The organism is Gemmatimonadaceae bacterium, from assembly GCA_036504815.1.
GTDB lineage: Bacteria > Gemmatimonadota > Gemmatimonadetes > Gemmatimonadales > Gemmatimonadaceae > PNKL01.
This window is the reverse complement of sequence record DASXUN010000015.1, coordinates 115,344-172,207: the sequence shown is the minus strand read 5'-3', so window position 1 is coordinate 172,207 and position 56,864 is coordinate 115,344. Positions and strand designations below refer to the sequence as shown.

52 protein-coding genes and 1 tRNA gene (2 of these 53 cut by a window edge) are annotated in these 56,864 nt (G+C 65.2%); 24 read left to right on the top strand and 29 right to left on the bottom strand.

The window, feature by feature from the left end; translation table 11 throughout:
- Positions 1 to 363, top strand: the 3' end of a protein-coding gene (locus VGJ96_08095; GenBank protein HEY3287065.1) for a DNA-formamidopyrimidine glycosylase family protein. Its footprint begins 441 nt before the window's first position; only the last 363 of its 804 coding nucleotides appear in the window; its start codon lies off the left edge, out of view; the stop codon is at positions 361 to 363.
- Here VGJ96_08095 and VGJ96_08090 read toward each other — a convergent pair.
- The 6 genes from VGJ96_08090 to VGJ96_08065 all read right to left on the bottom strand — a co-directional run bounded on the left by VGJ96_08090 (position 287) and on the right by VGJ96_08065 (position 5,605).
- Complete coding sequence (locus tag VGJ96_08090) at positions 287 to 1,501, bottom strand: class I SAM-dependent rRNA methyltransferase (protein HEY3287064.1); 1,215 nt, start codon at positions 1,499 to 1,501, stop codon at positions 287 to 289. The genes VGJ96_08095 and VGJ96_08090 overlap by 77 nt on opposite strands.
- Positions 1,502 to 1,657: 156 nt before the next feature.
- Entirely contained in the window at positions 1,658 to 2,752 is a 1,095-nt protein-coding gene (mltG, locus tag VGJ96_08085) for an endolytic transglycosylase MltG (GenBank protein HEY3287063.1), read from the bottom strand.
- The gene (gene ruvX, locus VGJ96_08080; protein HEY3287062.1) at positions 2,742 to 3,263 is read right to left on the bottom strand and encodes a Holliday junction resolvase RuvX; all 522 of its coding nucleotides are present in this window, start codon (positions 3,261 to 3,263) and stop codon (positions 2,742 to 2,744) included. The genes mltG and ruvX overlap by 11 nt, the downstream gene beginning before the upstream one ends.
- Entirely contained in the window at positions 3,256 to 4,515 is a 1,260-nt protein-coding gene (rho, locus tag VGJ96_08075; GenBank protein ID HEY3287061.1) for a transcription termination factor Rho, read from the bottom strand. Before rho ends, ruvX begins: the two co-directional genes overlap by 8 nt.
- Positions 4,516 to 4,633: 118 nt before the next feature.
- Positions 4,634 to 4,707: transfer RNA gene (locus VGJ96_08070), tRNA-Arg, on the bottom strand.
- Between the two features lie 106 nt (positions 4,708 to 4,813).
- The gene (locus tag VGJ96_08065; GenBank protein HEY3287060.1) at positions 4,814 to 5,605 is read right to left on the bottom strand and encodes an AraC family transcriptional regulator; all 792 of its coding nucleotides are present in this window, start codon (positions 5,603 to 5,605) and stop codon (positions 4,814 to 4,816) included.
- Between the two features lie 116 nt (positions 5,606 to 5,721).
- On the opposite strand from VGJ96_08065, the gene VGJ96_08060 reads away from it, so the two are divergent.
- Positions 5,722 to 5,850, top strand: a complete 129-nt coding sequence (locus VGJ96_08060; protein ID HEY3287059.1) for a hypothetical protein — start codon at positions 5,722 to 5,724, stop codon at positions 5,848 to 5,850.
- 13 nt (positions 5,851 to 5,863) lie between these two features.
- Here the strand turns inward: VGJ96_08060 and VGJ96_08055 are convergent, their stop codons facing one another.
- Positions 5,864 to 7,006, bottom strand: a complete 1,143-nt coding sequence (locus VGJ96_08055; protein HEY3287058.1) for a hypothetical protein — start codon at positions 7,004 to 7,006, stop codon at positions 5,864 to 5,866.
- Positions 7,007 to 7,236: 230 nt separating this feature from the next.
- On the opposite strand from VGJ96_08055, the gene VGJ96_08050 reads away from it, so the two are divergent.
- Positions 7,237 to 7,935 (top strand): hypothetical protein, encoded by a 699-nt coding sequence (locus tag VGJ96_08050; GenBank protein HEY3287057.1) that lies wholly within the window; start codon positions 7,237 to 7,239, stop codon positions 7,933 to 7,935.
- A 31-nt stretch (positions 7,936 to 7,966) separates the two neighbouring features.
- Here VGJ96_08050 and VGJ96_08045 read toward each other — a convergent pair whose 3' ends face one another.
- From VGJ96_08045 to VGJ96_08025, 5 genes are all read right to left on the bottom strand, one after another.
- Positions 7,967 to 8,251, bottom strand: coding sequence for a hypothetical protein (locus VGJ96_08045; GenBank protein HEY3287056.1), 285 nt, complete (start codon positions 8,249 to 8,251; stop codon positions 7,967 to 7,969).
- A 53-nt stretch (positions 8,252 to 8,304) separates the two neighbouring features.
- Positions 8,305 to 10,413: an acetate--CoA ligase family protein gene (locus VGJ96_08040; protein HEY3287055.1), complete on the bottom strand. Its 2,109-nt coding sequence runs from the start codon at positions 10,411 to 10,413 to the stop codon at positions 8,305 to 8,307.
- A gap of 85 nt (positions 10,414 to 10,498) precedes the next feature.
- Positions 10,499 to 11,119, bottom strand: a complete 621-nt coding sequence (locus VGJ96_08035; protein HEY3287054.1) for a hypothetical protein — start codon at positions 11,117 to 11,119, stop codon at positions 10,499 to 10,501.
- Complete coding sequence (locus tag VGJ96_08030; GenBank protein HEY3287053.1) at positions 11,116 to 13,986, bottom strand: IPT/TIG domain-containing protein; 2,871 nt, start codon at positions 13,984 to 13,986, stop codon at positions 11,116 to 11,118. Before VGJ96_08030 ends, VGJ96_08035 begins: the two co-directional genes overlap by 4 nt.
- Positions 13,983 to 15,296: an aminotransferase class I/II-fold pyridoxal phosphate-dependent enzyme gene (locus VGJ96_08025; GenBank protein HEY3287052.1), complete on the bottom strand. Its 1,314-nt coding sequence runs from the start codon at positions 15,294 to 15,296 to the stop codon at positions 13,983 to 13,985. Before VGJ96_08025 ends, VGJ96_08030 begins: the two co-directional genes overlap by 4 nt.
- Before the next feature lie 190 nt (positions 15,297 to 15,486).
- Between VGJ96_08025 and VGJ96_08020 the strand changes: the two genes are divergently transcribed.
- Positions 15,487 to 16,182 carry an energy transducer TonB gene (locus tag VGJ96_08020; protein ID HEY3287051.1) on the top strand — a complete coding sequence of 232 codons (696 nt, stop codon included), beginning with the start codon at positions 15,487 to 15,489 and terminating at the stop codon, positions 16,180 to 16,182.
- A 45-nt stretch (positions 16,183 to 16,227) separates the two neighbouring features.
- Positions 16,228 to 16,410: a hypothetical protein gene (locus tag VGJ96_08015; GenBank protein HEY3287050.1), complete on the top strand. Its 183-nt coding sequence runs from the start codon at positions 16,228 to 16,230 to the stop codon at positions 16,408 to 16,410.
- A gap of 183 nt (positions 16,411 to 16,593) precedes the next feature.
- Here the strand turns inward: VGJ96_08015 and VGJ96_08010 are convergent, their stop codons facing one another.
- The gene (locus VGJ96_08010; protein ID HEY3287049.1) at positions 16,594 to 17,202 is read right to left on the bottom strand and encodes a hypothetical protein; all 609 of its coding nucleotides are present in this window, start codon (positions 17,200 to 17,202) and stop codon (positions 16,594 to 16,596) included.
- A 128-nt stretch (positions 17,203 to 17,330) separates the two neighbouring features.
- On the opposite strand from VGJ96_08010, the gene VGJ96_08005 reads away from it, so the two are divergent.
- The 5 genes from VGJ96_08005 to VGJ96_07985 all read left to right on the top strand — a co-directional run bounded on the left by VGJ96_08005 (position 17,331) and on the right by VGJ96_07985 (position 20,389).
- Complete coding sequence (locus tag VGJ96_08005) at positions 17,331 to 17,579, top strand: carboxymuconolactone decarboxylase family protein (protein HEY3287048.1); 249 nt, start codon at positions 17,331 to 17,333, stop codon at positions 17,577 to 17,579.
- Positions 17,580 to 17,876, top strand: coding sequence for a hypothetical protein (locus VGJ96_08000; protein ID HEY3287047.1), 297 nt, complete (start codon positions 17,580 to 17,582; stop codon positions 17,874 to 17,876).
- A gap of 62 nt (positions 17,877 to 17,938) precedes the next feature.
- Positions 17,939 to 18,277: a thioredoxin gene (gene trxA, locus VGJ96_07995; GenBank protein ID HEY3287046.1), complete on the top strand. Its 339-nt coding sequence runs from the start codon at positions 17,939 to 17,941 to the stop codon at positions 18,275 to 18,277.
- Between the two features lie 176 nt (positions 18,278 to 18,453).
- Positions 18,454 to 18,846: a hypothetical protein gene (locus VGJ96_07990; protein HEY3287045.1), complete on the top strand. Its 393-nt coding sequence runs from the start codon at positions 18,454 to 18,456 to the stop codon at positions 18,844 to 18,846.
- 4 nt (positions 18,847 to 18,850) lie between these two features.
- The gene (locus tag VGJ96_07985) at positions 18,851 to 20,389 is read left to right on the top strand and encodes a TlpA disulfide reductase family protein (protein HEY3287044.1); all 1,539 of its coding nucleotides are present in this window, start codon (positions 18,851 to 18,853) and stop codon (positions 20,387 to 20,389) included.
- On the opposite strand, the gene merR is transcribed toward VGJ96_07985, so the two are convergent.
- Positions 20,383 to 20,814 carry an Hg(II)-responsive transcriptional regulator gene (gene merR / locus VGJ96_07980; protein ID HEY3287043.1) on the bottom strand — a complete coding sequence of 144 codons (432 nt, stop codon included), beginning with the start codon at positions 20,812 to 20,814 and terminating at the stop codon, positions 20,383 to 20,385. The two genes, VGJ96_07985 and merR, sit on opposite strands and share 7 nt — an antisense overlap.
- Before the next feature lie 78 nt (positions 20,815 to 20,892).
- Between merR and merT the strand changes: the two genes are divergently transcribed.
- The 3 genes from merT to merA all read left to right on the top strand — a co-directional run bounded on the left by merT (position 20,893) and on the right by merA (position 23,180).
- Complete coding sequence (gene merT, locus VGJ96_07975) at positions 20,893 to 21,258, top strand: mercuric ion transporter MerT (GenBank protein HEY3287042.1); 366 nt, start codon at positions 20,893 to 20,895, stop codon at positions 21,256 to 21,258.
- A gap of 11 nt (positions 21,259 to 21,269) precedes the next feature.
- Complete coding sequence (merP, locus tag VGJ96_07970) at positions 21,270 to 21,551, top strand: mercury resistance system periplasmic binding protein MerP (GenBank protein ID HEY3287041.1); 282 nt, start codon at positions 21,270 to 21,272, stop codon at positions 21,549 to 21,551.
- A gap of 132 nt (positions 21,552 to 21,683) precedes the next feature.
- Positions 21,684 to 23,180: a mercury(II) reductase gene (gene merA, locus VGJ96_07965; protein ID HEY3287040.1), complete on the top strand. Its 1,497-nt coding sequence runs from the start codon at positions 21,684 to 21,686 to the stop codon at positions 23,178 to 23,180.
- 34 nt (positions 23,181 to 23,214) lie between these two features.
- On the opposite strand, the gene VGJ96_07960 is transcribed toward merA, so the two are convergent.
- From VGJ96_07960 to VGJ96_07945, 4 genes are read right to left on the bottom strand one after another with little or no spacing between them, the layout of a single operon-like run.
- Positions 23,215 to 23,466: a zf-HC2 domain-containing protein gene (locus tag VGJ96_07960; protein ID HEY3287039.1), complete on the bottom strand. Its 252-nt coding sequence runs from the start codon at positions 23,464 to 23,466 to the stop codon at positions 23,215 to 23,217.
- A complete protein-coding gene (locus VGJ96_07955) occupies positions 23,463 to 24,053 on the bottom strand; it encodes a sigma-70 family RNA polymerase sigma factor (protein ID HEY3287038.1) in 591 nt (196 codons plus the stop codon). Before VGJ96_07955 ends, VGJ96_07960 begins: the two co-directional genes overlap by 4 nt.
- The gene (locus tag VGJ96_07950; GenBank protein HEY3287037.1) at positions 24,050 to 24,208 is read right to left on the bottom strand and encodes a hypothetical protein; all 159 of its coding nucleotides are present in this window, start codon (positions 24,206 to 24,208) and stop codon (positions 24,050 to 24,052) included. Before VGJ96_07950 ends, VGJ96_07955 begins: the two co-directional genes overlap by 4 nt.
- 17 nt (positions 24,209 to 24,225) lie before the next feature.
- Complete coding sequence (locus VGJ96_07945) at positions 24,226 to 24,372, bottom strand: hypothetical protein (GenBank protein HEY3287036.1); 147 nt, start codon at positions 24,370 to 24,372, stop codon at positions 24,226 to 24,228.
- Between the two features lie 428 nt (positions 24,373 to 24,800).
- On the opposite strand from VGJ96_07945, the gene VGJ96_07940 reads away from it, so the two are divergent.
- The 4 genes from VGJ96_07940 (at position 24,801) to VGJ96_07925 (ending at position 28,655) form a co-directional block, all read left to right on the top strand.
- Positions 24,801 to 26,087 (top strand): tyrosine-type recombinase/integrase, encoded by a 1,287-nt coding sequence (locus tag VGJ96_07940; GenBank protein ID HEY3287035.1) that lies wholly within the window; start codon positions 24,801 to 24,803, stop codon positions 26,085 to 26,087.
- Between the two features lie 224 nt (positions 26,088 to 26,311).
- Entirely contained in the window at positions 26,312 to 27,253 is a 942-nt protein-coding gene (locus VGJ96_07935) for a DUF4268 domain-containing protein (GenBank protein ID HEY3287034.1), read from the top strand.
- 207 nt (positions 27,254 to 27,460) lie between these two features.
- Entirely contained in the window at positions 27,461 to 27,685 is a 225-nt protein-coding gene (locus VGJ96_07930) for a hypothetical protein (protein ID HEY3287033.1), read from the top strand.
- Positions 27,686 to 27,806: 121 nt separating this feature from the next.
- Positions 27,807 to 28,655, top strand: a complete 849-nt coding sequence (locus VGJ96_07925; protein ID HEY3287032.1) for a serine protease — start codon at positions 27,807 to 27,809, stop codon at positions 28,653 to 28,655.
- A gap of 19 nt (positions 28,656 to 28,674) precedes the next feature.
- Here the strand turns inward: VGJ96_07925 and VGJ96_07920 are convergent, their stop codons facing one another.
- The 3 genes from VGJ96_07920 to VGJ96_07910 form a co-directional block, all read right to left on the bottom strand.
- Positions 28,675 to 29,103 (bottom strand): hypothetical protein, encoded by a 429-nt coding sequence (locus VGJ96_07920; protein HEY3287031.1) that lies wholly within the window; start codon positions 29,101 to 29,103, stop codon positions 28,675 to 28,677.
- Positions 29,104 to 29,122: 19 nt separating this feature from the next.
- Complete coding sequence (locus tag VGJ96_07915) at positions 29,123 to 29,515, bottom strand: hypothetical protein (protein HEY3287030.1); 393 nt, start codon at positions 29,513 to 29,515, stop codon at positions 29,123 to 29,125.
- 129 nt (positions 29,516 to 29,644) lie between these two features.
- On the bottom strand, positions 29,645 to 30,934 hold the full coding sequence (locus VGJ96_07910) for a hypothetical protein (GenBank protein ID HEY3287029.1): 1,290 nt from the start codon (positions 30,932 to 30,934) through the stop codon (positions 29,645 to 29,647).
- Between the two features lie 258 nt (positions 30,935 to 31,192).
- On the opposite strand from VGJ96_07910, the gene VGJ96_07905 reads away from it, so the two are divergent.
- Positions 31,193 to 31,384, top strand: a complete 192-nt coding sequence (locus tag VGJ96_07905; GenBank protein ID HEY3287028.1) for a hypothetical protein — start codon at positions 31,193 to 31,195, stop codon at positions 31,382 to 31,384.
- Entirely contained in the window at positions 31,381 to 32,970 is a 1,590-nt protein-coding gene (locus VGJ96_07900; GenBank protein ID HEY3287027.1) for a recombinase family protein, read from the top strand. Before VGJ96_07905 ends, VGJ96_07900 begins: the two co-directional genes overlap by 4 nt.
- Before the next feature lie 54 nt (positions 32,971 to 33,024).
- On the opposite strand, the gene VGJ96_07895 is transcribed toward VGJ96_07900, so the two are convergent.
- The 4 genes from VGJ96_07895 to VGJ96_07880 all read right to left on the bottom strand — a co-directional run bounded on the left by VGJ96_07895 (position 33,025) and on the right by VGJ96_07880 (position 47,065).
- On the bottom strand, positions 33,025 to 34,950 hold the full coding sequence (locus VGJ96_07895) for an ATP-dependent helicase (protein ID HEY3287026.1): 1,926 nt from the start codon (positions 34,948 to 34,950) through the stop codon (positions 33,025 to 33,027).
- Positions 34,951 to 35,073: 123 nt separating this feature from the next.
- The gene (locus tag VGJ96_07890; GenBank protein HEY3287025.1) at positions 35,074 to 38,745 is read right to left on the bottom strand and encodes an N-6 DNA methylase; all 3,672 of its coding nucleotides are present in this window, start codon (positions 38,743 to 38,745) and stop codon (positions 35,074 to 35,076) included.
- Positions 38,746 to 38,954: 209 nt separating this feature from the next.
- On the bottom strand, positions 38,955 to 41,462 hold the full coding sequence (locus tag VGJ96_07885; GenBank protein ID HEY3287024.1) for a helicase-related protein: 2,508 nt from the start codon (positions 41,460 to 41,462) through the stop codon (positions 38,955 to 38,957).
- A 323-nt stretch (positions 41,463 to 41,785) separates the two neighbouring features.
- The gene (locus VGJ96_07880) at positions 41,786 to 47,065 is read right to left on the bottom strand and encodes a DEAD/DEAH box helicase (GenBank protein HEY3287023.1); all 5,280 of its coding nucleotides are present in this window, start codon (positions 47,063 to 47,065) and stop codon (positions 41,786 to 41,788) included.
- A gap of 353 nt (positions 47,066 to 47,418) precedes the next feature.
- Between VGJ96_07880 and VGJ96_07875 the strand changes: the two genes are divergently transcribed.
- The 5 genes from VGJ96_07875 (at position 47,419) to VGJ96_07855 (ending at position 55,037) form a co-directional block, all read left to right on the top strand.
- Positions 47,419 to 48,312, top strand: a complete 894-nt coding sequence (locus VGJ96_07875; protein HEY3287022.1) for a helix-turn-helix domain-containing protein — start codon at positions 47,419 to 47,421, stop codon at positions 48,310 to 48,312.
- 139 nt (positions 48,313 to 48,451) lie between these two features.
- Positions 48,452 to 49,645 carry a DUF87 domain-containing protein gene (locus tag VGJ96_07870; GenBank protein ID HEY3287021.1) on the top strand — a complete coding sequence of 398 codons (1,194 nt, stop codon included), beginning with the start codon at positions 48,452 to 48,454 and terminating at the stop codon, positions 49,643 to 49,645.
- Positions 49,646 to 49,689: 44 nt separating this feature from the next.
- On the top strand, positions 49,690 to 50,346 hold the full coding sequence (locus tag VGJ96_07865) for a hypothetical protein (GenBank protein ID HEY3287020.1): 657 nt from the start codon (positions 49,690 to 49,692) through the stop codon (positions 50,344 to 50,346).
- Position 50,347: 1 nt separating this feature from the next.
- Entirely contained in the window at positions 50,348 to 53,437 is a 3,090-nt protein-coding gene (locus VGJ96_07860) for a type IV secretion system DNA-binding domain-containing protein (GenBank protein HEY3287019.1), read from the top strand.
- Positions 53,438 to 53,618: 181 nt separating this feature from the next.
- On the top strand, positions 53,619 to 55,037 hold the full coding sequence (locus VGJ96_07855; protein ID HEY3287018.1) for a hypothetical protein: 1,419 nt from the start codon (positions 53,619 to 53,621) through the stop codon (positions 55,035 to 55,037).
- 145 nt (positions 55,038 to 55,182) lie between these two features.
- Here the strand turns inward: VGJ96_07855 and VGJ96_07850 are convergent, their stop codons facing one another.
- From VGJ96_07850 to VGJ96_07835, 4 genes are all read right to left on the bottom strand, one after another.
- The gene (locus VGJ96_07850) at positions 55,183 to 55,620 is read right to left on the bottom strand and encodes a hypothetical protein (GenBank protein ID HEY3287017.1); all 438 of its coding nucleotides are present in this window, start codon (positions 55,618 to 55,620) and stop codon (positions 55,183 to 55,185) included.
- 78 nt (positions 55,621 to 55,698) lie between these two features.
- Positions 55,699 to 56,124 carry a hypothetical protein gene (locus VGJ96_07845; protein HEY3287016.1) on the bottom strand — a complete coding sequence of 142 codons (426 nt, stop codon included), beginning with the start codon at positions 56,122 to 56,124 and terminating at the stop codon, positions 55,699 to 55,701.
- A 199-nt stretch (positions 56,125 to 56,323) separates the two neighbouring features.
- Positions 56,324 to 56,683 (bottom strand): HepT-like ribonuclease domain-containing protein, encoded by a 360-nt coding sequence (locus VGJ96_07840; GenBank protein HEY3287015.1) that lies wholly within the window; start codon positions 56,681 to 56,683, stop codon positions 56,324 to 56,326.
- On the bottom strand, positions 56,673 to 56,864 hold the 3' portion of the coding sequence (locus VGJ96_07835) for a nucleotidyltransferase domain-containing protein (GenBank protein ID HEY3287014.1). The gene runs 108 nt beyond the window's last position; the window shows 192 of its 300 coding nt (coding positions 109-300); its start codon lies off the right edge, out of view — the gene reads right to left on this strand; the stop codon is at positions 56,673 to 56,675. Before VGJ96_07835 ends, VGJ96_07840 begins: the two co-directional genes overlap by 11 nt.

Below are 56,864 nucleotides of genomic sequence, written 5' to 3'. Positions count from 1 at the left end.
CGCTCCGGGCCCATCAAGACGGCGCTGCTGGACCAGCGGATCGTCGCCGGGCTTGGCAACATCTACGTCGCCGAGGCACTCTGGCGCGCGCGGCTCCATCCGGCGCGTCGCGCATCGTCGCTGACGCCGCCGCAGCTGCGCGCGCTCGTGCGCGGCATCAAGGCCGCCATTGCCGACGGTTTTGCGCGACAGGGTCGCTATCGCTCGGGAATGCTGGACCGCCCGTTCAAGGTCTATGACCGCGAGGGACACCCGTGCCCGCGATGCGCCGCCGTCGTGCAGCGCATCACGCAGGCGGGCCGGAGCACGTACTGGTGTCCCGCATGCCAGGGGCGTCGCCGCACTCGAGTAGCAGCCCCTTAAGGTAGCCCGTCTCCGGAATCGTCAGCACCTCAGGATGGTCGAGTGGCTGTCCGGTGAGCGCGCGCAGGATCATCGGGCGTTGGCTGTCGGCCGCCGCTTCGCGCACGATGTCGAGGAACATCGGCTTCGTCACGTGATAGCTGCAGCTCGCCGTGAACAGCAGGCCTCCCGGTGCCAGCAGGCGCATCGCCCGCAGGTTCAGCTCCTTGTATCCGCGCAGGGCGCCGTCCACCGATCCGCGGTTCTTGGCGAGGGCGGGGGGATCGAGCGCGATGACGTCGTACCGTTCGCCGCGCGCGGCGGCGTCGCGCAGAAACTCGAATGCATCGGCCTCCACGCAGTCCATCGTCGTGATGCCGTTGCGAGCCGCATTGGCCCGGGCGCGCTCGAGCGCGTGCGCCGAGGCGTCCACGGCGGTCACGGACTCGGCTCCGCGGGCCAGGTGCAGCGCGAAGCTGCCGTGATAACTGAAGACGTCCAGGGCGCGGCCGCGGGCGTGCGCGCGCAGCATCACGCGATTCTCGCGCTGGTCGAGGAAGGCGCCCGTCTTCTGCCCGGACCACGGCGCGGCAAGGTAGCGCACGCCGTGCTCGTCCACCTCGATCTCCTCCGGCACGGCGCCGGCCAGGAGCTCCACTGCTTTCGGCAGCCCCTCGCGGGCGCGCACCGACGCGTCGTTGCGCGCGAGCATTCCCGCCGGCGCGGCGAGCTCCTGCAGCACGTCCACGATCACCGCGCGCTGCGCTTCGACGGCCGCCGAGAGCAGCTGCACCACGAGCCAGCGGTCATACCGGTCCACGACGAGCGCCGGCAGGCCGTCGCCCTCGCCGTGCACGAGACGGCACGCGTTCGTCGACTCGGCGAGCGGCGCGCGGCGCGCGAGGGCCTGCGCGATCCGTGCGCGCCACCACGCGCGATCGATGGCGGCGTCACCGTCCCGCTCCACGCGTCGCAGGACGATCTCCGACGTGGGGCTCCACCACGCCCACCCCAGCGCGTGTCCCCGCTGGTCGGCCATGCGCACCGGTCCGGCCGCCACCGCCGGAGCCTCGACGAGATCGCTGCGAAAGACCCACGGGTGGCCCCCGGCGAGTCGCTTGGCGCCGCGCGAGGAGACGATCGCGATCGAAGAGGACATGGTCGGAAGCTACCGACGCCACCGTATGGGTGACAGATGAGCGACGCCCGGGAACTCCCGCGAGCGCTGCTGGCTCGAGGATAAGCGCCCCTCGTTGCCGTGAATGCGCGCGTGTGTGCGGCCCGCAAGGCCAGGGCCCGCCGCGCGCCGCATCCTCTATCTGAGGCGCGGCTTCTTGGTTGCGGCGGGCGGCGGGGGCATCGATTCCATCGGCACGCCCGCGGCCCGCGCGGCGGAATCCCGTGCCGCGCGCACCGCGGCTGCCTCGCGCGCCAGCGAATCGGCGCGGGCGGCAGCGCGCACCAGCCGGATGGCCTCGAGATGCTCGCGGTACGTGGTCCGGAACTCGTGGTGCCCGTCGGGATGCGCCACGAAGAATCGATAGGGCACCTTGGCGGGGTGCAGCGTCGCGGTGATGCTGGCGAGCCCCGGCGAGCCGATCGGCCCGGGTGGCAATCCGAGCACCTTGTACGTGTTGTACGGCGAGTTGATGCGCAGGTCGCGGTAATAGACGCGGCCTGGCCGCTTGCCCAGCGCGTACGTCACAGTCGGATCGGCCTGCAGCGGCATTCGCGACTTCAGGCGGTTCAGGTAGACCGCCGCCACCACGGGCCCTTCCTCGCGCCTCCGCACTTCGCGTTCCACGATCGACGCCAGCGTGATGACATCGTGCCGGCTAAGCTTCAGGCTGTCCGCCCGCGCATCCCACTCCGGCTTCCAGAGCTGCTGGAACCGATGCACCATCGCCGCGACCGCCTCGTGCGCACTGACCCGGTCGGGGAAGATGTACGTGTCGGGAAAGAGATACCCTTCGAGCGACGGCGTCGGCACATCGAGGGAGTGCCGCAGCGCCGAGTCGCGCACCGCGACCTCCAGCGAGTCGCGCGAGACGTCCAGCACCGCGGCGAGCAGCGGGACGATTTGCGACAGGTCGTAGCCCTCGGGAATGGTGACCGCGTGCACGATCCCCTTGCCGCGGCGCAGGTCGTCGAGCAGCTCGTTCCAGCTGGTGCCGCGCGCCAGCATGTAGGTGCCATACCGCATCGATCGGTCACGCCCGCGCAGATTGGCGTAGAAACCGAACAGTCGCGGGCTCGCGACCAATCCGTGCGCCGCCAGCGACTCGGCAGCCACGCGAAAGCTCGCCCCCTTGGGGATCGTCACGCGCTGCAGCGGGCCGCGTTCGGTGCCGCAGGCGGCCGCGGCGAGCAGCAGCGCCGTGCCCAGGACGATCCGATGGCTAGTCGTCATGGTCGCGCGCGCCGGTCCCGGCCGTTGGTGGCTCGTCGTCGCGCGGCAGACGCTCCTCCGCGGTCGCGTCGCGCGTCCAGAGTCGCGCGCCATACGCCAGCGCCTGTTCCAGCAGCACCGTCGCGGCGAGGGCGTCCACGTCACCCTTGCGGCCGCGGGTGGATCCGTCCATCGCGCGCACGGCGCGCAGCGCCGCCGACGTGGTGAAGCGCTCGTCGAGCAGTCGCGCCGGATGTCCGGTGCGCGTCTCGAGCTCGTGCGCGAGCCGCCGCGCCTCGACGGCGCGGGGCGTGTCGTCGCCCATCTCGTCGAGCGGGAGCCCGACAATGAAGGCCGTCGCCCCGATCTCCGCGGCCTTGGCCAGCAGCGCCGTCAGCGGCGGGCGCTTGCCCGCGCGCCGCTCGACGAACCCCGCCGGCTGCGCAATCAGCCGCGACGGGTCGCTCATCGCGAGCCCCACCCGCCGGTCGCCAAGGTCAATCGCGAGGATGCGTCCCGGTAAGCTAGACATCGCCTTCGGCCATCTTCTTGAAGAACTCCGCATTGGTCTTGGTGAGCACCATGCGCTTGGCCAGGAAGAGCACCTGATCCTCCGGCGGCATGTCCCCGAGGAACTGCCGGATGAGGAAGATGCGGTTCTTCTCCTCCGGCGTCAGGAGCAGCTCTTCCTTGCGCGTCCCCGACTTCTGGATGTCGACCGCCGGAAAGATGCGCCGGTTGGCGATGTCGCGGTCGAGGATGAGCTCCATGTTGCCCGTCCCCTTGAACTCCTCGAAGATCACCTCATCCATGCGCGACCCCGTGCCGACGAGCGCCGTTGCCACGATGGTGAGCGTGCCGCCGCCGTCGATGGCGCGCGCCGCGCCGAAGAACTTCTTGGGGCGCTCCATGGCCTTGGCGTCCACGCCGCCCGACAGCAGGCGCCCCGACATCGGCAGCACCGTGTTGTGCGCGCGCGCCAGGCGGGTGATCGAGTCGAGCAGGATCACGACGTCGCGCCCCTCCTCCACCAGGCGCTTCGCCCGTTCGATGGTCATCTCGGCCACCTGCACGTGGCGCGATGCCTTCTCGTCGAACGTGCTCGCAATGACCTCGGCGCCCGGAACGGTGGCGATGAAATCGGTCACCTCTTCCGGGCGTTCGTCGATGAGGAGCACGATCAGCGTCACCTCGGGATGATTCTCGGAGATGGCGAGCGCCATCTTCTGCAGCAGGATGGTCTTGCCGGCGCGCGGGGCGGCGACAATCAGCCCGCGCTGTCCCTTGCCGAGCGGCGCGATGATGTCCATGAGCCGCATCGCCAGGTCGCCATTGCCGCGCTCCAGGCGCAGGCGGGTCTTCGGGTACGTCGGGCGCAGGGTGTCGAACTGCATCCGCGTCTGCGTCGCTTCGGGGTCGTGCCCGTTGATGCTCTCGATCTGCAGCAGCGCGAGATACTTCTCCCACGGCTTCGGCGGGCGGACGCGCCCGCGCAGCGTGTCACCGGTGCGCGCGCTGAAGCGCCGGATCTGCGTCTGCGAGACGTAGACGTCGGCAGCGCCGGCGAGGTAGCTGTTGTCGGGGCTGCGGAGGAAGCCGTGCCCTTCCTTGACGATCTCCAGCACCCCGTCGGCCAGCAGGACATCGCCGCGCGCCAGCAGGGCGTGCTCGATCTTGAAGATCAGGTCGGCGCGGGTGAGCGCGGCCGGATCGGCAAGGCCCAGCGTCTCGGCCAGGACGAGCAGTTCGGGAAGAGGCGAGCGCCGAAGTTCGGAAATATCCACGAAACGGAGGAGCGTAAGCTGGGGATGGGGTGCGGGGGCGCTCCTGAAGGGATGGAGGAGCGGAGGAGTGCGGTCCCGGGACGAGCGCACGGGCTCGGGCGGACGGGAGGGGAGGGGATGCGCGAGGCGGGATTCGAACCCACGACCTTCGGCTCCGGAGGCCGACGCTCTATCCAGCTGAGCTACTCGCGCGCGCCCGCCGTGGGGCGGGGACAGGAAAGCTAGGCGTCCGGGGGGCATGGAACAAGGCGCGCGGCCCATTCGGCCGCGCGCCTTGACGTTCGCTCGGAGTGCGCGCCTACCCGATGCGGCTGACCTTCAGGTCGGGTCCGGCCTGCTGCATAGCCTGCCGGAATCGGCGGGTCATTTCGGCCAGGGGACCGCGGGCCCGCAGTTCGACCGGTTTCAGGCCGGTGTACCGCTTGAGCTGGTTGCGGAAGGCCGTGCCGCTCGCAAAGTCGAGCTCGAGCGCAATGTGGTCCACCAGGCGACCCCGGTCCTCGAGCAGCACCGCGGCGGCCATCATCCGGCACCAGCCCAGCATCAGCTGCGGCGGGAGGCTGCGCGAAAGCATGCATCGCTCGGCCAGCGTCTTGCGGTGAAGGCCGAGGGCGCGCGCGACGGTGTCGACCGTAAGGGACTCGTGCGCGTGCTTGAGGCCGTAGGCGACGAGCGGGCGCACGCGCCCGGGGGTGATCGGCGCCACGTCGCTCCACAGCGTCTCGTTGCGGCATCGCGTGGACGCCACCAGGAGCGCCCGGCGCACGGTGAGGGGCGTCCGGCGGTCCTCGTCGAACAGCAGGGTGTGCACGCCGGCGCGGGCCAGGCGCAGCAGGTCGTCCGAGTCCCGGAGCTGCCGCGACACCATGCCGACCACCGCGGTCGGCTGGCGCCGGTGCACCAGGTGCTCGATCAGGGGGAGGGTGTCGTCGCCGTCCGCATCCTCGAGAGGGGCCAGCACCACCAGCGCCCCCCCGCGGTCCAGCAGGTCGCGGGCGTCCGCCACCCGCGGGCAGCACGCGATGGAGCTCCCGTAGGGGGCCCCCGTGGCGAGCCACGCCGGCGGGTCGCCGGCTTGGCCAATCAGCATAATTCTCGGAAATTCTCGTCGCACGTTACATAGCGTAATAGTTCGTGACATAGCGTGTTAGTACGGCACACGCGCGATCGCTACCCATGCAGGCGACCCCTTTCCGGAGCCCCTGAATGTCCCGCACTGCCCTCTTCCGCCTGCTCTTCGTCGCCCTGCTGGTGAGCACCGCCGCCGCCTGCACCAAGTCGCCGACCGGTCCCAACGAGCCGGTGAGGCAGCGCGACTCCATTCCCTGGAACTGATCCGCGGCGGGCGTCATACCGTCACCAGCTCCTCGATCACGCGCCGGGCGGCCACCGTGAGCGGCAGCCGCTCCGGCTCGGGGCGGACGTCGCGCAGCAGGCGGTCGCACCGGTGCACGATGGCTGCGAACCGGTGCCGCTGGGCCTCGGCGCGCACGCTGCGCGCCATGCGGCGGGCCCGCTCGCGCTCGCCGACCTCGGCCAGCGCCTCGGCGAGTTCGCTGCGCGCCTCCATCTCCTCGAACGGGACGCAGACGTGCGCCGCCACGCCCATGAGCTGCGCCGCGAAGCGGTTCACCAGCGCCGGGCGCGCGAGCGCGGCGGCCGCCGCCGCGCCCTTGGAGTACGCGATCAGCCGCACGCGCGGGTGCGTCGAGCGCCGGATGGCGCGCCGCACCGTGGCCAGCGCGGCCGCGGGATGTCCCGCGCGAAGCGCCAGCGACGCGATGTTGATCAGGACGCCGGCTTCGTCGTAACGCGGCAGGACGTTTCCGGCGAGCGCCCGCGAGCCGGCGATCAAGGCGCCGGAGTGGTCGCGCAGCGCGAGCGCCGCATTCATCTCGGCATGGAACGACACGGCGCAGGCCACCGGGTGGTTGCCGGAGGCGCTGCGGGCCTTCACGAACCACCGTCGCCCCGCCGCCGGGTTCCCCTCCACGAGCCGCAGCAGGCCGAAGCCGATGAGCGCCCGGCCGCGCAGTTCCGAAAGCCGGTGGCGTTGCGCGTATGAGGCGAGGAGCGAGTAGTAGTTCTCCGCGGCGCGCGTGGCGCCGACCGTGCGGCAGATGCGGGCCTGGCGGAAGATGGCCGTCCCGCAACTGGCGGGGTCGGTGCGTTCCCACACGCGACGGGCGCTGGCGAGCGTGGCGAAGGCGAGCATGAGCGCGCCCGCCGCCTCCATCTGTTCGGCGAGCGCCAGCAGTCGCCGCCCGCGCAGGGTGGGATGCGCGGCCAGCCGGCGCAATCGCTGTGCGTCACCCCGGGCGGGCTGGCTGACGAGCTGCTCCACTTGCAGTGCCGTCCGGAGCCAGCGGGCATCGTGCGCGCCGAAGCACGCCACGTCGGGGGTGCGCGCGAGGTCCTGCCGGTACGCGCCGAGCACGTCGCCGAGCAGGGTCAGGCCGTCCAGGTCTCGTGAGGCTTCGGTCACGGTCACGCGGGGAAGGGCGGGAACGGTCCGCGGCGGACGCCGGGCGCGTCCCGGAAGGATACAGGCCTGCAAACCTATCACACGATGTAACAGGACCGCGAAAACGTCAAGAGGCTTGCATAACGTGACATTGTATGATAGCAATTGGATGGTCCGCCGATGCCGGATGGACACCTGCGCCGGGCGCCCCGGGGCCCGCTCCCTGGGGCGCCGGGGCGTACTCACCACAACCGCCGATGCTCGTCAACCACGACGCGAACTCCGACCTTGCCCTCGCAGCCCCGCGCCTGCAGGCCGTCCCCGCGGGCAAGTGCTTTCTCGCGCTGCCGGTGCATGCCGCCCCGGGCGAGGCGATCTGGTTGCAGCGCGCCCTCGGCCAGTTGCTGCCGCGGCACGAAGGGGTGCTCGTCCTCCTTGAGGAAGATCTCGATCGCGTGGCCGGCACGGGGGAAGTGGTCGCCACGCCACCAGCGACGCTGGGGACCACGGCCCACCACACGATGGTGCGCTGGAAGGAAGTGGATGCGGTACGGCGAAGGCTGGAGCGCAGCGACCAGATCCGCGTGCAGTTCGGCGCCTGGTCGCATTTCGCCGACGCGACGTTCGAGTCGCTCAGGCGCCAGCTGCTGGCGGCCTTTGGCGACAAGACGTCGTTCCGGAACGACGTGGTGAACCAATGGGTGAGCCGGCAGCGTCTGGCGCCGCCGAACGGGGTCACGGCGCGCGCGGCGCGCGAGGCCTGCCTGCGCGAGATCGACTCGCTCGCGATCCGGCTGCGCGTCGGCGAGCTCTCCGGCCACGACGCCGAGTATGGCCGGGGTCCCGAAGCCCTGCTCGCGAGCCGTCTGTACGCCGGGTGCTATGCCGCGGACGGCCTGACCGTCGAGCAACTCATCGGTCGTCCGGCGAAACGGGTCTACCGGCGCCTCGACTGATCCGTGGCGCGACGCCCGGCCGCGGCCGTCGCTAGCGTCCGCGCTCGGTGGCCAGCAGCCCTCGTGACACCGTCGTCTTGGAGCGGCCGGCGCGCGGCTTGATGGGGGCCAGCCCCTTGTCGCGCTGCACGGCATCGCGATAGAGCGACGCGTAATCGAGCGGGCCGATCTCGAGCCGGCGCCCCTTTTCCTTCAGGAAGATGCCGTGCACGGTGAGTCGCACGACCATGCCGTCAATCTCGCGGATCACTTCGGTGGCCGGTACCCACGCCTGGGTGACGGGATCGGTGTATCCGCGCTTGAGTTTCGTGGCCATCGTGATGCCGGGTGAGGGTGATGCGGAGCGCGAAAGATAACGACGCGCGGCCCCTACAACTCACCGCGCGCGACGCGCAGCCGCACGTCCACCGCCACCACACCCTCGCCGTCCGGCCGTACGCGCAGCGGATTGATCTCCATTTCCGCGATCTCGGGGTGATCGGCGACGAGCTGGCCAAGTCGGAGCAGGGCCTCCATCGCCGCGGAACGGTCCGCCGCCGGCAGGTTGCGGAAGCCGCGCAGCTTGCGCCCCGCCCAGGTGCCGTCGAGCATCGCCTCGGCTTCCGCACGCGGCAGCGGCGCGAGCGCGAACGCCACGTCCTTCACGCCCTCGACCTCCGTTCCGCCGGCGCCGAACATCACCAGCGCGCCGAACTGCGGGTCCTGCACCGCGCCGATGATGACTTCCTGTCCCTCGGGAAGCATGCGCTGCACGTGCACGCCATCGAGCCGGGCGTTCGGATGCGCGCGCCGCGCATTTGTCTGCACGGTCATGAAGCCCGCGCGCACCGCCGCGGCATCGCCGAGTCCGAGCAGCACTCCACCCACGTCCGACTTATGCGGAATGTCGGGCGATGCGACCTTGATGGCCACCGGGAAACCCATCTGCTCGGCGGCGGCCACCGCGTCATCGGGCGTTGCCGCGAGGGCGATGCGCGGGAGATCGATGCCGTAGGCGGCGAGCACCCGCGCCACGGCGTCCTGTCCAAGGAACCCGGCCGGCGCCGCATCCAGCGCCGCGCGCGCCTCGGTGCGGCGCACATCGGCAAACTGTGCAGGTTCCGGAGCCGGCGCGCTGAGGAAACCGGCGCGGCGCACGAGCGTGGCGAGCGCGCTCGCGGCGCGCTCGGGGAAGCGGTAATCGGGAATCCGCGCGGCTCGCAGCACCTCGCTCGCGCGGCGCACGAGGTTTTCCCCCATCAGCGAGACCACGACGGGTTTGTCCGACTGGCGGATGACGGGAACCAGCGCCTCGCACACCGACTCGGCGCTGTGCGTCGGCGGGGGCGGCATGATGACCATCACGCCGCCGACCGCGGCATCGGCGAGCAGCGCCGCAAGACATTCGGCGTATTCGCGCGGCCCCGCCGACGCGAGCATGTCCACCGGGTTGTGCACGCTCGCCGCGGCCGGCAGGACCGCGCGCATGCGAGCCACCGTCTCATCCGCGAGCGCCGCCAGCGGCAGGCCGAGGGCCTCGATGGCGTCGGCGGCCACGACGCCGGGCCCGCCCGCATTGGTGAGCACCGCGATGTCGCGACGCCGCGGCAGCGGGCACCACGCGAGCGCGCGTGCCCAGTCGAACATCTCCTCGTTGGTATCGGCGCGAATCACGCCGGCCCGGGCGAAGGCGGCGTTGTAGGCCGCTTCCTGCCCGGCCAGGGCGCCCGTGTGCGACGCGACGGCCCGTTGTCCCGCGGCGAAACGGCCAACCTTGAGGGCAACCACTGGCTTGGCGCGCGAGACGCGCCCCGCCTCCGCGATGAAGCGCCGTCCGTCACGTATGCCCTCGAGGTAGAGCGTGAGCACGCGCGTGTGTGCGTCGCTGGCGACGTGCGCCAGCACGTCGGTTTCGCTGACGTCCGTCTGGTTGCCAAGACTGACGAGCCGCGAAAGGCCGAAGCCCTGGCCGCTGGCCCAGTCAATGACGGCGGCGCAGATGGCCCCCGAGTGCGAGACGAATGCCACGTCGCCCGGCGTCGGCGGCGGCGGCGCGAGAAAGGTGGTGTCGAGCGGGAGGTGCGTGTCGAGCAGGCCGATGCAATTCGGTCCGACGAGCCGGATGCCAAGGTCGCGGGCAATCTGTGCGACCTCCGCCTCGAGGACGGCGCCCTCGGCGCCCACTTCACGGAATCCACCGGAGGCGATGATCGCCGCCTGGATGCCGCGCGCGCCGCAGGCGCGCAGCGCGCCCGGCACCGCCGCGGCCGGCACCACAATGACGGCGAGGTCCACCGGATCTGGCACCGCGGAGAGGTCGCGATACGTCTCGCGTCCCATCAGCGTGCCGCCGCGCGGATTCACCAGGTGGATGGCGCCCGGGAAGCCCGACTGCGTGAGGTTGCGCGCCACTCCGAACCCCAGCTTCACCGGATCGTGCGAGGCGCCAACGACGGCGATCCCGGTGGGGTGAAAGAACGGTTGCAGCGTGGCGTCCACGATCGGCACTCTCCGGCTGGAAGCGCTCAGTGCGCGCGGGGGTGCCGAAATCTAGGCCACGCGCGCGCTGGCGTCCCGTCCCTGATCACCGGGCGGGTTGCAGCACGCCGTACGCCGCCGGCGCGTGGTCGAGCGGACCCGCCCACCAGATGCGCGCGCCGACCTGCGCACGCAGCGATGGGGGCACTTCACGCAGTGGCGAGAACGCACCGGACGGAAGCTCCATCACGAACGCGTTGCCGCTCCGTCGCAGAACGCCGTCCGTTGCCGCGATGCCATCGGCGGCGCGCACGGCGTAACGCTCGACGCTGAAGGTGCACGACACGCCGGGAATCACGGTCGCGCCGTTACGGCGCGCTCCCCAGAAGACGACCTCGAGGCCCTCCACCGGCAGCGCGTTGGCGGACTGCACCGCGCACGCTGATCCGTCGGCCGCGCGCACGACGATCGTCGAGCGCGGCTCGCTGCCGATGCGTTCCACGATCCCGCGGAGCGTGTCCGTCTGCGGCGATGCGGCCGCGGGGCGCGTCACCGCGTTGGCCGCCGAATCCGTGGTCGCACGCACCGGCATCGGCGCGGTCGCGGTGTCGGCGGGAATGCTGCGTTGCCGCTCGACCGCCGGCGAGCACGCGGCAAGCGCCATCACGACCAGGAGTGGGACGAGCGCGAAATGCCTGATCGGCGCGATCCGCGTAGTTCGCGTCATTGCAGCCTCGCAATCGCGATGCGCAGCTGCGAGGACGGCGCGCCGCCGCCGGTGGCCCGCAGGTTGAGCACCTGCGCCGCCGTCGCCGATCCGCTGAGTTCGAAATAGGCGTTGGCTCCGCCGCGCACTCCCAGTTGCTGCGCCGTGAACGCGCCAAACGGCAGCGGGGTGGGCGTGATGGGATACGGCGTGCTGAACCGCGTGCGCCACAGCGGGTCGGTGTTCAGCGAGCCGTAGATGTCGCGCAGGTTCCACGTCTGGAACTTCAGCAGGTTCGACCCAGAGGCGAGACCGGGATAATCGTCGGCGTAGAGCGCGAGCGTCCAGCCGCCCAGCAGGTCGGAGAAGGGCACGCCGGCGACGTTCGCGAGATTGGCTGGACCGCTGGTCGTCGAGCTCGTGAGCGCGGTGAGGAAGGCCGCCTCCGATGCGCCGTACAGATCGATGGCGTATCGCACGAGCGACCAGGCGGTCTGGTAGAAGACGTTCCCGCTCTGCCCGGAGGCGTCGCCGAACGGTGACCAGTTCCACGGCTCCAGCAGTCGCGGCCGGATCTCATTGAACTGGCGTCGCACGCCATAGCTCGGCCGTCGCAATGGGTCATTGGCGAGGCAGGTGGCATTCGAGGAATTGAAATCGCAATACAGGCCATTGCTGGCGGCCGTTCCGTATCCGTTGTTCCCCCGCCACAGGGAGTGATGCAGCGCCTGTCGCGCCCAGACTTCCTCGGCGTGCCGCGCCGTGCCTTCCTCGAGCCAGCTCTGCTCGAACGGCGCGCCGTTGGCCACCCGGGCCGCCATCGACGCGATGTGCTTCACCTCGTGCACGACCGTCCGGCCCATGAAGTTGTACCATCCGTCGGGATACGCGGAACTCTCGAGATTCGAACCAGGCTGCGTGGGAACGCTGCCGTAGAAGAACTCGCCGAAGTTGCTCGCCGCACACGTGACGCGTGCGAACTGGTCCGCGCTCGTCACGAAGGCCACGACCCCGCCGATCTCATTGACGCGGTGCGTGAAGACCATATGCACGCGTCCGTCGTTGTCCGTTTGCGGGTCGCGGCGCAGCGGATCGCCAAAGGTGGTGCGCACGACGTCGTACTGGTCGAGGTCGAACACCTGGCCGATGCGCTGGTATCGGTCGGCGAGGACTGTGTTGGCGCTGGCGAGGATCGCGTTGGAGGTGTCTTCCCAGATGATGGCCCGGGTGCCGGCGTACAGCACCCGCGCCGTCACCTGCGCCGTCGTGTCGGCGCAGCCGCCATAGTTCCAGTAGAAGACCCGCCGGTCGCCCAGGGCCGGTACGGCGACCGCGGCGGTGAGCGACCGGCGGCGCAACGGGGCGCCCTGCGCTCGCTCGCGTGCGCGCAGCTCCTCGATGAGCGCGCGCTCGCGCTCGAGGTGCGCCCAGTGCGCACGGTCAACGTCGGCGGAGGCGACTTCGGTCGCGGCTGCCGCACGGCGCGCGCGCAGCGACGCCATCTGTCGCACGGCTGCGGCCGACGTTGCGGGGTTCCCGCCGAGTTCGAAATCGATGAGCGAGTTCGGAGATGTGGAGGTGCTGTAGACGGAGACGAGGTAGCGGGCTGCGCCGCCGGTCGCCGCGAGCTCGATGCATCGGCTCGCCAGGCCGCTGCTCGCCACGAACGCCTGTCCCACCGGAATTGCCTGCGGCGTGCCGGTCAGCGTCGTCGTCGCCGCACTGCTCGTCAGCGCTGCGGCGGTGGCGGTCACGGCCACGGTCCCGCTGGGCACGCACGGGACGACGGCGGTGATCTGCGTCGGTGTCGCGCCCGTGACGGTGGCGGTCGCGCCGCCGACCCGCAGCGTGTTGCCGGTCATCGTGGAGGCGAACCCGGTCCCGGTGACCGTCATCGTGCCGCCAGGAATCAGGGGCGTCGGTGACACCGATGCGATCACCGGCATGATCCCCGCCGAGGCGGTGAAGGTGACCGTGTTCAACCCCGGTGAAGTTGCCGAGAGCGTGTTCGTTCCCGACGCGCTTCCCATCACCCAGCTGCCGACGGTCGCGATCCCCGCGCTGTTCGACGTCGCCGTCGTCCCCGTGGCCGTGCCGCCCCCGCTGGCGACCGCGAAGGTTACGACGGTGCCACCCACGGCATTGCCGTACAGATCCCCGACGCGCACCGCAGGCGGCACGGGGAGCGTCGCATCGGGATTCGCCACCTGATTGTTGCCCGCATAGATGGCGAGCGCCGCCGCGGGTCCGACGGTTGCCGTCGCGTTGAAGGCGGCAAAGGCGGTCGCCCCGATCGTCGCGGCGGCCGACTTGATGCCGGGTGTCGTACCCAGCGTCCACGCGTCGGCCGTCGCGACGCCCAGTGCGTTGGTCAGTGCCGGCGATCCGGTGATCGTCCCGCTACCAATGCCCGCGGTGAACGTCACGCTGACGTTCGGCACCGGAACGTCCAGCCGGTCCGCCACCCGCGCCGCGATGGCGACGGGGAGCGGCGCGCCCACACGCGCCGTCTGATCGTTGCCCGCGGCGACGGTCACGGTGGCCGGCACCTGTGCCACCAGCACGGCAATGGTCGTCGTCGCCCGACCGGCGGATGCCGTGATCGTCGCGCTGCCGTTGCCGGTCGCGGTCACCGTCGCCGGCGAACTCCCGCTCACCGTCGCCACGGCGGGTGACGACGAAGTCAGCATGGGCTTCGTCGCGGCCATCACCGCGCCATGCTGGTCGCGCACCGTGATGGTGAGCGCCTGCGTCGACCCGATCGCGTCGAAGGTGAGACTGCTGGCAGAAACGTCAAAGGTCGTCGGGACGAGTGGTGGCGTGGAGTCGTTGCACCCCGCGACCAGCCCGACCGCCATCACCGCTGCGCGTCGCAGCGTGCGCGTCACTCGCCCAATCCCGCCAGCGCCCGTTCCAGCCGCGGCATCGCGTCCGCGATCGCCGCTTCGCTCGCCGCCCCGACGCTGAGTCGGAACCAGCCACTCTCCTCGGGAACACCGAACGCCTGGAACGGCACCACGCCAACCTGCGCCTCGGCGAGCATCCATTGCCGGATGTCTTCGTTGGTCGCGAGCCGCTTCCCTTCGGCCGTACGCTTGCCAAAGGGCGCGATGCGTGCGGTCAGGTAGATCGCGCCCTGTGGCGGCAGCGCCTCCACCGGCAGTCCGCGCGCGCGCATCTGCTCGAGGCTGCGATAGAGCGCGTCGAGTCGCCGCTGGATCCCCGGGATGAAGACCGCGCGAAACTCCTCCTGCGCGGCGAGATCATTGAGGAAGGCCGCGCTCGCTAACTGTTCCGGGCGTGGCGCCCAGGCGCCGATATGTCCCACGATCGCCGCCATGCGGGCGATGATGTCGGTGGGGCCCACCGCCCAGCCCACGCGGAGGCCCGTGGCCGCGAACGCCTTCGAGATGCCGTCCACGAAGACCGTGTACTGCGCCATCGCCGGCTCGAGTTCCGGCGGGGTCACGTGCCGCGTCTCGCCGACGCACAGCGGCCAGTAGATGTGATCGTACATCAGGAAGAGCGGCCGTTCACCGGTCCCTTCGCGGCGACGATTCTCCGCGAGGACCGCCCGGCAAATCTGCGACAGCGCGTCGGCGGTGATCGCGGTGCCCGTCGGGTTGAGGGGCGAGTTCAGGCAGAGGAGCCGCGCCCCCGGCAGCGCCGGTGCCAGCTCCTCCGCCGAGGGGAGGAACCGGTTGGCGCTCGTGCACGGCACCGGCACGCCCTGCGCACCCATTAGGTGCACGTAGTGGTTGTTGTTCCACGACGGCAGCGGATAGACGACGCGATCTCCCGGGTCGACGAGCGCGCGGTAGATGCTGTAGAGCACCGGCCGGGCACCGCCGGTGATGAGGATCGACTCCAGCGGATAGCTCAGTCCCAGCTCGCGCCGGTAATACGCCTGCACCGCCTCGCGGAGATCGAGCACGCCATCGGCCGGAGGGTAGTTCGTTTCGCCGCGGGCATAGGCCGCGGTGACCGCGTCGCGAAGCGCGGTGGGGATCGGGAACTGCGCCGGATCGAAGTCGCCGACCGTGAGGTTGCAGATGGGCGCGCCCTTGCGAACCATGGCGCGAATCTCGGCGGCGATCTTGAGGATCTCGGAACCGACGAGCCCGGCGGCCATCGCCGACACCCGGGAGCCGCCCGCCAGGCGAGCGGAAGTGGTCAGGTCAATCTCGGGTCGGGGCATCGGGCGTCAGGGCAGGGAACGGGGGGAGACGGACCGAGGATCATTGTAAGATACCGCGGTGGCGCCCGAGCCGTACCGCGGACGGGCGCTGGCCGCATGCCGGGGCGGCGTTCGGGGGCTTGACGGAAACCTCCGCGAGCGCAACGCTGTAAGGGGAAGGACGCACGACCGGCCCCCCCCCTTCTCGGTGATGAGCATGCATCTGCTACTATCAGATGTGCAGCGCCCGCAGCGGTCGCTAATCGCGACGAGCCTGAGCGTCGTGCTGCACGCGGGCGCGGTCGTCGTCCTCGCGATGACGGGCGAACGCATGGTCAATGCCGTGGCCGGCATGATCGAGGAGACGGTGCAGTACCTGTATCCCGCGCGGCGCGACATCGGTCCGTTGAAGCCCGGCCAGTTGAGCGCATCGGCCCCGCGCGACGCGCGCACCACCGGCGATGAGACGCCGCGCTGGCGTGACGGTCAGCCGGGCGCCGGCGGACAGGGCGTGGGCGCACACGAGGGCATCATCTTCGCGCCGCTCCCCTCGGAGTCGGAGTCCGTCGAGCCGGGCGTCGGCGACAACGCCTTCAGCACGGTGGAAGTCGATTCCATCGCCGTCGTCGACCCCACGAGCGAGGGTCCGGAGTACCCCACGGCGATGGCCGCCCGCAAGCTCGAGGGCAGCACCGTGCTGCGGTTCGTCGTCGACTCGACGGGGACGATCGACATGTCCACGGTGCGCGTGATCTCCGCCACCCACTCGGCGTTCGCCAAGGCCGTGATCGCGGCCATGCCGCGGATGAAGTACCGGCCGGCGAGCATTGACGGACATCCCGTGCGGCTGCTGGTCGAGCAGGCCTTCGCGTTCAGGCTCCAGAAACCCAAGGGACAGATCGCATAGCAGCGCGCCGGTCCACCGCGGTCCCGCGCGCTTTCGGGAGGGACCATGCAGATTCACCTGACTGATCAGGAGGCGCACGACCTCCACGACGTGCTGCACGACTATCTGCCGACGCTTCGGCGGGAAGTGGCGCGCACGGACGCGAAGGAATTCCGGCACATGCTGGTGCAACGCCTCGACCTGGTGGAGCGTCTCGTCGAGGACCTGTCGCTGATCGCGGCGCGGTAGGCTGCCTCGTCGGTTTCGGTCACGTTGCTGATGTCGTGCAGCAGCGACACGCCGGGCCGCTCCTGAGGGGTATTGTGGTCCGGCCGCTTGTCATTGACGTGCCGCAGACCAGCGGCACGAGAACGCGAGGCTCGCGCTGACCGCAGCGAGCCTCGCGACGTGCCCACCGTAGGGGGTCGCGGACTACCGGCGAGCGGCCTCGACGACGGCCTGCGCGGCGCGGTACACGCCCCACTCGCGCACTTTGAAGGCCGCATCCACCGGTGTCTCGCACAGGTGGTTGGTGTAGTTGCTGATGGTCTTCACGGCGATGGAGAGTATCAGGTAGAGAATCTGCCGTTCCGTGAAACCGGCGGCGAGGAAGGCGCGGGCCTGGTCATCCTCGGGCCGTCCGCGCGTGGAGACGAGGTGACGCACGAAGCTCGCCAGTACGGCAAGCCGCTCATCCGGGACGGTCGCATCGTCGCGAATGGCGTCGGTCACGGCGCGCGGCACCTTGGACATGACGTCGGCCACGAGGCTGTGCGCCGCGAGGCAGTACGCGCACTCGTGTTCGCGAGAAATCGCCAGGAAGACGACCTCCTGCTCGATCGCGCTGAAGCCCGACTCCGCGCGGAAGCGGTTGTATCCGTCCATGTACGTCTCGAGCAGGCCCGGGGCATTGGCCATGAACGTGTACATGTTCGGCACCATCCGGCTGGCCTGGCGCGAGCGCTCGTAGAGGGCGTCCACGGCGGGCGGGGCTGCGGTCGCGGCAACGGGTGGTAGGGTGAGGTGATAGGGTTCTGCCATCGGTCCTGGCTCCTTGAGAGTGATGGAACTTCGCCTGTGCGATGAGTCCTTCCTGTCGGGGCAAGGCCGTGCGACGCAAATTGGTTCCGCGAGCACTGCTTCCATTCATCGATTGCGAGTGACTCCACATGACCAGCTGGATTCCACTGCCCGAAACCGGCACCGCCACGGGGGCCCTGCGCGAGGCGTTCGCGCGCGTCGCGGGAACACGCGGCAAGGTCTCGAACATCCTGAAGGTGCACGCCACGCGACCGGCGGCGATGCTGGCCCACCTCGACCTCTATCGGGAGCTCATGTTCTCCCAATCGGAGCTGACGCGCCCCGAGCGCGAGATGATCGCGACCGTGGTGTCGTCCGTGAACGGATGCCGGTATTGAATGCATCATCACGGAGAGGCTCTCCGTGCGCTGACCGCTGATGCGCCGCTCGTCAACGAGATCCTCGCGGATCCGCGCGGGGCGGCGATGCCACCGCGCTGGCGCGTGCTGGCCGATTTCGCCATTCACCTGACCGAGTTGCCGGCGCGCCTCACGGATGCGGATGCGGCATCGCTGCGAGAGGCCGGGCTTGGCGACGAGGGCGTTCACGACGTTGTCGCCATCACCGCGTACTTCAACTTCGTGAACCGCCTGGCGGAAGGTGTGCGCCTGCCGCTCGAGAGTGACGGCGCATAGGCCGCGGAACTTCGCGGCGTTGCGTGGTCTTGGAAGGGCAAGCCAACCCTTCAGGAGACCCGATGTCCGCCGCCACCACCGTTACTGACGCGACCTTCCCGAGCACCATCGAACAGCACGAAGGGCTCGCCCTCGTCGACGTCTGGGCGAGCTGGTGCGCCCCGTGCCGTGCGCTCGCGCCCACCATCGAGTCTCTCGCCAGGCAGTTTGACGGGCGCGTGCTCGTGAGCAAGCTCGACTTCGACGCCAACCCGGGGACGGCCGAGCGATTCGGTGTGCGGTCGATTCCCACTGTCCTCTTCTTCCGCGATGGCGCGCTGGTGGACCAGATGGTCGGCGCCCAGCCCGTGGCGGCGTTCACGACCCGCATCGAACGGCATCTCGCGACGCCGGCCAGCTAGTGGCGCACCGGGCGGCGTTCGTTCTGGCCGGCGGCGTTCCGGGTGAAAGCGTGTCGTCGGCACGTCGAGAGCTGACTTCGATGAGGGGCGCGCACCGTCGCGCGGAACCATCGGACGCCTGCGTGCCTTACCCGGATGGCCACCTGGCGAGAACGGCTCACCACTCAGGAGGAACCATGTTTCGGAAGCTGCGGATCGTTGCCGGCGCGCTGATAATCGGCCTGCCGGCGCTGGGCACGGCGCAAGGCACTGGCATGATGAAAGCCCCCGCTGGCAAGGACGTCACCGTGAGCGGCACGGTCATCGACGTCTCATGCAAGTTCGGGCAGGGGCTGACGGGCAAGGATCACCGCATGTGCGCGCAGGTTTGCGGCGACCGCGGCCTGCCGCTCGCCATCCTCACGGACGACGGCAAGCTGTACATCCCGGCCTCGGCCGGCATGCCGGGTGACGGCCAAAATGGCCGCCTGAAGGAGTTCGCCGAGCAGCGCGTGAAGATTTCGGGCAAGGCCTTCGCCGCCGGTGGCGCAACGGCCATCCAAATCGCGTCGATCGCGCCGGCGCAGTAGTCCGATGACCTGGAACCGGTGGGTCGTGAGCGGGGTGTCGCTGCTTGGACTCGGCGGCGCGATGCTCGCGGCCCGCCGGTCTCCGGCGGGCGTCGACCGCGGGCCGATCGAGACCTTCCTCAGCGCATCGAAGCCACGGGTGGAGATCATCGCGGGCGTGCGGCACGTGTTCACCACGCAGCCGCCCGCACGGTTGATCGTGGACACCGCGCCCCCCGCCGCCGGGGCCGAGTTGCTCTGGTTCGATGGTCGTGCGACCGCGCCCGCTTCGGGAGGCGTGCTGGCGCTCGACGCCAGCGGCGGCGTCGTGATGTTCGATGCGCGGCTTCGCCCGACGTACCGTCGCGTGCGTGGCGAGGGACGCGACTGGGTGAGCGTCAGTGCGGCACCCGGGGACGGGTTGTGGCTCTCCGACGCCACCGGCGCACTGTACCGCGCTGACGTCACCGGTGAGCTGCATCCGCTGCCCAAGAGCACATTGACCTACCCGTCGATCGTCAGCGACGGCCGGGGCGGCTCACCGTGGCTCGTGCGTTCGTCGCAGCATTTCGGCTCATTCCTGCCGAGCGGAGAGGAGCCGTTGCTGGAGTTCCGCGATGCGAGCGGGGCCGTGGGCGGGACCTTGGGCCGAGCCATCACCCCGGCTCACGTGCTCCTGCTGGACCTCGCCAACGCCGGCGCCCTGGCCATCGCGCCGCGGGCCTTGGTGCTGGCGCCGTTCATCCGCGACGAGGTCATCGCGCTGTCGTTCGCGGGCGAGACTCTATGGGTGGCCCACCGCGGACTGCCCCAGAGTACCAAGGAGCCCCGGTTCGAGATCGACCACGGGCGAGCCGTCGTCGACTACTCACCCGTGAACCTCGGTGCGCGTGTGGGGCCCGACGGCCGCCTCTACGTGCTGAGCACTCCCGGCTACACCACCCAGCGCAGTCGCCTTGACGTCATCGACCTTGAGAGTGGCGTCGTGCGGCGCACGGTGGAGTTTGACACGGCCATCCCGACGCTCGCGGCGGATGAGTCCGGACGGGTCTACCAGCTCGATGCCGTGGCCTTGCTGGCGGGAGCGCCGCCACGGGAACGTAAGCCGTGGCCTGCGTTCGCTCTGCCACGCCTCGCCGGAGATTCCGTCCGCAGTGCCGATTTCCGCGGGCGTGTCTCGCTGGTGAACGTCTGGGCCAGCTGGTGCGAGCCCTGTCGAGCCGAGATGCCGGCGCTCGACTCGCTGCAGCACGCATTGACGGGACCGGGTTTCGCGTTCCTGTCGCTCAACGACGACGTCGACGTGGAGGCGGCCCGGCGCTTCCTGGCGGCGGGCGGATATGCATTTCCGGTCGCGCTGGGTCGTGGACGCGTGCGAGACCTGCTGCATGCGCCGGGCATGCCCATCACGGCGCTCGTGGACGCCGAGGGACACGTGATCCGACGCTGGATCGGCTACGCCGGTCCCGAGCAGGTGGCCGCCATCCGCGCGCTGGCGCGCGCCGAGGTGGAGCGCCTCCCGATGGCGAGGGATGCGTCAATGATGGGCATGCACCATCACTGAGCCATGCGACCGCGAGTGGCGCCGGAGCGCAGCGAGTCGATGAGCGGGCACTGGACGCGACCAGTGCCTGCCCGGCAGGTCCTGATGAGGCGCGCGAGCGCCCCCTCGATGCGTCGCAGGCCGACCAGCTTCTCGCGCACCTCGCGAAGCTTGGCCTCGGCGGCTTCGCGGGCGTCATCGCAGTGCGCGCCGTCGTCGAGACGCAGCAACTCGGCCACCTCGTCGAGACTGAACCCCAGGCCTTGTGCGGCCTTGATGAACCGGACGCGCGCCACGTCTGCCGTCCCATACCGTCGGATGCGACCGTACGGCCGTGCTGGCATCGGCAGGAGCTTCCGACGCTGGTAGAACCGAATCGTCTCGACGTTCACGCCCGCCGCCTTGGCGAACGATCCAATGGTGAACTCCGTGCGTGGCGCGATCATCGACCCTTGACTCCGTAGTTAGGTACGGCACTAGGATTTTCAGCATACATCACTGCGACGGAGGGAGCAATGTTGGATGTGGCACCTGAGAAGACGCCGGAGTCACCATCCGGACGTACGGCGCTCGTGGCCGGGGGCCTCGCAGCGATTCTCGCCTCGACGTGCTGCCTGGGACCGCTGGTGCTCCTGGCCCTTGGCGTGAGCGGCGCATGGATTGGCACGCTCACCAGGCTGGAGCCGTACCGGCCGCTCTTCCTCGGCGTGGCGCTGGTGGCCGTTGCATTCGCCCAGCGTCGGATCTTCCGCATGCCGACAGCCTGCGCACCGGGGGAAGTCTGCGCGATACCGCGCGTGCAGACCGCCTACCGCGTGCTGTTCTGGACCGTCGTGGTCCTGTTGGCCATCGCGTTCGCCTTTCCGTTCATTGCCCCACTCTTTTACTAGAGGTCTTCCACATGAGAAAGCAGCTGCTGTTCGCCATCGCCGCCCTCACGCTCGTTGCCACCCCCGCGTGGGCTGCTCCCCGCACCGTCATCTTGTCGGTCTCGCAGATGACCTGTGCGGCCTGCCCGATCACCGTCAAGAAGGCGCTAGCCAAGGTTGACGGCGTCACCAAGGTTGTCGTGAGTCTCGAGAAACAGCAGGCCGTGGTCACCTACGACGACGTCAAGACGGACGTCAAGCGGTTGATTCGTGCCACGACCGACGCCGGGTATCCCTCTTCAGTCGCTCGGTAGCCGGCTGATGACGACGCGGGCCATCTTCCGCACGGGCGTGTTCGGCGCAGTTGCTCTCCGGGCACGCCACCGGGCGGCGGCGTGTGCCGGGGTGCCGCCTCATCACTCATCGAACAAAGAAGGGCGCCACCAATGACCAAGCGCGATTGTCCGGGTACCGATCTGTCGTGTGCGACGTGTGTCCAGCCGGTGACCGCGGTGCAGGCAAATGGCGCCACGCACGCGCCAGTCGGCATCCGTCGTGTCGTCGTGATTGGAAGCGGCGGCGCCGCAATGGCCGCGGCATTGAAGGCCGCCGAACGCGGGGCCGCGGTGACGCTCATTGAACGTGGCGTCATTGGCGGCACCTGCGTCAACGTGGGATGCGTGCCGTCGAAGATCCTCATTCGCGCCGCGCATGTGGCACAGACGCGGCGGCGCAGCCCGTTCGACGCCGGCGTGTCGCCCGCGCCGGTGACGGTGGACCGGCGGGCGTTGCTCGCGCAGCAACAGGCACGGGTGGAGGAGCTGCGGGGTGCCAAGTACAAACAGGTGCTGGCCAGCAACGAGGGCATTACGGTCGTGGCGGGAACGGCCCGATTCGTCGGCGCACAATCGCTGATGGTGACCGACGCCGCGGGTGAGGAGCGTCGCCTCGAGTTTGAACGGTGTCTCATCGCCACCGGCGCCAGCGCGTCGGTGCCGCCCATTCCGGGTCTGGACGAGACGCCATTCTGGACCTCCACCGACGCGTTGGCGAGCGCGGAGATTCCGCCGCGGCTGGCGGTGATCGGTTCCTCGGTCATCGCGGTGGAACTGGCGCAGGCGTATGCCCGGCTTGGCAGCCAGGTGACGATTCTGGCCCGCCACACGCTGCTGTTCCGCCAGGATCCCGCGCTTGGCGCCGCGCTCGCCGAGGTCTTCCGTGACGAGGCCATCGACGTGCGTCTCCATGCGCACCTCACGAGCGTCGCGCACGCCGACGGGGTGTTCCGGGTCGCCACGGACGCGGGTGTGGTCGAGGCCGAGCGGGTGCTCGTCGCCACTGGTCGTGCCCCCAACACGCGTTCGCTCGGCCTCGAACAGGCCGGCGTCGCCGTCGATGCGCGCGGCGCCATCGTCGTGGATGGCCATCTGCAGACGAACGTCGCGGACATTTATGCCGCCGGCGACTGCACGACGCTGCCGCAGTTCGTCTACGTCGCGGCGGCGGCGGGAACGCGCGCGGCCATCAACATGACGGACGGCGATGCCGTGCTCGACCTCTCGTCAATGCCGGCGGTGACCTTCACCGAACCGCAGATCGCGACGGTCGGGCTGACCGAGGCGGAGGCGCAGGCACGTGGGATCGCCACGGAAAGCCGCACGCTCGCGCTCGAACACGTGCCGCGTGCCCTCGTGAACTTCGACACGCGCGGCTTCATCAAGCTCGTGGCGGACGCCGGCACCGGACAGTTGCTCGGGGCGCAGATCGTGGCCGCTGAAGCCGGCGAAGTCATTCAGTCGGCGGCGCTGGCGCTGCACGCCGGCCTTACCGTGCGCGAGCTTGCCGACCAGCTCTTTCCCTACCTGACCATGGTCGAGGGTCTCAAGCTCGCCGCGCAGACCTTCACCAAGGACGTCTCCCAGCTGTCCTGCTGCGCCGGGTAGCCCCCGATGCCCGCGGGTGTCCGCGCGGGCATCGCTACGCCGAATACCCGCGCGTGCGGAGCTGCGCGACCACGCGGTCGCGGAGGCTCCCTTCGTTCGACACCTCGGCGCGCGCGGCCGCGAGCGCCTTGAGGAATGCGCGCTCGAACTCCACCTGGGGCGAGCAATGCCCGCACATCTTCACGTGTGCTTCGATGGCCTGCATGCGCTCCGGCGAGAGCTCCCCGTCGAGGTAATCCCACAACTGCCGCATCACGGCGTCGCAGTCCAGCATCGGTTCCATCATGACGAACCCTCCGCGGCGCGTTGGACGCCAAATCCGGCGTCCTGCGCGAACGCCAGCAGTTGTTCCTGCAGCATGCGCCGCGCCCGAAAGAGGCGTGATCGCACGGTGCCAAGCGGGATGCCGAGAATCTCGGCGGCCGACTCATACGAGTGATCGTGCAGGTCCACGAGCACCGCGACGTCTCGAAATGCCTCCGGCAGGGACTCCATGGCCGCCTCGACCGCCTCGCGCATTTCGGACCGCTCGAAGACGTGGTCCAGGCCCTCGGTGTGGGCGCGGGTGTACACGTCCGCCGCGCCGAGCGACTCGAGTTCGGCGTCCTCGGTGGCTACGTAGCGCTCCGCCCCACGTCGCACCCGAAGGAAGCGGCGGCGGCAAATCGTGAACAGCCACGCACGACACTCCGTGCCCGGCGTGTACTGATCCCACGCCTGGTACGCCATCATGAACGTGTCCTGCACCAGGTCATCGGCCTCGCTCGCGTCGCGGGTCAGCGATTTCGCGTATCGCGCCACGTCCGGCAGAAGCGCCAGCGCCTCGCGGCTGAACGCCGCGTCGCGAGACGATACCGGTGACTCCGGGGTCATTCGGTGCCTGCCGCCCATAAGGCCACATGACCAACGGCGAGGGGCCGCCCATCCATGAAATCCTGGCCCTGGTTGATGAGATTGAGCACAACGCCGACGAGGGCCGACACCTGCAGCGCGCCACGCACGATGTCCCACCGGCACGCCAGCTTCATCAACGAATCTGCGCGCCTCATGCGTCGACCGCCACGCCCTGTCGCGGCAGCGCATCCAGCGGCAGCGCATCCAGCGGCAGCGATCGCACCGACTCCTGCACCGGTCGCCCGATGAGCGCCTCGATGAAGGAATGGGGCCGGGCGAGAAGAACTGTTCGTGCCATCGGTGATGCCTTGCCCGATGCAAAGGGGCGGCCGCACTGCGGCGCCAGTGCGCCGTGGTGCTGTCCGCGTTCATCAAGGCAAGGCCGCTCGACGGCGAGGAGTTCCCCAAGACGGGAGAGGACCACGCGTGCCAGGTTCGGGCATGCAATGGCCCCGCAGGTCGGCGACGAGCCACCGCAAAAAGAAGACGCAACCCCTGAGTCACTCAGGAGTTGCGTCTCAGTCGGGGCGAGAGGATTTGAACCTCCGACCTCCTGCTCCCGAAGCAGGTGGCGTTAGATACCGTGAAGTTTCCGGTAGATTGCAACGTATGAAAAATCAATGCCTTACGCAAGAATGACCTTCCTTGAGATTCCAGGAGATTTCGCTAGATTGGCTTCCAATGGCTTCCTATAGGCTTCCTACGACATTCCGATAGGGGCAGCACATGGCCTCCGCCAATCTCACGAAACGCACCATCGATGCGCTCGCCTTCACCCCGAGCTGCGACTACTTCGTGTGGGACACCAAGCTGAAGGGCTTCGGAGTCCGCGTCACGGAGCGCACCGATGCCGAGGGACGCGTGCATCGGCGAAAGGTCTTCGTGCTGGGATATCGGCCACAAGGCGCCCGGCAGTTTCGCCGGCTGACCCTCGGCGTCTACGGCCCGCTGACCACCGAGCAGGCCAGGGACGAGGCACTCCGCCAGCTGTCCGCCACGACGCAGGGCGTCGATCCGCTCACCGCGCGCCGTGCCGCACGCGGCGGACTCACGGTTCGGGAGCTCGGCGCGACTTACCTGGACGAGGTCGAACGCCGGCGGAAGCCCGGGACGACACGGGAATACCGGCGGCTCTGGAAGAAGCACATCTTCCCGGCGTTCGGCACGAAGCACGTGTCCACGATCGCCGCTGCCGACGTCCGCCGCCTCCACCGGTCGCTGAACGACACGCCGTACGTCGCCAACCGCGTGGTCGCGCGGCTGACGACCTTTTTCGCGTACGCCATCGCGGAAGGCGCCATCCCCTCCAAAGAGAACCCTGCTCGTGGCATTGAACTCTACCCCGAGCACGGGCGCGAGCGATTCCTGACGAAGGAAGAGTTCGGCCGTTTGGGTGCCGCCCTGTCGAAGGCGGAGGCGAGTGGCCTGCCGCCCGCACCGGAGCATCGGTCGAAGCCCAAGAAGCCCGAGAACCAGAAGCACCGGCCGAAGAGCGCGGACCAGCCGATTCCCGCCAACCCGTTCGCGGTCGCGGCCATCAGGCTTCTGGCGCTCACCGGCTGCCGGGAGAACGAGATCCTCTCACTGCGTTGGGACGCGATCGACTTCGAGCGTGGTCACCTGCGGCTCGACGACACGAAGACGGGCAAGAGCGTTCGGCCGCTCGGCCAGAGCGCGGCAGCGATCCTCGCGTCACTCCCGCGCGTGGTCGGTAACCCGTATGTGATCCCCGGCTCGAAGGCCAAGCAGCACCTGAAGGAGATCAAGAGGACGTGGTGCGCGGTGCGTCACGCGGCGAAGCTGAAGGGGCTCCGGCTTCACGATCTCCGGCACTCGTTTGCATCGGTGCCGGCGGCGTCGGGAGAGTCGCTGCTGGTTGTCCGGTCCCTTTTAGGACACAAGCAGGTGGCGACGACCGAGCGATATGCGCACCTTGGGAATGATCCCGTCAAGCGCGCGGCTGACAAGACGTCTGATGACATTGCGGGATGGCTGAAAGGCTCGAAGCAGTGAAGGCTCCTAGCTAACCGGCGACGAGAGTGGTCGCCTCAGGCTCCGCACCTGCCTGTCTGGCCCCGCCGGGGGAGCTGCGGCATCTTCAACCGGTGCGGGCGGCCACGTTTCATCGCGCTCTTGATGGCCCTCGACGTTTCGCTGAACGGTGCCAGGCGGTTCGCGGGATCAAGCCTGCTGAGCGGCGTCGTCTCGAGTAGTCTCGTTTTCGAAAGAGGTTCCTGATGGCCATCACCGTTGGCGAGCTCCAGGTACTCAATCCGCGTGATCTATGGAAGCACGAGGAACGCGATTTCACGCCGTGGCTCGCCCAGAACATCTCGCATCTCTCAGATCTGATCGGCTTTCCAATTGCCGTTGACCAGATCGAACACAAAGTGGGAGCTTACGAGCTCGACATTCTTGGTCATGTCGAGGACACGGAGACGATAGTTGTTATTGAAAACCAGCTAACCCAGACGGATCACGCCCATCTCGGTCAACTTCTCGCGTATGCCGCTGGACTCGATGCCGGAATGGTCATCTGGGTTGCCGCCGACATTCGCGACGAACATCGCACCACTATCGAATGGTTGAACGCGCACGCAGGAGAGCGCGTGTCGTTCTTCTTGGTTCGGCCAGAAGTTGTTCGTATCGATGACTCGAAGCCGGCCGTGCGTTTTCAGCTCGAAGTTGGGCCGAGTGAGTTCTCGCGCAGGCTTCAGGAGGTTGCAAGCGAGGGTGAGGCGGCTCGTCACGACTTCCGCTTGACGTTCTGGGAAGGCTTCCTTTCGCACTTAGTCACGCACGGATGCACTTGGGCGTCGGGTCGATCATCCACGAAGGATGCATGGTTAGCATTCGGCGTCGGAAGGTCTGGTATCGGCGGTCACGTGTCGATGGCGACGGGAAGTCGCATCCGTGTCGAGATCTATTGCTCGCAGGATGCCGACAAGGCGCAGTTCGAAGAGCTCTCGCGTCACCGGCAGGAGATTGAAGCGCTCTTTACCGGTGAAGAAGTCAGCTGGGAGCGGCTTGAAGGAAAGATCGCGAGTCGCATGGCAGTATATCGGGAGTATGACAAGGCGAAGTGCGCCGTGGCTGGCCCCGAACGCGAGGCACTCTTCACCTGGATGACGCAGCATCTTGTTACGTGCCGAGAGGTGGCGAAGCAGTATCTCGTGTGAAGGACGGAACGCGTTGGATGGCACTTCACCAGCTCTTTCGTACCGCAGGCAATGCCGGACGGGTCTTTGCAACCTGATCCTCGTCATGCACACTAATTCAGGAGAGTTGTGACCCTTCCCAGCGATCTCCCTACTTGGCTCAAGCTTCTAGGCGCAGTAGCAACGGCGTCCGGATCACTGCTCCTCGCTTGGCGCATTCGATCGATCATGAAATGGGTCGTCTATTGCCTGGTGGCACACGAAACATCGATTGAGCAACTCAGGTTGATTGCCGAGCAGCGTCCGCAGAGTGGAGCGATTGTCGGGGGTGTCACCAAACACTTGCTCGATGTTCAAGACAAGCTTGGCGGCGTTCTTCTCGTGGTCGGCTTTCTGTCACTCGGCATCGGAATGCTCGCCAACGCGGCGGCGTATCTCATGGCCACTCGCTGACCTTGCATACGCAGCGTTGGTGCCTCCGGCGCAGTAAACGAACTGCTGGCTCCAGAAGCACGTTGCCCGCACTATTGGAAGCGCAGCAGCGCAACGCCTTCCGTGTGTGTATCGAACGAACATGAAGATCGATCTCAGCCGCTCCCAAGAACAAATGCTGTTCACCACCGTTAGGATCGAGGGCACCCTCGCAAACGGCGGTACGACGACTGGAACAGGTTTCATCTTCGAACGTCGAATCGGAGATGATCGGATCCCTTTCATCGTCACGAACCGACATGTGGTCGGCGACGTGAAAAGCGGTGCGATCTTCTTTCACATCGGCGAAGGCGAACAACCGAAGCTCGGTAACGGCTACAAACTCGACATTATCGACTTCGACGCGATGTGGGTATTTCATCCCGACAAGACCGTCGACGTCGCGGTAGTACCGTTGGGTCCGTTGCTCAAGACTCCGACGCAGGCCGGCGTCAAGCTCTTCTATAGATCCATCCCTACGGAGTTTCTGGCCACTGATGCGCAACTGGCTTCGCTGAGCGTCCTGCAGAGGGTCGTGTTCATCGGCTACCCTAACGGACTCTGGGACTCAGCGAACTTGCTCCCGATTGCTCGCACAGGTTCGATTGCCACCCTTCCGCGGATCGCTTTCCAGGGACGCCCGGTATTTCTGATCGATGCGTCAGTGTTCCCTGGGTCGAGCGGCAGCCCGGTGTTCGTGTTCGACGAGGGCTCGTTTCACGATCCGACTGGCGGCGGTCTTGTCGTCGGGCAGAGTCGCGTGATTCTACTCGGCCTGGTTGCTGCCGTTTACTACAAGACGGAAGTCAACGACATACAGACGGTCGCTCACGCGGCTGGTGGCAGGCAAGTCGTTGTTGACAAAGAGATGATCGATCTGGGAATGGTGTTCAACCATCGCGCACTCTCCGAGACGATTGACGAGGCCTTCAAGCAGTACAACATCAAGTAACCCGCAGCGAAGGCCTACGTCATGCAAGGTCGTGCTCGGCACTCGGCCGCATCACCACCACCGCCAACGCCAGCGCATCGAAAATGTGCATCCGCTCGTCCTCGGTGGACCACCTCGTCCGCTCCCGCGGCACCCGATGCCGCAGTTCGGGGAATCGCTGAACTAGCACCCTGGCGATTTCAGCCTTCGTCCCCGGCCCGAGAATCCCCTGAACGATCTTCTGCGACACCTGGCACAGCCCGATCTTCCGCTGAGCAGCCAGCGCGATCGCCAGATCACGTCTGCGCAGCGCGGTCTCCCGCCCCTTGATCGGAGCGAAGTTCTCAAGAACGAGAGCCGTTGGTCGGCCCCTCTCAATCCGCGCCGAGACGCGTTCCAAGAAGAGATCATCGTCAGACGCCAGCAAAGAACTGAAGCCCCAGTCAAGCAGGCCGAGTCGTGCGTCCAAAAGGGCGAAGCCGAAGCCCTTAGCGGTGAGGTCTATGGCCAGTAGTCGTAGTGGTCGTGGTTGCATGTTGAAGCGATGAACATCTGCTGATAATCAGTTTCAGGGCGGCCCGTTTCTCCTCCCGCAGCGGGTCATGAACACGGTGTGCGAGGCTCTCGCGGAGCTTCTTCGCGCGCTTGCCAATCTCGGCGGCGATCCGAGCGCGCTCATCGTCGTAGACCTCGGCGATGCCAACGTCGAAGATGACTTCGTATGCGAGGGCGACGTCGAGCGGCGGCGCGCAGACGCCGGTTTCGTGCCGCGAGACGCGGGTCCCGGTGAAGGCGCCAAGCAGGAAAGCGACGTCTTCTTGCGAAAACGCGGATCGCCGGCGGAGGGCCCGGAGGTATGGTGCGTTGATGTGTCTGGTCATGTTGCAAAGTCCAAATAGCCTACCAAATCGGCGCCGCGCTCCCGTAGAGGGAAGAGCGTGCACGGAGCGCATGCCCGCGGGTGGATGTGGGGACTTGGGGGACTTCCTCACGCGATCGCGGAGACGTCCCTAGAAGTCGTCGCCGAGTGAGTCGTTCTCGGGCGGCGGTCCTGATCGCTCGACCTGCGATACCCCATAGCGGACGAACAGCCGCCGCAGCTTCTCGCTCTCAGAGTCAGGTACGACAAACGTCCCGTGACTCTTCACGGTGAGAAGTGACAGACGGCTCCTGAGCTGGAACCCGATCCATCGCGGTGTTACGGAGCGGTGCGCGTCAGCGCCAAAGCGGGCACTGAAGCGCTCGGCGATGTCCTTGATGCCTAGTGGTGCAGAATCCCGACGCAACTCCGAAATTATATCAAGAAGTTGTGCTTCCGTCGTGGTGCCGCGGTCGGATTGCAGGGTGCCGCTCGTCTTCACGGCAAGTTGATACAGCCGTGCCTTCGCATTTGGATCGGCGGCCACCGCCATGAGCGGCGCGAACACCTGGGCGACACGTGCTTCGAGGGCCGGGTCTCGCTCGGGCACCGGGCCGGTGAACGTGCCGCGCCATCGCGCCCGATAGGACAGGAGCTGATTCCGGAGGAGCTCGGCCTCAAAGTGGAATGCCTCGGGCAGGGTCAGCGGAATGTCCAACCGAGGTGGGAGTCCGGTCATCTCCTCCGTGATGCAGCGGCTCTCCAACGCCCGGTCATCGAAGGAGCGACGCGTCGCAATGATCTTCGGACCGTACACGTCGAACGCCTTCGGGTTGAAGTCCTTCCCAGGCGTCGCCTCGCTACGCAGGACAGGGAAGCCCTTCGCATTGCCGTTGTTGAGGATCTTCACGATTTCCGCGCGCTCGTCGGAGAAGCGGAAATCGCTCTCGTCGATGATCAGCGTGCCCCGAAACGCGTCGATGATGCGGAAGAGCGGGGATACCGTCGATGCTCCGCTGGCGAACATCGGCTTGTAGCAAAGCGACCCGATGGTCTGGAGGCAGCGTGTCTTGCCGCTACCGAAGTCGCCCTTCAGCCGCAGGTAGGGCAGTTCGTTGAATGCGTCGTAGACCCACGTGAGCAGTACGTAGTACGTGGCGGCTTCCTCAAAGGCCTCGGAGAGATCGGCGTACTGATGGATGAAGCCGCGGATGCTGCCCACGAGTTCAGCTTCGGTCCTGTAGGCCTGCCGGCCAGATGGAAACTGGACGACCCCGTGGGCGAGCAGGCTGTTGTCGGGCGAGTATGGCCGGACGGCGCCGAGCTCGGGCAGATCGAGCGTCTTGCCCGTCTCCGCGCCGTCGCCAGAAATGTGGATGAGACTGACAATCCGGTCGCGCCGGGAGGCAAGGGTCTCGACGATGCTTCCGTCGTTGAGCACCGCTGAGACAACCGTGCGTCGCTTTGGTTGATTAGGTTCTGGCGTCATTCGCAGAGCCTATCAACGAACGCACCGCGGGGCACGAGGGACGAAACCGCGAGGCGCGCCGGGTCCGGCCACTGCCACTGACCGCCTCGACATCTCTTCGCCTTAATGGGACAATCTTATCGGCGCAGCGATCGCCCGCGCGGGTGCAAATGCACGGCGCGGAGATTCCGCCCTCTGGGTGATTCAGCCGGCGCTCGGTACGCTCAACGAATGACGTTGAGCGAAGAGCAAGTCCAGTCCTTCATCGAGTGCTGGAAGAAGGACTTCGGTGAGGTCCTGACACCAGAAGAGGCGCGCGCGGAGGCGATGCGCCTCTTGGACTTCTTCGCTGCGCTCGCCGAGATGCTTCGTCATCCTCGGCAATCACAGCCGCCATCTCAGGGCGACACCCAAATCACATGAACTATTTCATCTACTGCCGCAAATCCACAGACGCCGAAGAACGTCAGGTGCTCTCGATCGAGTCTCAGCTATCTGAGGCCACAAGGCTCGTGGCCGGAATGCCGGGTCTCCACGTGGTGCACACTTACGAGGAGGCGAAAAGCGCGAAGAAGCCAGGCCGCCCCGTCTTCGACGAAATGCTCCGGCGGATTGAGAAGGGCGAGGCCGACGGCATCATCAGCTGGCATCCGGACCGCCTTGCCAGAAATGCCGTCGATGGCGGCCGCATCATTCATCTGCTCGATACCGGCAAGATCAAGGACCTTCGTTTTGCCACGCACTCTTTTGAAAACAACTCGCAGGGCAAGCTGATGCTCGCCATGCTCTTCGGCTTCTCGAAGTACTACGTCGACAGCCTCGCCGAGAATGTCCGTCGAGGCAACCGTACAAAAGTCGCCAAAGGATGGCGCCCGTCGCGACCACCAATCGGATACCTCACCGATCCCACCACGCGCACGGTCATTCCCGATCCGGAACGCTTCGATCTTATCCAGCAGATGTTCCGCTTGATGCTCACCGGCGCGTCCACTCCGAGGCGGCTGCTGGACAAGGCCACCAACGAATGGGGACTCCGCAGTCGTGTGCGTCCCCGAGGAGGCGGCGAGTTCCTCCACCTCAGCTCGATCTATTCGATCCTGGGCAATCCTTTCTACGCCGGCATCTTCTCATGGGAAGGTTCGATGCACATGGGAAAGCACAAGCCGATGATCGATATCGCCGAGTTCGACCGCGTGCAGGAGCTGCTCGGGCGGCCGAGCCGGCCACGGCCCGTACAACGCGATTTCGCCTTCACTGGCATGATGCGCTGCGGCACCTGCGGCTTGGCGGTGACGGCGGAGCACAAGAAGAACCGCTACGGTCGCCAGTACGTCTACTATCACTGCACCCGTCGAAAGCGCGGCTCGTACTGCCGCGAGCGATGCGTTGCCTTGCCGGCACTGGAAGGCACGATCGTCGGCTTTTTGGAGGGCTTGCGGGTTGCGCGTTGGAGTCGGGATTGGCTGGAACTCCATTTCGGCGACCGGGATGCCAGCGTAGGCGCCGAACGCGATGCAAAACGCACCGCTGTCGCGGACAGCTTGAAGCGCCTCGATCAGGAGATGAGCGTACTCACGGGCTTGAGAATCCGGAGCCTGATCGACGACGCCGAGTTTGCGAAGCAGCGACAGGAGCTCTCGGGTCGTCGTCTCGCACTCGAACAAAGCCGTGATGCGCTGCAGGACCCGGCAGACTGGATCGAACCTTTGGCGCTTTTCATCTCGTTCTGCAACAAAGCCGTGGAATGCTTCCGCAGCGGTGACGCCGATCAGAAGCGCCTGATCCTGGAAACAGTAGGATCGAACCTTCTGTTGGCCGACGGAAAGCTGAGCATAGAAGCCAGACAACCGTTCGTACAGTGGGGCTCTACCCCTTCTGATTCAGAACTGTGCACAGTTGCCCTCGACGCTCGAACCTTTTTGGAGGGGGGTGACGGGGCCTCATCGTCCATTGTAGCAAACATCAGGAGGATTCTGCCTCCCGAAGACGAGATCCGGCGGGCTGTCTAGCACGTCTCACGAAGTCCCCGAAGTCCCCATGTCCACCCGCTCACAAACGGCGATTCACAACGGTGCATTGAATTGTACGACCGGAACATGCGGAGCCATCTCTCCGATGAAACGGCTCGCCTGTAGATGAGCGGTTCCCCGACTCACGCGCACCGGTGAAATCTGGCTCGCGAAGGCTGCAGCCGCGGCCATCGTGCGGGCGTATGTGATCGCCAAGTAACCGTCTCTTTGTGGAAGATCTGCTTTGACACGGGTGATGCCAACGTAGAACAGGCGACGATCCTCTTCGAGTTTCCTCATCTGTTCGTCTGGAGTCATGGCGCTGTCGGCTTGCGCTGGCAGCAGCCCTTCCACACAGCCAACTATGAAGACAAATGGCGAACTGAGCCCCTTGCTCTTATGGAGGCTCATGATGCGCACCTCCGAGACTTCTATTGGAACTTCAGGTTGAGTGATGGTCGCATACAGCGCATCGAACAATTCTTGCTGAGTAGTCAATCCATCGCTGCATTCCGCAACCGCCTCAGCCAAGAGCGTCGTAGCCGGCGACGCTGGCAGCCAAAGTCGTACGAACTCGGCGAGATCTGCTGCCGCGCGCAACGACCCCATCTCCAATTGGATCTCCTTGAAGCGTTCAACCAGAGATGCTGTATAAGGAAGCGTAAGGGTTCCTGCTGACAACGCACTCATGGCCAACCACGGTGAGGCATGGTGCGCATTGACGTAGGCCATCAGACGGCGATAAGGGGTAGTACGCCAGTCGCTCTTGCCGCGACCAAGCAGCCATCGAAGAGCGACCCGGTCTTCCGAATCCAGGAGAAGTTTGAGGATGGCGAACCGCTCTTGGGCTTCCAGCGAATCCAGCGCGGCTTCCGCGTAGTATGACTTTACGGGAACGTCGCTCGCTCGCAGGCGCTCAAAGATCGGCTCCGCGAAGGTGGCGCGCTGCGTGAGCACCACAATCTCACCAGGCGACACGCCGGCCGCGATCAAACTGGCGATCTTCGTCGCAACTGCTTCCGCCTCCTGGTCGGCCGTACTGTACTGCCGTATTGCAACGTCTCCAGGGCCATTGACTGCACGCTCCGTCATCGCGCGACCGGCAACGCGACCGGTGTTTTGCGCTATCAGAGCGTTCGCCATCCTGACGACTGTGGTCGGACACCGACGGCACTCGGTGATGGCATGCTCGTCAGTGGGTTGCAGGGTGGCCCACTCGCGAATGCCATCGGGGTGAGCATGCCGGAAGCTGTAGATGGACTGGTCGTCGTCGCCGATGACGCAAATCGAGCCGGCCTGTCCTAAGAAATGTAAGACATCTTGTTCCGCCCGATTCAAATCTTGAAACTCATCGACGAGCAGATGTTCATACTCGGTCCTTTCGGGCGCACCGGGATTAGCCTGTAAGTACTGGTGCAGGTGGGGGATGATCTCATCCATCAGCATTGCCTTGTGGAACCTAAGCCAAGCAACAAGGTCATCCACAAACGCTTGATCGGCTGCGGAGCGCGCGTAGCCCGGTTGTTGTGCTTGCAGGCGTGCCCAGGCCGCGCCATACGCGAGCATCAAGCGACGGCGGGCATGCTTGTCGCCGTGAGTGCGGCTGAGGTCAGCCAGTAACGGCTCAAGCTCGAACTTGTTGAGCGGGCGTGGGGTTCGCCCCATTACTGCCAACACATGGTTCCTCATAAGTATGGCCATCGCCAAGCTATGAAGAGTCTTGCCACGTAACTGGTCGGCGCCATTCACTCCGAGCGATATCAACTCGCGATGGAGATCCTCGGCTGCGACGCGCGTGAATGTCACAGCTAAGAGTCGTGTGGGGCTGATACCATCGACCTCAAGGAGGCGGGCCACACGACGTTTCATCGCAAAGGACTTACCGGTGCCGGGACCTGCGAGTACCCGGATGCGAGTATGGACGGACGCAGCGATGCTGTGCGCCGGCGTGCCAACCTGCAGATTGTCGTTCCATGCCATTAGAGCAGACTTCTCCTGGAAGCACCGAAGGATGCGTCCATCGTGCGTTCCTCAGCGGTACGCAGTGGGTCTTTGATCGTCTCCCCGCGCTTGGAGCAACGTCGCCAGCCGAGCAGGGCTGCTTCAAGCCAGCGTCGCGAACGCCTCCAAGACCAAGCGCTTGGTGCGGAATTCCTTGTGCTCTCTTTGTTCGCGGCGCTGAAGCACTCCGAAAGTGTCGATGAGGTCAGCCAACTCCTGCGCATTCAGGCCGAAGACGCGGAAGGCAACTAGGGCGTCCAGCTTGGCACGGGCAATGGCACGGGCGGTAGGCTCGATGAAGGCTGCGGGCGGGACTGTGCCCTCGGCGACCGGTTCTACGAATCCGAGCTTGGCCATGCGATTCCAAAACGGCGTCATCTCCGGTGCGGTGCAAACGAGCTGCAGAACCACAGGTGCGACGGTCTGCACAAGGGCATCCGGCAGCCCGGGCCGCGGAAATGGGAGGCTGTCGAGCAGGCTGAACGCCATTTTTGGCGCCGTCAGTCGACATCTCGCCATCCAATCCACGGCGAGGGTGTTCGCGACCGCGAGCCAAGGAAGAATGAACCATTCATCACTAAGACCAAAGTCGAGGGTCGGGACCTTATCGCCGCAGACGACACCGGGCGGGATGAGCGCCGCGGTGAGGCTGCGTTCATTGCGCGGGTTCGCGACATCGCAGAATCCGATGCGGAACTGATCGCAGCGGTCGCCCAGCTTGCCGGGGATATTCTCTCGCAACACACGCCACTGCGGGACAATAGCCTTAGCCGGGTCGCCGAACTCCCGCTCGATCCACACAGAGCTGTTGCCGTGGCCGGATTCGTACGCCTTCGCACGGTGGTCGAAGTGATCGATCATCCGTCCCTCGTACACGGGCAGGCCCGCTGGATCCTCCGTGAAGAGACCGCGATCGTTGCCCATGTCCACCTCTCGCATGTAGTGGCGGAAGGGTGGACCGGCAACACGGTCGCCGAGGGCCGGACACGCCGAGTACATCTTCCTGCTCGTGGTCAGCTCGGCGACGTTACGAAGGTCAGAGATGGCGTACGTGTCTGGCGCATGCTGGCGGGTGACGTCCGCCTCCAATTCCATGGAATCCGTGCGGGCGCGTAGCGCTTTCGCGATGGAGTCAACGCCAAACGTAACGCGAAACCGGACCGTTCTGCCGCCGCGCTGCAGGGCGTACACAGCGAACCACGTTTGCGAATGCACACCCGGGAAGAAGTCACCGCCTTTGTTCTCGCAGCCGGCGAGAAAGCAAAGGCGATTATCGTCAAGCGCGTGTTTGCGAATCGCAGACGCGTTCGCGCCACCATAGAAACCGGCTGGAACGACCTGCGAGACAAACCCTCCAAGGCGCGTCTTCCGGATAGCCAGTTCAACGAACATGCGATAGACGTTGAAATCGCCTTTCCCGAGGTTCCCGGCCGCGTATAGAGTGAATGCACCGCTGTTCTTGAGGAAGTGAACGAACGCAAAGAGGTCGCGACAATGCGACAACCAGCGCGATGCGATCTCGGGATCCTCGAGAAGGCGGGCAACTGCCGCCTGCTGCTGTTCCGGCGCCATGGAGCGAATACCGCTTACCCATTTACCGAAGAACTCACGCTGGTCTGGGCTCAGCGTATCCCACGGCGGATTGCCGAGCACACAGTCGAAGCCTCCACTCGCGAACACTTCTGGGAAGGCCAGATGCCAGTGAAAGAACTGGTAATATTCCGCGAGGCGCTCAACCTCGGCGCGTTGAGCCTTTGTCAGCGCGCCAGAATCTGCCTCCACCCGCCGCAGCGTCTCGGTCGTTAGTGGATCCGCAGCCGCGTCTCTCTGCTTGCGCCAGACGACCGCCGCGCACCAGGCGTCGGCGACCAGTTGTGCGTGCCGATACTTCGGAGATACAACCAGCCGACCGAACTGCTCCTCCTTGCGTCGGATCGCCTCGATCGTGTCGTCCGGTGCCTCGTCGATGTCACGAGTACGCGCCACGATTGAGTCGTACTCACTCGTCGGCTCGGCCACCATCAGGTGGAGCATGTCCGTCTGACCGCTGCGTTCTTGCTTGTTTCGCTGCCTCAACGCGGAGCAGAACGTCTTGTCGTCGCCCTCGATGGCGGTGAATACGGCGTCAGGCAAACCGCCGGCAATCAGCTCAGGAGTCGCGCCAAGGAGGCTATTGCCAACGCGGATATGGTGATCAAGGAATGAGAGTGGCTTTCCAGGCTCCAGCGCCTCGAGCCACAAGCTCACGCGGCACAGCTCGGCCGCCATAGCGTTCACATCCACACCGTATAGGCAGTGACCGATCACGTCTCGCAGGGCGTGCTGGTACAGAGTTGGTGATGGCTCACTCTCGCCCTGCGCCAGTGCTCGGACGCGGGCGAGATGCCTGGCCATTCGATGGGCCGCGCCGACGAGGAAGTGTCCGGAACCGACGGCGGGGTCGCATACCTTGAGGCCAAGAATGGCCTGTTCAGCCTCGGCGCCGGACTTACCCTTGATCGCTTCCTCCACCACCGGATCGAGGGCGGCGTCCAGCAGGCACTGGACCAGCGAGTCAGGCGTGTAGTAGGAGCCGGAGGTCTTGCGCTCACTGCCAGCGAACTCAGCAAAGGAAAATCGTGCGCCGTCAGCGCTAACCTGCGGCGTGAGCGCTAGCAGGCTTTCATAAACCCCTCCCAGTTCCTCGGCGCCGAGGTTCCTGTAGTCGACGGGGCGGAGGATCTTCCCTTGGCGTGTGAAGCAAAGGTGTCGCAGGGCTTCGAGAAAATCGTGGTTTGTGAGTTCGGCATTGTTCACCGCAGCAGTCGAATCACCGCTCCACAGGAAGCTGCCCAGCGCGGGCAAAGCCAAGTCTCGGCGAACCGCCGCAAAGGACGACGCACCCGAGAGTGCACCGGCGACAAGTTGAAACTGGCGCCACAGGTCGCTGTGACGACTCCCTCGGATCTTCCCGGCGAGTTCGCGCAGTCGGGCGCTTCCGTAGTAAAGGGCAAAGCGCTCTCGCGAGGTGCGAGCCGTAATGGAGTCATCCCGCGGGTGGAGGAGTGATTGACCGTCGAGCTTACGTTCCTCCGAGACAAAGAGGAAAATCAGTCGGTAAACAACGCGCAGCAGTTGTCCGTGAAAGTCCGGGAGCGGAAGCTGCCCGCTGCGGAGCAGGTCACGCAAAACAATGTTCTTGGGATGACTCGTAAAGCCCTCGCCTAGAACCTGAAGTGCCTGCTCGACGCCATCGCGAAGACCTTCGAGCGCGCGGGTGCCCTGCTTCGCCGCCTCCGCAGTCCACTGCTCGATCCAGCAGGAATCCGGCCTATCACCCTCGCGCGGCGCGAAGCGCGTGGCGTGCGTCACCAGCCAAAACAGGACAAACTCGGAATACAGCTCGCCCTCGAATATCGCCTGAAGGTCGAACTCAAGAAACGACTGCCGCGAAAGCGCGTGATTGTCTCGCAGCACGCGCAGGCGCAGGCCATTACCGAGCAAGGCCCAGAGATGGTCCGGGCTTCGATTCAGAAACTCCTGAACGAGTCCGTGTGGATTAACCGAAGCTGCCCCACGCTGACCTGCGGCGCGACGATCAAGAGAGAGTCCACAGCCCACGAGGTGTACGGGCACCGGGCCGAAGAATCGACTGATCGCATAGGTGCGTCCACCGGCCTCGGGGCTGGTAGTGGTCGGAAGGAGGCCGAAGCCGAGTTCCCGCAGAAGCGGCAAACTCCACTTGTCGTTTGTCACTCCGGTGCCGGCTTCTCCATCAGGAAGTTTGGCGGTCACCGAGCGAAACTCCGCCCAGTGCTTCCTGAGGCGGTTCCAGGACTGAGTGATGCTCTCGCTGAGACGCTCCCCTGGTGGCAGGCCGTAGTCCGCAGGAGTGGTGCCCAGTGGGCTTGAGCGTGGATCAAGTACCCGACGAAGCAAGTCCGAAGGCAGGAGGCCGCCCTCTGAGCGCACGGTTTGGAAGTCTTGGTTCCGATGCGTCATCGTCAGCCGATTCGCGGAAGCACGACGTACGCCCCGAGGATATCCACAGGAAGCACGGGCTCGATCGTGACCTTCCCTTTCGCGCGCGCGGCCACTCGAACGCGCTCGTGGGCGGCGAGCTGCGCGCCGGCGCGCGCCTGAGCGACAGCTTCGAGGCTCCTCTGGAGTGTAGGAAGCGTCGGAAGGAGAAAGGCGAGCTGCTGCTCTATGGCTGTTGGTAGGAGGTTGCGGTCGGGACGCGCCGCCAGCAGCTCTTCACTCTCCTCCGGTGTGAGCCACGCCGCCTCAGCTGTGGAGCCGGTGGACGCAAGTGGCACAATCTCCTCGACGAGGATCGCCTCTGCATTCGAACTCCCTACCTTCAGCTGGTAGCGGAAACGCGCAACGACGAGCGTCGTGCGCGCCGCCACAGATGAAGTCGAAATCACCCCGCAGCGAGCCGCTACCGCGCGGCCCTCGCGAGCCACCGAGTCGAGCGCCTGATCGAGAGTCCAGCTCGCGAGTCCCTCGACCACTGGACCGGTGCGACCCAGGTAGACCTCGTTGTCCGCGAGCGGCAGGTCGAATCGACCCGTGAACGTCTCGTTACTTCCGATTGCTTGACGCAGTGAACGCCCTATGTCGTTGCTCAGATGCACAGTCACCGCATTGTCCTTGATCGTGACCGGCACGCTGGCCGCGTGAAGTACGGCAGTCACGAAACGTGCAACGTCCTCGCTTCGGCCGATGGCTGCCCGGACGTTTTGCAGCTCGGTCGCCACCGTCTCGGGACTCAGCGAATGTTGTGCGAAACGCGATCGGCTGACCTTCTCGCGGTCGCGAGCGCTATCCCATTCCGCATGAATGGCCTTCTTCTTCGTCGGCAGGTTGTCGATGAAGTCCAGCGTCAGCTGGCTACGGTCCGCGCGCGTGCTCTCTCGAAACAGCGCACCTTCAAACAGTGCTTCAGCGATCTGTTCGCTCGAGCCCGGGATCGCCACGGCAACACCAAGGTCGTTCTTGATGCTCTTGTGTTTGCGAATCAGCACGTCCAAGATCACGCCATCAATCGGATTGTCCGTACCGTAGTAGGTGACGACACGAACCTCGTCCTTCTTTTGGCCGAATCGATCTACCCGTCCCTCCCGCTGCTCATGACGCGTGGGATTCCAAGCTAGGTCGTAGTGCAGCACGGCATTGAAGTGTTGCTGCAGATTGATGCCTTCCGAAAGACAATCCGTGCACACCAGCACATAGTCGCCGTCCTCGCCGACTAGTTCTCCAATGCGGGACTCTCGCTCCGCCGAGGGGAGCAGCCCCGTTACCGCTTCAACGCGTACTTTGGTGGGCAGCGCTTCGCGCAAGCGACGGGCGACGTACTCAGCGGTATCGACAAACCGGCAGAATACGACTGGCTGGAAGCCATCCTTCAAGAGTGCCTTGAGTTCCCGCACGGCGCCCTGAAGTTTCAGGTCGTTGGCCGGTTCGATCGCCTCGGCCCGGCGGGCGAAGGCCAACAGTCTACGACGTGTGGCGTCCCCGCCGCCCTCCGTGTCAGATCCTGGGCTGAAGTCGATCGCTACGGTGTCGTCATCGTCTCCTTGATCAAGGACCGTCCGTCGACCAACCTCGTCAATGTCCTCATCACCAGCCTCATCCACCGCCGCGCGACTCCGTAGCGTCGCGGCAGCAGCGGCAGGACTCGACGACACGCAGCGCAGCAGGGCCAGAGCGGACCAGTACCGCACGCGCTGGTGATGCTTCTCTTCGCCATCGACCATGACGTAGTCGCGTGCAAACGCGAGAATCTCGTCGAAAAGTGCCCTATAACCGGCACTGAACGCGTAAGTAGCTTCCTTATCCTTTCGCTCAGGAAAGGCGGTGTCGGTTTCGAGATAGTGCCGAATGTCGGCTCTCCGGCGCTGAACGAGATGTCGCGCCAGGTTTCGTTGTAGGCCCTCGCGTCCGGAGCGATCCAAGTCCGGTGGCAGGTCCGCGAATTTGCCATCGAGCAGGCTGAGCAATGACCGAAACGCTTCTTCGTTGCCGCTGTGGGGCGTTGCGGTGACCAGAACAACGTGTCTCGTCGGCTCTTCGCTCACTCTCCGCAGCAGGTCGAATCTCTGTTGTCTGCCGCGCCCTATTCCGCCCGAAAGCGTGCAGCCGTGCGCCTCGTCGACTATCACGAACTCCGGGCATCGACGCACAAAATCATCCGCGTGGCGTGGCGTCTTGATGAAGTCTGTCGACACCACCGTATACCGGTAGTGGTCGAACACTGAGACTCCGAGCGGCAGATCGCGCTCAAGGCGCTGAATCGTGCTGGACAGCACGAGTTCGGCATCGATATGAAACTTCTCCGCCAGCTCACCCTGCCACTGCTCTGCAAGGTGAGGCGGGCAAAGCACGGCCATCCGCTTGATCTCACCGCGATCCAGCAGTTCACGTGCGATGATGCTCGCTTCGATTGTTTTGCCGATACCGACGTCGTCGGCAATCAGAAGTCGTACGGGGTCGAGCTTCAGCGCCATCATCAGGGGAACCAACTGATACGGACGCGGTTCAACCGCGATTCGCCCAAAGCTCCTGAACGGCCCGGCAGCGGCCCGTGTGGATAGTCGCGCGGCATCCCGAAGTAGACGCCCCGACGCGAAGTCGCCTAAGTCGGCAGCGCCCGGTAGAGGAAACGTCGCCGACGTCACCGGCTCCACTGCTGGCAGAACCCCCGTGACTTCCTCGTCCAGTCCGCCGACCGGTCGGAGGATCAGGAGCTCATCGGTTGAGTCGGGCAGTACGACCCACTCGCGCCCTCTCGCGTGGACGAGATTCCCTGGCTTGGAAAGTGCAGCGGCACTCATCGTTGCGGCGCGCCGAACACGTCGGGATGGCGTCGGAAGATGGCGAGCCAATCCTCCTTATGGTGGAAACGGACCACGATGTAACCCATCTCGATCAGCGCCTTCGTCACTTGCTCGTCCTTGTGGATCTGGTCAGCCTCATCATGCGGGGGGCCATCGACGTAGATCGCTGCGTTGTGCTCGCGATAGAAGAAGTCCGGCTGTGTGTAGTAGCCTGGAATCAGGTATTGCGAATCGCTCGGCGGCCGGAGCATCAGCTTATCGACCATGTCCAGCCATCTCTGCTCAAGCTTGCTGTCGCAACGCTTGCGGAGGGCGGCCATGCGCTCGACGCGCGACCCCATCCCACCTGCTGGACGGCACTCCGAACGCGAGAGCTCAGCCAGGAGATCGCGGATCAGATCGCGATCGAGGTCCTTGTGATCGGGCTGGTTGCCATAATCGAGGAGGCATTCGTAACACGCCTTCCCGCAATAGCTCGCGCCCCGATCCGTCAACGAGGCCGGATCGTAGTGGCAGAGTTCGAGTGCCCGCGTCGCCAACAGGGGCAGGATGGCCGGATCCTCGACGAGCTGGCGCAGCACGCCAGCGCCACCCTCCGACGCTTCGTAGAAGAGGATTTCCTGACGATCCTGAGGCGAAGGCATCGGCTCGCATGAGATCTCGCGCGGTTCAAGCTGAAAGTGCCGCTGAATGGCCTGCTTGAATGCCGCTTGAAGGCCAGCCATTTCCGCACTGGAGCGGGGCGGCTCAAATCGAAGGACAAGCGCGTTCTTGGTGTCCTTCACGTACGGCACGACACGCTGGATCCTCGTCTGCGACGCCGCATCGTCCTGATCCTCGTCGTCGGCCTGGTTGCGCGACCAATAGCCACGCTCCAGATCGAGGTTGAATCCCGGCGGCTGTGTCCCTCGCTGATTGGACCACCCAAGATTGATGCGATAGAGGTCGGTCGAATCGCCGTAACTCATTCGGAGCACGAGTGAGCCGTCGCTGTAGACCTCGGCGTCCTTCCGATCCTGTTTGCCGCCGATTTCCGGGAACCGGTAGGACGTGACCAGCTTGTAGCCGAAGCGCTGCCGCTCTTCTTCGTCGCAGGTGATGCGCTGCGCGAGCTTGAGACTCACGTTCTGGAGTTGGACTAGGTTCTCGATGCGCGCCGGGCCGTCCAAGGCCGTGCCGCACCGGTCGCAAACCTCAGTAAGGTTGTTGCCCTGCTCAAGGTGAGCGTACCCGCACCGCGCGCAACGTTTGAGCGTGGCCGTGACGAGGTCGTGCGTGGCCTCTGTATCGGCCGAACCGAAATCGAGATTGACCTTGTAGACTCGGTAGCGCGCGCCTTCGTGGTAGACGAGCGCGCGTGGTCCGAACTCGGAAATGGCGAGGAACCGAGGGCGAGAGACAAACTCGTCGCGACCTTTCCGCTGTCGGCGTCCCGGCACGTACGCCGACAAGGGCAGGCGCGGGAAGTTATAGCCGGGCAGGAAGCCTTCGGCGGCAAAGTAGCGGTAGGAGTAAAAGTCGCCCTCGTAGATTCCTTCAGCCTCCGTGAGCAGGCGAATCTGGCTCTCCGCCTGAGCCCGCAACCGGCGCGAGTGGTTCCGCTCCATCTCCGGCCTCGAATGATCACCGATGATCCGATGGTGCAGCTCGCGCTGGCGCACAGCGGCGCGGTACAGACTCCGCCAGCGCTCGCACGCCGAATCGAAACTGCGCTCTACCTGATCGAGGACTTCTTCAAGCCAGTGATCGTGGAACCAGGTCGCAGTTCCAAGCTCCCCACGGAGGCCGGCAATCAGCTCGGTCGCCTTGGCCAGCGCTGCCGCCCGATGAGCCGGGCTTCGCAGCTCCCGAAGCAGGTGGTCTTTGACCGGCAATGGAAGCTTGCCGTCTGCCGGAGTGAGTTCGACGACCGTGGTGAGTGTCTTGCCGAGGTCCGGCTTGGCGACTTCCATCCAAATCGCGTTGACGTGCGAACGCAACAAATCCCGATTCCGCAGGTCGATACGTGGCGGAGCGACTGAGCCCGCAACCATCTTGCTCGGCTCTCGATAGAAGAACTGATCGTGCGGGCTGCGACCCGCACAGTACGTGAAGACGAGAGCCGGTTGCCCGCCGCGCCCAGCACGACCGCTCCGCTGTGCATAGTTGGCCGGCGTGGGCGGCACGTTGCGGAGGTTCACCAGATTGAGCTGGGCGATGTCGACACCAAGCTCCATCGTCGGCGAGCAGAAGAGCAGGGGAAGGTCGCCCGTGCGGAATCGAGTTTCGCGTTCTTCACGATCTTCCGAGGTCACTTGAGCCGTGTGTTCGCGGGCCTCAAGAACAACCTTCAGGTCGGCGAAGCGCTGGTAACACTCGACGAAATATCGGTTCACTTCCGGTGGAATCTCGCCCGTCTCCAACAACCGCGTGCGGTCGATCGGGCGGACCTCGCCATCGCTTGGAAGCCACCGAAGGGCGTCCGCGTTCAGTTGGTATCCCGGATCTTCATCGTCCCGTCCACTCCGGACCTGTTCCACGATGCCGTATCGCTTGAGCGACAGGAACAGGAATCGGATGACCTGGTCGACCTCTACGCGATCGAGAGCGTGTCCCTCCGGCAGCGAGGGAGCTAGAGACCGTTTGACATAGCGACCGAACGCGCCGTAGGACGAGATGAATAAGCCGTCCCGGTCGTGCTGCCGCTTCGGACGCGGGTAAGCAACGACTGCGCGAGTGAGGTCGCGCGCGTCTTCCAAGTACCAGACCGTCTCCTCGAGCAACCGAGGCTTGGTCTGCTCGACCAGATCCAGCTGTTTCTGCGGATCCAACACATCCACCTTGAGCGCGAGCGCGCGCCGCATGACATCGAGGCAAGTCCGAAGGATCTGCTCTCTGACCTCACTCGGACAGCCTCGTAGCGAAGCCGGCACCTCGACGAGGCGTTCGGCATCGCGGCCATCCTGAACGGAGAACCCGACGTTCCATAGGTCCGCTTCTTCAAGCAAACTGTCTGGACCGGTGAGGCCTTCGTAGTCAAACCGAAGAAGGCCGCAGTCCTCGAGGTTTGGCGCGGTGACGCGCCAGCCACGCTGCAGATCGCGGTACAGGAAGTAGTCGGTCACGCGCCGGAGCGCGTCATCCGTCGCGTTCTTTGCCGGGCCACGGACATCCGGATCTGCGGCATACTCGTCGAAGCGTAGCTGCATGGCGTCAAAGACGTGACGCGATAGCTCGCCGTGAGTGAGGCCGGCAGACCCCTTTTGTTGAGTTGCCTTGTGGAGTGCCGAGCGCAGGAGTGCGACCTGTACGAAGTCGTTGAAGTGGCCCGCTTGTAGCGAGGCATCCTGCCGATTGTCCGTGAAGCTGAGGAGTTTGCGCGCTTCAGGCTTCAACTCGCGATCTGCCTGCAGTTCAATCAGCGAGCGCACCGCCAGAATCGTCGTGGCAGTACTTCGGTTGTCGACGCCAAGCGTCGTCAGCTTGTTGCGCTCCGACCGCTGCGTCTTGGTGTATGCGACGCCGCATGAAGGCTCCAGGCAAAAGACGAACTTGCGGTGGAGAATGGCGGCGGCGAGCCCCTCGCCTTCAGACACCAAGTATCCCCGTGCATCGACAAACACCGGTTCAGGAACGTCCGCCCGAGAGCTCGGGCTTACGCGTTCGACGCCTTGGGCAGTGGTCTCTTTCATGAACTCCGGCAACCGATTCAATACCGCCGGTCCATCTGCGCGCGGCCATGGCGCCTCCGCGCTCACATACAGGTAGGCGTCGCTCGCGCCATCATCGTCGCTCTCGCGGCGATCTTCGCGCGGCATCACTCGCCGTTCGCCGTCCTGGGAAGTCACCTTGATTCGGTAGTACGCCGTACCGCAGTGCCTGCAGAACACGAGCGGAAAGAGCGGCTTTTCAGGTTCTCCAGGCTTCGCCGCCTTCTTGGCGAGGTCCAGATATCGTTGATCTTCACCCTCGACTGTGGTCCACACGGTATCGCCGCGCGTGAAGAACTGATGGAGCCGAAACGCGAAGATCGGGAAGCGACTCGACTCTGTACGCCGCAGCTTCGACCCGTGCAGCAGGAAACGACGCAACACCTCACTGCAACGGCTTGCATCGACACCCGTGATCTGCGCAAGCTCTGTAGCGGCGCTCATCTGGTGCTCGATGTCGTCGCCTTCCAGACGGCGCGGAAGCTGGCGAATCAGTACTTTGGTGTCCGCTTCTTCCCGAACGCCAAATGTCGACTCGATCCACGAGGCGAGAGGATGCACGCGAAATGCGTCGTACGCCTCTGGTGGCGCCGAGTCCGACGCGACTGCCCCGCGGATTGTGTCGAGTACGGACGGACTCGTGAGGTCGACCTCCGGAGTTGCACGCTCCAGCGTTTCTCCGATCACTTGCTCGGGGCCAACCTCCACGCCAAATAGTGTCTGAGCGACGGCCGCGACTTCACGACGCTGATCATGAGTCGACCCGCCACTGGCCATCGTCGCCGACGTGCCGATGCAAATCGCATCGTGGCCTCCGAAGGCCTGTCGGCAACGCCGGACGAGCAAGGCTACATCGGCTCCTTGCCGGCCCCGATAGGTGTGCAACTCGTCGAAGACGAGGAAGCGAAGCCCCTGCGCGGCCCGCACCAACTCGCGATCTTCTGTCCGCGTTAGGAGCAGTTCCAGCATCATGTAGTTCGTGAGCAGGATGTCCGGCGGATTCCGGCGGATCTCCTCTCGCACGTCGCCCTTCTCTTGTCCGGTGTATCTGGCAAACCGTACCGGCGACTGGCCCTCAGCGTATCCCTTTTCAAGGAACTTCTTCAGTTCCTCCGCCTGACTGTTAGCCAGCGCGTTCATCGGATAGACCACGATCGCCTGTATGCCTCGGCCAGTTCCGTTACGGAGGACGTGGTCGACGATCGGCACGATGTACGTCATGCTCTTGCCTGAGCCGGTGCCGCTGGTCAGGACGTAGGACTTGCCCTCTTTTGCCTTGAGGATCGCATCGCGCTGGTGCGTGTGCAGTTGAAGTTGCTTGCCGGTCAGATCGCTGTCGGACTTGTCGATTCGGAAGATCTTCGAGCATTCCGAATGGAGGACGCCCGTTGCGACTAGATCGTCGACCGTGCCGCCGGCCAGGAACGTCGGATTAAGCTGCAGTAGAGGTTCCGGCCAAAAAGCGCCCGCATTGAGTGCGTCATCGACGTGGGCCGCGATTCGAGGGTCCCGAATCTTGATGAAGCTTCGGGTGTAGCTCTGGTAGTCGGCGACCAGGCGCGATCTTAGATCAAAGACGTCCATCCAGCTCCTCGTGGCTGCGCGCTCCCCAACACCACATCGCTGCCTACCGGCCGTGGTTCCCTCTAAGGTCGCGCTCGGGCGAGTGACCCACAACCCCGGCTAACTTCGCATCCCAGAGGGAGTTGCGAGTGGCTTGAAAAGGGCCTCGATGCGATGCCCTTCCGTGTGCACCCCGCGCACAATCCTCCCTCTGCACACCCCCACCGATTGACCGTACCATCGAGCGTGGAATCGTAGCGGCTTAGGCCGCCAGCGATCCGTTCTTTCATCCCATGGGCGCCGCCCTCCTGCCGATAGCCTCGGCGGGAGGGCGGCGTCTCGTATTTCCACGCTCGATAGCGGAGGACCTACCCATGTACGCACCCTGCAAGAAGGAGCCCGGCTCTGACAGTCGACCCACGGCCGACGTCGTCACCGTCGTGGACTCCACCCTACAGGACCGGCTGACGCTGGCCCTTGGCGAGGTCGCCCGGCCGGTGCATCTGGCCTCGGTGTCGGCAGCCCTGTCAGTCGTTCGTGAACGGCCCGTCCGGGCCGTCCTCCTGGGCCAGGACTCCATGACCACCCGTTCCGCGCCCGAGGTCGGCAAGCTCGCCGTGACCTGCGGCGGCACTCTCATCGCGGTGGTGGGCGGCTGGACCCCGAGCCTCTCGGACACCCTGCTCGCGTTCGGCCGCTACGGCGTCCGCGACGCGGTCGACGTGTCCAGTCGGGACGGCCTGTCCCGGTTGAGGGACCTCATCACCCGCGCCGAATGGGAGCTGGCCAACCGCGTAGCGCGGGCGCTGGAGCCCAGCCTGCAGGAGGCGTCCGAAGAGATGCAGTTCTTCGTGAACTACCTCGTCCGGGCAGCGCCGTTCGTCGGATCGGCCACCGTCCTCGCCGCTGGGCTCCGGGTGCGGCAGAGCTCGCTCAACTCCCGGTTCTTTCGGGCAGGGCTTCCGTCGCCCAAGAAGTACCTGGCCTACATCCGGCTGTTGTTCGCCGCCGCGCTCCTTGAGCAGCCGATCGTCTCGGCGGCTCAGGCTGCGCGCCGCCTGAACTACTCGTCACCCCAGAGCTTCATGCGTCACGTACGAGATCAACTCGGCGTGTCGGTGAGCGAATTCCGGCAGCACTACACCTTCGATGCGCTGGCACATCACGTTTCATTTCATACGCTTTCAAAACACGGAGCGACGATCAGATGGTTCAGACCGCTCGGTACGGTCGTCCCCGAGGGGGAGGATCGCGCCGGAGACGGATAACCGATCCACAGGGAAACATGGGCACCCACCCAGACCAGCGACGTCGTCGCTGGTCTTTTCTATTTGAGCGGTATCAGAGTGTGCCGAACGCATGCCGTTCCCTCTGTCATCGGCACAAGCGTTCGGAGACAATCTGGGGATGAACGAACGCCCTGATGGCAATACCGTCACACTGTTGGCGCGCACGAACACCACCCGCAATGAGCGGGTCTTCGGCATTCGTCAGGTCGACCGCCGCAGTCACATCGCGATCCTCGGAAAGACCGGCACCGGCAAGTCCGCGCTCTTGCAGTCGATTGTCCTTCAGGACATCGCGGCTGGGAAGGGAAGTGCACTGTTCGATCCGCACGGCGATCTCGTGCGAGCTGTCGCAGCTCGCATACCGCTGAACCAGCGTGCCGCGATCGTCTTCCTCGACGCGACAAATCCGACACTTCAACTCCGATTCAACCCGTTAGCAAACGTCCCCGAGAGCCAGCGCGCATTGGCGGCAGCCGGCTTGGTCGAGGTGTTCAAGAAGATCTGGTCGGACGACTGGGGACCTCGTCTGGAGCACCTGCTTCGCAACGTCGTCTTCACTCTCCTCGAACGGCCCGATTCAACGCTCGCCGACATTCCGCGACTCATCGCCGACCGCACCTTTCGTTCGCAAGTGGTCGAGTCCATTGACGATCCAATCGTTCGGGATTTCTGGACCAACGAGTTTGAGAAGTACTCGCCGGGCTTCCGGTCCGTCGTCGTGGCACCGCTGCAGAACAAGATCGGCGCCCTCCTCACCGACCCGACGCTCCGGCGCATCCTCGTCGAACCCGGCGAGCCACTCGATCTCCGCCGCATCATGGACGAGGGGAAGATCCTCCTCGTGAACGTCGACAAGGGACTCATCGGCGAAGGGCCGGCGGCAACGCTCGGTTCGTTCCTCCTCTCGCACATTGCACTCGCGGCGATCTCACGAAGCAACGTTCTTGAGAGCGAACGCCGGGACTTTTCCATCGTTCTCGACGAGTTCCAGACCTTCACCACGCTCTCCGTTGCCACCATGCTCGCCGAACTTCGAAAGTTCCGGGTCGGGATGGTTCTCGCCAATCAGCACCTCTCGCAAGTCGACCCTGCCATTCGCGACGCCGTCTTTGGAAACGCCGGTACCCTCATTGCGTTTCGCGTCGGCGCTGCCGACGGGGCCTTCCTGGCGCGCGAGTTCGCGCCCACTTTCGCCGCGGAGGATTTCATCTCCTTGCCCCTCTATCACATCTACATCCGGCTTCTCATCGACGGCGAACCCTCACGCCCCTTTTCGGCCACCACGCTTCCGCCCCTATCGCTGAGCGACTGACGGCGCTCTCTTCTTGTGGTTCGATCCCTTTGAATGGAGGCAGAGTGGCGCAGTCGGCAGAGGTCATTTCGCATTGGCATCAATCCGTCGACGGACTCAGCACCTCGACGCTCGATTTCTACGCGGCCGTTGAAAAGGCGATTCTGGCAAAGGAGGTGGCTGACATTCGTATCGAACGGATCGAGGTGCCGGAGCACGGGCTGCTCTCCGCGAAGCGAGTGTACCTCGGTGTGAGTTATGGTCGCCTGCGGTTTGACATCTGCGGCGCCCCGTTCGGCAAGGACTTCTTCTTCTCGTGGTGGCTGGTGAAGCGGACGCCCGGTTTCGCCGCCCTCTGGGGGTGCGCTACGCTCATCGGGCTGCCGATCATCATTCTCGGATTCATCAGTGTCATGGGCTTCTTCAAGGGCATCATCTTCGCACTGCTGGCCGTCGTGATCGGTTTCGCCATTCTGAGGAGCAGCGCCTCCGATGGATGGAACGCGATCGAGGATGTGATTCTTGCTATGCCCGTCACCGGCGTTCTGTACGCCAAGTTCGTCAAGCCGGTGACGTACTTCTCCGAGGACACACGCCTGATGTTCGAGGAAACCGTACACCGGATAGTCGTGCAGGTGGTTGGAGGAATCCTCACGCTCAACAAGCTGCCCGAGATTCCGGCCGACAAGTTGAAGCCGCAGTCCAAGAAGGCGCTCGCGTAGCATGCATCCGCACGACCTCCAGCGCCTCTTTGACGACTGGGAGTCCCAGACCCGGGGCGTGCGTCCGTCACCGGGTCGCGTGGCCGTGGAGCCGGCGTTCACTCCGCTCTTCGCGAACAAGCGCGCGCGGAAGCCGGTGCTTGATGACGGGCGCCGGCCCGGCTTGTTCGAGCGCGTGAAGGAAGCAGCGCGCGGGCCGGCGCCAGTAGCGGAAGATCCGGAGGAACCGGAGACCGCGCGATACGATGGTCCGAGCGACCTCGTTGAGTTCGAACTGCTCCTGCCGCGTGATTTCGTCGTCAAGGCGGGTGCGGCGAGAAGCTGGCTTGCGTCGCTCCACAGCGTTGCCGAACCGCTCAGTATGGAGATCATCGGGTCACCCGAGCGGGTGACCTTCGTCATCTCATGCAGCGCAGCGGACCGAATCTCGGTCGTAGGGGCGACGCGTGCCCATTTCCCCGAAGCCAAACTCCGGCAAGGAACGGACGTTCTGCGCACGGCGTGGACGCGCGACAAAGGCCACGCCATCGTCGTCGGAATGGGCCTGCAGGAGCGTGTCTTCCGGCAGCTCCGCTCGGATGACCGGCTCGACGCTGACCCATTGATCGGCATCGTCGGAGTGCTCGATCAGTTGACCGCTGGGGAACTCGGCGTCGTCCAGGTGATTCTGGCTCCGGCCAGCCCGAAGTGGAAGAAGGAGTTCGAGGACTTCGCGGCGAGCATCGACGACGTCGACAAGGTGATGTCCCTCATTCGCACCAAGTTCTCCGAACCAACCTATGCAGCAGTGCTCCGGATCGCGGCCATTGCGGCCGATGAAGACGGAGCCGTGGACGTCGGGCAGCGGTTGGCGTACGCCGTCGCTGGGGCCACACGCTCCGAGTCGAACGAACTCGCCCCCGCGGACTCAGGCGATCACGGCTTCGACGTCGAGATGGAAGACTTGCTGGATCGCGCCACGCACCGGAGCGGCATGTTACTATCGCTCTCAGAAGTGCTGACGCTGGTACATCCGCCGTCGGCCTCGGTGCGCTCAGAGCGGCTGCTGCGGCAGGGCTCTCGCACAAAGGCAGCGCCCGCTTCTGCGCTCGGGAAGGCGTTGCTCATTGGCACCAACGAACACGACGGCGAGACGCGCAAGGTCTCGTTGTCCGCCGAAGAACGGCTACGTCACACGTATGTCATCGGCGCCAGCGGCACCGGCAAGAGCACGCTGCTCTTGTCGATGATCGCGCAGGACATCGCCGCCGGTAACGGCTTCGCGGTGCTCGACCCGCACGGCGACCTGATCGACGACGTGCTCGCTCGCATTCCTGCCGAGCGTGCCGGCGACGTCATTGTGTTCGATCCGGCCGATGAAGCCTTTCCAGTGGGCTTCAACATCCTGTCCGCCCACTCGGAACTCGAACGCACGCTGCTCTCCTCAGATCTCGCGGCGGTCTTCAAGCGCCTTTCCACGACGTTTGGCGACCAGATGTCGACTGTGCTCGGGAACGCCATCCTCGCGTTCCTCGAAAGCTCCGAGGGCGGGACGCTCATCGATCTGCGGCGGTTCCTTATCGACAAGAGCTTCCGCGCCCGCTTCCTCGAGACAGTGCAGGACGATCAGGTGGTGTCGTACTGGCAGGAAGAGTTCGCGCTATTGAAGGGACTGCCTCATGCACCGCTCCTGACCCGTCTCAACACCTTCCTGCGCCCGAAGCTCATTCGGCACATGGTCGCCCAGAAGGAAAGCCTCGACATGCGGGCCATCATGGACGGTCGGAAGATCCTCCTGGCCAAGCTGTCGCAGGGCGGTATCGGAGAGGAGAACTCACATCTGCTCGGCTCGCTCGTCGTCGCGAAGATTGCGCAAGCCGCGATGAGCAGGCAGGACGAGGCCGCCGCGGGGCGCGTGCCGTTCTTTTTGTACATTGACGAGTTCCATCATTTCATCACACCGTCCATCGCCGCCATCCTCTCCGGTGCCCGCAAGTACGGACTCGGCCTCACGCTCGCGCATCAGGAGATGCGCCAGCTCAAGAGTCGGAGCGAGGAAGTTGCCGGCGCCGTGCTCGGCAACGCGTACACCCGTCTCGTGTTTCGTGTCGGCGACCAGGACGCACGGACGCTCGCGGACGGATTCTCATTCTTCGAGGCGAAGGATCTCCAGAACCTTGGCCTCGGTGAAGCGATAGCGCGCATCGAGCGCCCGGACTTCGACTTCAACCTCCGGACGACTCCGTTGCCGCCCGTGCCCGAGCAGACGGCACGTGAGCGCAGCGCCGCAGTGATCGAAGCCTCACGCGCTCGCTACGCGAAGCCCAAAGCCGAGGTCGAGGCGATTCTGCGAGCGAGCATCGCAGAGGAGCAGGGGGACGACGAGGGGAAGCCGCCTGCGCCGAAACGACGGCGAGCCTCGAAGGCGGAGGCTCCGGCTCAGTCCCAGCCGGCGCCGGCGCCGGCCGCAGAACGACTTCCGGGCCGAGGAGGTCCGCAACACAAGTACCTGCAGCAGCTTGTTCGAAAGCTCGCCGAGGACCGCGGGTACACCGTGACGGTGGAGCGGCCCGTGCTCGATGGACACGGCCACATTGACGTTCACCTTCAGAGGGGCGACCTGTCGATCGGGTGTGAGATCTCGGTGAGCACCGGCGCCGAGCACGAGACGCAGAATCTCTCCAAGTGCTTGTCGGCCGGGTTCGGCTATGCGGTTCTCATCAGTCCCGAGGAGGAGACTCTCGTCGAGGCGCGAGCGCTCTTCGGACACTACGACAAGCGGGTTCGGTTTGTCTCGCCGGACGGGTTCATCGCCTTTCTGGAGGAGTTCGAGGCACACGCTGCGCGAGACGAAGCCAAGAAGCCGAAAAGGCCACAGGCGCAACCTCAGGGGCCGGACGATGCCCCGGCGGGCAAGCGCATGCTGATCGCGGAGGATGCGGCCGAGTACCTCGGCCTTGCGACTCAGACGCTCGCCAAGTTGCGGTGGAGTGGGGATTCTCCGCCGTTCTTCAAGGTGGGGCGGAGGGTGCTGTATGAGCGGGATGAGCTGGATGCGTGGTTGGCGCAGAGGAAGAGGAAGTCGACTTCCGATACAGGAGTTCAAGGCTAGTCGTGTCAGGCGTGCAGAAGTGTTGTAGCAGCCGGAGAAGTTTCATTCGGAACACACGAACCTGAGCCGAGAGACGTACGTGGTTGATGCCGAATAGACGTGCCGGGCGCACTGTCTTGTGTGATGGCTGGACTGCCCGCAGGTTTGCATTGTTACACTCGAAACCAACCGTGAGGTCGGAATGAGGATCATCGTAGCCGTGGTGGCGGTTGCCTGCGCGTCACGGCTGGCCGCCGCCCAGTCGACTCAAATGATTGAGGCAAGATTGCGCGAACTCATCGCCGTCGCATCGCGTGGGGATTCTGCCGCTTTCCTCGCGTTTGACAGAGAACTGCCGGCGGACATTGCGCGCATACATGCGGCGCATCCACGCTATGAGTGGGCGCAACTCGATCAGGCCGCGAGGGCAAAGCGGTTGACGGAACTGTCCGCATCTAACACGGGTGAGTCCGGCATGGGCAGTCTGATCACGTGGACCGCATTCCCCTATCGTATCGTGGATATTGAACCGCGACTCGACAACGCGCTCATGTCCGGCGGAGCTTCGTCGTTTGTCACATTTGACTACTCGGACCCGCAGCACGCGCCGATCTATTATCAAACGGTCGTACGTCGAGTAGTGCTCAAGGTCGAGACTGACCGGAACATGCAGTTCGTTTCGAGCGCCGTGTTGAAAACCGAGGGCTTCCAGACTCTCGCTCCCAGAATCGTAAGCGCGCGATGGACCTACTCCCGGAACATGCTGTTCAGAGTCGGATTCGTCGGCGGAATACTGCCGGTGTCAGCGAGCCTCCAATGCGGCCAACAAGCAGCTGTCACGCGTAGAGGCTTGAGGTACTCCGACGGTGCATCCTTGGTTGTACCGCAAGTCGACTTTGATCGTGTGCGAGTCGACCAGCCGTCCACGTGCTTCGTAGCGATTGAAGACGCGAATGGCAAGAAGGATGCGGTGCGATTCGACACGCCGGCGCTCTCTATGAGCGAAGAGTCGCGTAGCTGCTGGCCGCGGCCGGAGTTCAAGGAGCTCGGATTGGTCCTGCGATTTCTAGAGTGCGGCCCTGTCACTGGAACGCTCGCGGACGCGAAGGAGTTTGGGGTGGGAGCTGCCCCGAGCGCTGCACGAGGCACGCTCACCAACGATGGGCACGAGTCGGTTACCGGCACATCGGCGCGCGCACCGCACGTGGGCGATGCTTATGCACTTGCACGACTGATGCGCACGCAGGCAGACAGCGCCGCATTCGATCCGGGTGTGGACCGCGAGATCGCAGGATCTCCTGTGCGCGTGTTCGAGGTGGTGCGTAGCTCATTTGCTAACGACAAGTTCCAACTGCTACAGTCGGATGAGCAGACGCTAGTGATCGTCGCGGAGAAGACCGACGAGGGCCGCTTCGCCGGAACAAAGCAGAAATTCTTCGTCTCGATTGATGCCGATTCGTTGACGGCGACGACGTCGCGTCTGCACCTGCAGGCCTTCGTGTACGTGAATGCGCTGGGCGGTTCGTGGATGCCTAGCCGGCGGGTTGCAAGGCGATCTGCCCTGCAGGCGGTTGATAATCTTCAGAGTGCCGTGAGCAAACCGGAGCCGCCTTCAAAATGATCGAGAGACTCAGCGACCTCGGCCCGCAACCCACATGCCGAGGTCAAGCCGCAGTCAACGGTTGATCTTCGAAGAATCGCAATGCAACCTGTAACCTCCCGGGGGCCAGGAAGCAGCGCAACGCGTGACTCGCCGCCGAGGCCTGTCAGGTCTTCCACTGGAAGCCGCAGGATTCGCAGCGGCGACTGGTGGAGACGATAGAACGCGTTACTGGCACTTCTTCGTCGAACTCTGAATACCCATTTTCCTCACCGGACGACGTGTAGTGCGTAATGCGCTTGGTAATCGTCTCCGTAGTCTCTATGTAGTGAACGTCGGAGCTAACGATAGCTATCGCGGTGCTGGCGCACTTCTGGCATCTGGACGGTGCCGGAGGTGGTGCGGGAGCCCGAGGCGTGAAATGCCAGAGCAACGAGGTGAGCAGCACCGGACCGCCAAGCATAGCGGCTGAAAACGCTACTTCCGCAAGATCGGATGCGTGCCCGGCAGTGAGCATTCTCATACCCACGTTGAACGCCAACACGGTGAGGCCAGCAATCACCATGCATCCGCAGCCTCGCTTGATCACTTGATTCTCGTCCATCTACCCTCCTCGCGCGGCAAATGCAGGCGCACCGTGAACCATTCCGCTCATCTGAAGGCTGCTGCGCCGAACGTGCAACTAGCCGTCACGATCTGCCCGGCCTTTCTTGTGTCTCTCATAGTCCTCCACCGCCTGGTGAGCCTGCGAAACCAGTTCGTCGAGCTTCCTCTGGACGTCCGGTGAGTGTCTACCGACCCCCAGGTCTGCGAGGAATCGTACCAGCTCAACTTCGTCCTTCTCAGATTGTCTGTGGAGCTTCCTGCTTTCCGTTGGATCGAGCTCCTCTAGGTCACGTGCGAGCTTCACTTCAGCCGCGAAGATCCCTCGGACATTCTCCGCGTACTTCTCTCTCTCAACAGCGTCCAACTGCTTTAGCTTGCCAATACTCTGTCGCAACACCTCTATCGTCACCACAGAGAGCGACTTCTCTCTCCTCCTGAAGAACGGGATGCCTATCGCGAGGACGGGAAGAACTGAGGGAATGACGTCCGTCATGCGGTTCATTCTAGCCTCTCGTTGGCGGTGAACAAATTGTGTACGGTCGACAATCTCGCCCAGAAGATGGCGTTCAGGCGGCTTCCTGCAAGTCAGAACGCCCGGCGTCTCGCCGGGCGTTCTTGAAGAAGCAACACATCAGTCACTCACTCCGTGAGCCGGCGAGTCACGAACAAGCGAGCCCGTCAGCAGCACCAGCGGAGCGTGATCAAGCCGCGCCCTCGTCGTCCCCGCGCACCGCCAGCTCGCTCACGCACGCCTGCCGCAGCGGCCCCAGTTCATCCTCGACGATTCTCTCTATCGTCGAATCGTCCACGGCATCGTACTCGTGGCGGAGCACGTTGCCCAAACCGCGAATGCCGCGCCACGAGACTTGGGGCTGCCGCTCCTCGATCATCGGGCCGAGCTTCTTGGCGGCTTCGCTGATCCGTTCGAGGCACCGCTCCACCGCGTCGCGCGTCTTGTCGTCGAGCTCGGCGCCGGGCTTCAGGCCCTTCAGGTGGGCGCGCACCCGATCGATGTTGGTGACGATGTCCTGCAGCCGTTCGCGCGGCACCTCAGAAGGCATACACCGCCTGCGCCTCGGCGCTGGGACGCACATGAGGACGGAGGCGGTCGCGCCGGGCGACGTCCACGTCCTGCCCCACGATCTGTTCGAGGTCAGCCGCTATTCCGGCGTAAGCGAAGAAGTCGTCGGCCACACCGGGGGTGAGGTCGACGAACAGGTCCACATCACTGTCCGCTCGGTG

Coding starts and splice junctions, on each gene's coding strand:
- VGJ96_07900 (HEY3287027.1), top strand. CDS start 31,381: ATGAACTATTTCATCTACTGCCGCAAATCCACAGACGCCGAAGAACGT.
- VGJ96_07840 (HEY3287015.1), bottom strand. CDS start 56,683: ATGCCTTCTGAGGTGCCGCGCGAACGGCTGCAGGACATCGTCACCAAC.
- VGJ96_07950 (HEY3287037.1), bottom strand. CDS start 24,208: ATGAAGCTGGCGTGCCGGTGGGACATCGTGCGTGGCGCGCTGCAGGTG.
- trxA (HEY3287046.1), top strand. CDS start 17,939: ATGTCCGCCGCCACCACCGTTACTGACGCGACCTTCCCGAGCACCATC.
- VGJ96_08000 (HEY3287047.1), top strand. CDS start 17,580: ATGCATCATCACGGAGAGGCTCTCCGTGCGCTGACCGCTGATGCGCCG.
- VGJ96_07870 (HEY3287021.1), top strand. CDS start 48,452: ATGAACGAACGCCCTGATGGCAATACCGTCACACTGTTGGCGCGCACG.
- VGJ96_07895 (HEY3287026.1), bottom strand. CDS start 34,950: ATGGCATGGAACGACAATCTGCAGGTTGGCACGCCGGCGCACAGCATC.
- VGJ96_07915 (HEY3287030.1), bottom strand. CDS start 29,515: ATGACCAGACACATCAACGCACCATACCTCCGGGCCCTCCGCCGGCGA.
- VGJ96_07935 (HEY3287034.1), top strand. CDS start 26,312: ATGGCCATCACCGTTGGCGAGCTCCAGGTACTCAATCCGCGTGATCTA.
- VGJ96_07860 (HEY3287019.1), top strand. CDS start 50,348: ATGCATCCGCACGACCTCCAGCGCCTCTTTGACGACTGGGAGTCCCAG.
- VGJ96_08025 (HEY3287052.1), bottom strand. CDS start 15,296: ATGCCCCGACCCGAGATTGACCTGACCACTTCCGCTCGCCTGGCGGGC.
- VGJ96_07990 (HEY3287045.1), top strand. CDS start 18,454: ATGTTTCGGAAGCTGCGGATCGTTGCCGGCGCGCTGATAATCGGCCTG.
- VGJ96_08035 (HEY3287054.1), bottom strand. CDS start 11,119: ATGACGCGAACTACGCGGATCGCGCCGATCAGGCATTTCGCGCTCGTC.
- merA (HEY3287040.1), top strand. CDS start 21,684: ATGACCAAGCGCGATTGTCCGGGTACCGATCTGTCGTGTGCGACGTGT.
- VGJ96_07845 (HEY3287016.1), bottom strand. CDS start 56,124: ATGAACCGCATGACGGACGTCATTCCCTCAGTTCTTCCCGTCCTCGCG.
- ruvX (HEY3287062.1), bottom strand. CDS start 3,263: ATGTCTAGCTTACCGGGACGCATCCTCGCGATTGACCTTGGCGACCGG.
- merP (HEY3287041.1), top strand. CDS start 21,270: ATGAGAAAGCAGCTGCTGTTCGCCATCGCCGCCCTCACGCTCGTTGCC.
- VGJ96_08010 (HEY3287049.1), bottom strand. CDS start 17,202: ATGGCAGAACCCTATCACCTCACCCTACCACCCGTTGCCGCGACCGCA.
- VGJ96_08050 (HEY3287057.1), top strand. CDS start 7,237: ATGCTCGTCAACCACGACGCGAACTCCGACCTTGCCCTCGCAGCCCCG.
- VGJ96_07875 (HEY3287022.1), top strand. CDS start 47,419: ATGTACGCACCCTGCAAGAAGGAGCCCGGCTCTGACAGTCGACCCACG.
- VGJ96_07985 (HEY3287044.1), top strand. CDS start 18,851: ATGACCTGGAACCGGTGGGTCGTGAGCGGGGTGTCGCTGCTTGGACTC.
- VGJ96_07940 (HEY3287035.1), top strand. CDS start 24,801: ATGGCCTCCGCCAATCTCACGAAACGCACCATCGATGCGCTCGCCTTC.
- VGJ96_08060 (HEY3287059.1), top strand. CDS start 5,722: ATGTCCCGCACTGCCCTCTTCCGCCTGCTCTTCGTCGCCCTGCTGGTG.
- VGJ96_07930 (HEY3287033.1), top strand. CDS start 27,461: ATGAAATGGGTCGTCTATTGCCTGGTGGCACACGAAACATCGATTGAG.
- VGJ96_07905 (HEY3287028.1), top strand. CDS start 31,193: ATGACGTTGAGCGAAGAGCAAGTCCAGTCCTTCATCGAGTGCTGGAAG.
- VGJ96_07945 (HEY3287036.1), bottom strand. CDS start 24,372: ATGGCACGAACAGTTCTTCTCGCCCGGCCCCATTCCTTCATCGAGGCG.
- merR (HEY3287043.1), bottom strand. CDS start 20,814: ATGATCGCGCCACGCACGGAGTTCACCATTGGATCGTTCGCCAAGGCG.
- VGJ96_08065 (HEY3287060.1), bottom strand. CDS start 5,605: ATGCTGATTGGCCAAGCCGGCGACCCGCCGGCGTGGCTCGCCACGGGG.
- mltG (HEY3287063.1), bottom strand. CDS start 2,752: ATGACGACTAGCCATCGGATCGTCCTGGGCACGGCGCTGCTGCTCGCC.
- VGJ96_08090 (HEY3287064.1), bottom strand. CDS start 1,501: ATGTCCTCTTCGATCGCGATCGTCTCCTCGCGCGGCGCCAAGCGACTC.
- VGJ96_08005 (HEY3287048.1), top strand. CDS start 17,331: ATGACCAGCTGGATTCCACTGCCCGAAACCGGCACCGCCACGGGGGCC.
- VGJ96_07960 (HEY3287039.1), bottom strand. CDS start 23,466: ATGATGGAACCGATGCTGGACTGCGACGCCGTGATGCGGCAGTTGTGG.
- VGJ96_07955 (HEY3287038.1), bottom strand. CDS start 24,053: ATGACCCCGGAGTCACCGGTATCGTCTCGCGACGCGGCGTTCAGCCGC.
- VGJ96_07880 (HEY3287023.1), bottom strand. CDS start 47,065: ATGGACGTCTTTGATCTAAGATCGCGCCTGGTCGCCGACTACCAGAGC.
- VGJ96_07850 (HEY3287017.1), bottom strand. CDS start 55,620: ATGGACGAGAATCAAGTGATCAAGCGAGGCTGCGGATGCATGGTGATT.
- VGJ96_08020 (HEY3287051.1), top strand. CDS start 15,487: ATGAGCATGCATCTGCTACTATCAGATGTGCAGCGCCCGCAGCGGTCG.
- VGJ96_08015 (HEY3287050.1), top strand. CDS start 16,228: ATGCAGATTCACCTGACTGATCAGGAGGCGCACGACCTCCACGACGTG.
- VGJ96_07885 (HEY3287024.1), bottom strand. CDS start 41,462: ATGGCGCTGAAGCTCGACCCCGTACGACTTCTGATTGCCGACGACGTC.
- VGJ96_07925 (HEY3287032.1), top strand. CDS start 27,807: ATGAAGATCGATCTCAGCCGCTCCCAAGAACAAATGCTGTTCACCACC.
- VGJ96_07855 (HEY3287018.1), top strand. CDS start 53,619: ATGAGGATCATCGTAGCCGTGGTGGCGGTTGCCTGCGCGTCACGGCTG.
- VGJ96_08045 (HEY3287056.1), bottom strand. CDS start 8,251: ATGGCCACGAAACTCAAGCGCGGATACACCGATCCCGTCACCCAGGCG.